Annotated in this window: 54 protein-coding genes and 2 pseudogenes; 24 read left to right on the plus strand and 32 right to left on the minus strand. The window is 69.7% G+C overall.

The genetic code is table 11. The features are described from left to right. Positions 1–637: 637 nt before the first annotated feature. The 5 genes from AB0M97_RS25150 to AB0M97_RS25170 form a co-directional block, all read right to left on the minus strand. Positions 638–1,459, minus strand: a complete 822-nt coding sequence (locus AB0M97_RS25150) for an AfsR/SARP family transcriptional regulator (RefSeq protein ID WP_365963239.1) — start codon at positions 1,457–1,459, stop codon at positions 638–640. A gap of 363 nt (positions 1,460–1,822) precedes the next feature. Then, positions 1,823–2,668 (minus strand): AfsR/SARP family transcriptional regulator, encoded by an 846-nt coding sequence (locus tag AB0M97_RS25155; protein ID WP_365963240.1) that lies wholly within the window; start codon positions 2,666–2,668, stop codon positions 1,823–1,825. Positions 2,669–2,952: 284 nt separating this feature from the next. Beyond that, complete coding sequence (locus tag AB0M97_RS25160; protein WP_365963241.1) at positions 2,953–3,624, minus strand: ScbR family autoregulator-binding transcription factor; 672 nt, start codon at positions 3,622–3,624, stop codon at positions 2,953–2,955. A 73-nt stretch (positions 3,625–3,697) separates the two neighbouring features. Beyond that, entirely contained in the window at positions 3,698–5,284 is a 1,587-nt protein-coding gene (locus tag AB0M97_RS25165; RefSeq protein WP_365963242.1) for an acyl-CoA carboxylase subunit beta, read from the minus strand. A 120-nt stretch (positions 5,285–5,404) separates the two neighbouring features. Further along, on the minus strand, positions 5,405–5,635 hold the full coding sequence (locus AB0M97_RS25170; RefSeq protein WP_365963243.1) for an acyl-CoA carboxylase epsilon subunit: 231 nt from the start codon (positions 5,633–5,635) through the stop codon (positions 5,405–5,407). 357 nt (positions 5,636–5,992) lie between these two features. Between AB0M97_RS25170 and AB0M97_RS25175 the strand changes: the two genes are divergently transcribed. Then, positions 5,993–6,985 (plus strand): ScbA/BarX family gamma-butyrolactone biosynthesis protein, encoded by a 993-nt coding sequence (locus tag AB0M97_RS25175; protein ID WP_365963244.1) that lies wholly within the window; start codon positions 5,993–5,995, stop codon positions 6,983–6,985. 311 nt (positions 6,986–7,296) lie between these two features. On the opposite strand, the gene AB0M97_RS25180 is transcribed toward AB0M97_RS25175, so the two are convergent. Then, the gene (locus AB0M97_RS25180; RefSeq protein WP_365963245.1) at positions 7,297–7,944 is read right to left on the minus strand and encodes a ScbR family autoregulator-binding transcription factor; all 648 of its coding nucleotides are present in this window, start codon (positions 7,942–7,944) and stop codon (positions 7,297–7,299) included. 272 nt (positions 7,945–8,216) lie between these two features. Then, entirely contained in the window at positions 8,217–8,945 is a 729-nt protein-coding gene (locus tag AB0M97_RS25185) for an HAD family phosphatase (protein WP_365963246.1), read from the minus strand. A gap of 276 nt (positions 8,946–9,221) precedes the next feature. Between AB0M97_RS25185 and AB0M97_RS25190 the strand changes: the two genes are divergently transcribed. Beyond that, complete coding sequence (locus tag AB0M97_RS25190) at positions 9,222–9,986, plus strand: SDR family oxidoreductase (RefSeq protein WP_365963247.1); 765 nt, start codon at positions 9,222–9,224, stop codon at positions 9,984–9,986. Between the two features lie 31 nt (positions 9,987–10,017). Here AB0M97_RS25190 and AB0M97_RS25195 read toward each other — a convergent pair whose 3' ends face one another. From AB0M97_RS25195 to AB0M97_RS25230, 8 genes are all read right to left on the minus strand, one after another. Then, positions 10,018–10,419: a DUF6009 family protein gene (locus tag AB0M97_RS25195; RefSeq protein WP_365963248.1), complete on the minus strand. Its 402-nt coding sequence runs from the start codon at positions 10,417–10,419 to the stop codon at positions 10,018–10,020. Next, positions 10,416–11,915 carry a phage/plasmid primase, P4 family gene (locus AB0M97_RS25200; RefSeq protein WP_365963249.1) on the minus strand — a complete coding sequence of 500 codons (1,500 nt, stop codon included), beginning with the start codon at positions 11,913–11,915 and terminating at the stop codon, positions 10,416–10,418. Before AB0M97_RS25200 ends, AB0M97_RS25195 begins: the two co-directional genes overlap by 4 nt. A gap of 618 nt (positions 11,916–12,533) precedes the next feature. Further along, positions 12,534–12,917: a DUF6009 family protein gene (locus tag AB0M97_RS25205; protein ID WP_365963250.1), complete on the minus strand. Its 384-nt coding sequence runs from the start codon at positions 12,915–12,917 to the stop codon at positions 12,534–12,536. Between the two features lie 190 nt (positions 12,918–13,107). Beyond that, positions 13,108–14,643: a phage/plasmid primase, P4 family gene (locus AB0M97_RS25210; protein WP_365963251.1), complete on the minus strand. Its 1,536-nt coding sequence runs from the start codon at positions 14,641–14,643 to the stop codon at positions 13,108–13,110. Continuing rightward, positions 14,640–15,665 carry a bifunctional DNA primase/polymerase gene (locus tag AB0M97_RS25215; protein WP_365963252.1) on the minus strand — a complete coding sequence of 342 codons (1,026 nt, stop codon included), beginning with the start codon at positions 15,663–15,665 and terminating at the stop codon, positions 14,640–14,642. The genes AB0M97_RS25210 and AB0M97_RS25215 overlap by 4 nt, the downstream gene beginning before the upstream one ends. Before the next feature lie 671 nt (positions 15,666–16,336). Further along, positions 16,337–16,972, minus strand: coding sequence for a sortase (locus AB0M97_RS25220; protein WP_365963253.1), 636 nt, complete (start codon positions 16,970–16,972; stop codon positions 16,337–16,339). A gap of 10 nt (positions 16,973–16,982) precedes the next feature. After that, a complete protein-coding gene (locus AB0M97_RS25225) occupies positions 16,983–17,765 on the minus strand; it encodes a hypothetical protein (RefSeq protein ID WP_365963254.1) in 783 nt (260 codons plus the stop codon). 343 nt (positions 17,766–18,108) lie between these two features. After that, complete coding sequence (locus AB0M97_RS25230) at positions 18,109–19,290, minus strand: serine hydrolase domain-containing protein (protein ID WP_365963255.1); 1,182 nt, start codon at positions 19,288–19,290, stop codon at positions 18,109–18,111. 216 nt (positions 19,291–19,506) lie between these two features. Here AB0M97_RS25230 and AB0M97_RS25235 point away from each other — a divergent pair, with 216 nt between their 5' ends. Further along, positions 19,507–19,782 carry a hypothetical protein gene (locus AB0M97_RS25235; protein ID WP_365963257.1) on the plus strand — a complete coding sequence of 92 codons (276 nt, stop codon included), beginning with the start codon at positions 19,507–19,509 and terminating at the stop codon, positions 19,780–19,782. A 321-nt stretch (positions 19,783–20,103) separates the two neighbouring features. Here AB0M97_RS25235 and AB0M97_RS25240 read toward each other — a convergent pair whose 3' ends face one another. From AB0M97_RS25240 to AB0M97_RS25255, 4 genes are all read right to left on the minus strand, one after another. Continuing rightward, positions 20,104–21,282, minus strand: a complete 1,179-nt coding sequence (locus AB0M97_RS25240; RefSeq protein WP_365963258.1) for a ParB/RepB/Spo0J family partition protein — start codon at positions 21,280–21,282, stop codon at positions 20,104–20,106. Positions 21,283–21,341: 59 nt separating this feature from the next. Continuing rightward, positions 21,342–22,592 (minus strand): ParA family protein, encoded by a 1,251-nt coding sequence (locus tag AB0M97_RS25245; protein WP_365963259.1) that lies wholly within the window; start codon positions 22,590–22,592, stop codon positions 21,342–21,344. A gap of 319 nt (positions 22,593–22,911) precedes the next feature. Next, positions 22,912–23,337, minus strand: coding sequence for a hypothetical protein (locus AB0M97_RS25250; RefSeq protein WP_365963260.1), 426 nt, complete (start codon positions 23,335–23,337; stop codon positions 22,912–22,914). Between the two features lie 48 nt (positions 23,338–23,385). Then, a complete protein-coding gene (locus AB0M97_RS25255) occupies positions 23,386–24,030 on the minus strand; it encodes a hypothetical protein (protein ID WP_365963261.1) in 645 nt (214 codons plus the stop codon). A gap of 1,273 nt (positions 24,031–25,303) precedes the next feature. On the opposite strand from AB0M97_RS25255, the gene AB0M97_RS25260 reads away from it, so the two are divergent. Then, positions 25,304–25,996: a hypothetical protein gene (locus tag AB0M97_RS25260; protein ID WP_365963262.1), complete on the plus strand. Its 693-nt coding sequence runs from the start codon at positions 25,304–25,306 to the stop codon at positions 25,994–25,996. A 411-nt stretch (positions 25,997–26,407) separates the two neighbouring features. Here the strand turns inward: AB0M97_RS25260 and AB0M97_RS25265 are convergent, their stop codons facing one another. After that, positions 26,408–27,343 (minus strand): LAETG motif-containing sortase-dependent surface protein, encoded by a 936-nt coding sequence (locus tag AB0M97_RS25265; protein ID WP_365963263.1) that lies wholly within the window; start codon positions 27,341–27,343, stop codon positions 26,408–26,410. Positions 27,344–27,585: 242 nt separating this feature from the next. Beyond that, a pseudogene (locus tag AB0M97_RS25270) lies at positions 27,586–27,674 on the minus strand (SMI1/KNR4 family protein); the annotation flags it as partial. A gap of 637 nt (positions 27,675–28,311) precedes the next feature. Between AB0M97_RS25270 and AB0M97_RS25275 the strand changes: the two are divergent. From AB0M97_RS25275 to AB0M97_RS25295, 5 genes are all read left to right on the plus strand, one after another. Continuing rightward, positions 28,312–28,551 carry a hypothetical protein gene (locus AB0M97_RS25275; protein ID WP_365963264.1) on the plus strand — a complete coding sequence of 80 codons (240 nt, stop codon included), beginning with the start codon at positions 28,312–28,314 and terminating at the stop codon, positions 28,549–28,551. 410 nt (positions 28,552–28,961) lie between these two features. Beyond that, on the plus strand, positions 28,962–29,237 hold the full coding sequence (locus AB0M97_RS25280; RefSeq protein WP_365963265.1) for a hypothetical protein: 276 nt from the start codon (positions 28,962–28,964) through the stop codon (positions 29,235–29,237). A 334-nt stretch (positions 29,238–29,571) separates the two neighbouring features. Then, the gene (locus AB0M97_RS25285; RefSeq protein WP_365963266.1) at positions 29,572–29,865 is read left to right on the plus strand and encodes a hypothetical protein; all 294 of its coding nucleotides are present in this window, start codon (positions 29,572–29,574) and stop codon (positions 29,863–29,865) included. Then, entirely contained in the window at positions 29,862–31,049 is a 1,188-nt protein-coding gene (gene grrM / locus AB0M97_RS25290) for a cyclophane-forming radical SAM/SPASM peptide maturase GrrM/OscB (RefSeq protein ID WP_365963267.1), read from the plus strand. The genes AB0M97_RS25285 and grrM overlap by 4 nt, the downstream gene beginning before the upstream one ends. Before the next feature lie 517 nt (positions 31,050–31,566). Then, entirely contained in the window at positions 31,567–31,734 is a 168-nt protein-coding gene (locus AB0M97_RS25295) for a hypothetical protein (RefSeq protein ID WP_365963308.1), read from the plus strand. A gap of 56 nt (positions 31,735–31,790) precedes the next feature. Here the strand turns inward: AB0M97_RS25295 and AB0M97_RS25300 are convergent, their stop codons facing one another. Continuing rightward, positions 31,791–32,171 (minus strand): hypothetical protein, encoded by a 381-nt coding sequence (locus AB0M97_RS25300; protein WP_365963268.1) that lies wholly within the window; start codon positions 32,169–32,171, stop codon positions 31,791–31,793. An 855-nt stretch (positions 32,172–33,026) separates the two neighbouring features. On the opposite strand from AB0M97_RS25300, the pseudogene AB0M97_RS25305 reads away from it, so the two are divergent. Continuing rightward, a pseudogene (locus AB0M97_RS25305) lies at positions 33,027–33,209 on the plus strand (ISKra4 family transposase); the annotation flags it as partial. Between the two features lie 35 nt (positions 33,210–33,244). Here AB0M97_RS25305 and AB0M97_RS25310 read toward each other — a convergent pair. Continuing rightward, positions 33,245–33,697 (minus strand): nuclear transport factor 2 family protein, encoded by a 453-nt coding sequence (locus AB0M97_RS25310; RefSeq protein ID WP_365963303.1) that lies wholly within the window; start codon positions 33,695–33,697, stop codon positions 33,245–33,247. Positions 33,698–33,770: 73 nt separating this feature from the next. On the opposite strand from AB0M97_RS25310, the gene AB0M97_RS25315 reads away from it, so the two are divergent. Further along, on the plus strand, positions 33,771–34,343 hold the full coding sequence (locus AB0M97_RS25315) for a hypothetical protein (RefSeq protein WP_365963269.1): 573 nt from the start codon (positions 33,771–33,773) through the stop codon (positions 34,341–34,343). Positions 34,344–34,730: 387 nt separating this feature from the next. Then, a complete protein-coding gene (locus AB0M97_RS25320; RefSeq protein ID WP_365963270.1) occupies positions 34,731–35,003 on the plus strand; it encodes a hypothetical protein in 273 nt (90 codons plus the stop codon). A gap of 393 nt (positions 35,004–35,396) precedes the next feature. Here the strand turns inward: AB0M97_RS25320 and AB0M97_RS25325 are convergent, their stop codons facing one another. Both AB0M97_RS25325 and AB0M97_RS25330 read right to left on the minus strand, forming a co-directional pair. Beyond that, on the minus strand, positions 35,397–36,611 hold the full coding sequence (locus tag AB0M97_RS25325) for a plasmid partitioning protein (RefSeq protein ID WP_365963271.1): 1,215 nt from the start codon (positions 36,609–36,611) through the stop codon (positions 35,397–35,399). Next, positions 36,608–37,762 carry a ParA family protein gene (locus tag AB0M97_RS25330; protein ID WP_365963272.1) on the minus strand — a complete coding sequence of 385 codons (1,155 nt, stop codon included), beginning with the start codon at positions 37,760–37,762 and terminating at the stop codon, positions 36,608–36,610. The genes AB0M97_RS25325 and AB0M97_RS25330 overlap by 4 nt, the downstream gene beginning before the upstream one ends. Positions 37,763–38,549: 787 nt before the next feature. Here AB0M97_RS25330 and AB0M97_RS25335 point away from each other — a divergent pair. Both AB0M97_RS25335 and AB0M97_RS25340 read left to right on the plus strand, forming a co-directional pair. Further along, positions 38,550–38,939, plus strand: a complete 390-nt coding sequence (locus tag AB0M97_RS25335) for a hypothetical protein (RefSeq protein ID WP_365963273.1) — start codon at positions 38,550–38,552, stop codon at positions 38,937–38,939. A 346-nt stretch (positions 38,940–39,285) separates the two neighbouring features. After that, positions 39,286–39,573 carry a zf-HC2 domain-containing protein gene (locus AB0M97_RS25340; RefSeq protein WP_365963274.1) on the plus strand — a complete coding sequence of 96 codons (288 nt, stop codon included), beginning with the start codon at positions 39,286–39,288 and terminating at the stop codon, positions 39,571–39,573. Between the two features lie 188 nt (positions 39,574–39,761). Here the strand turns inward: AB0M97_RS25340 and AB0M97_RS25345 are convergent, their stop codons facing one another. After that, positions 39,762–40,370, minus strand: coding sequence for a sigma-70 family RNA polymerase sigma factor (locus tag AB0M97_RS25345; RefSeq protein WP_365963275.1), 609 nt, complete (start codon positions 40,368–40,370; stop codon positions 39,762–39,764). A gap of 258 nt (positions 40,371–40,628) precedes the next feature. Here AB0M97_RS25345 and AB0M97_RS25350 point away from each other — a divergent pair, with 258 nt between their 5' ends. The 8 genes from AB0M97_RS25350 (at position 40,629) to AB0M97_RS25385 (ending at position 47,059) form a co-directional block, all read left to right on the plus strand. Further along, positions 40,629–41,213, plus strand: coding sequence for a hypothetical protein (locus tag AB0M97_RS25350; RefSeq protein WP_365963276.1), 585 nt, complete (start codon positions 40,629–40,631; stop codon positions 41,211–41,213). Positions 41,214–41,496: 283 nt separating this feature from the next. Further along, the gene (locus tag AB0M97_RS25355) at positions 41,497–41,823 is read left to right on the plus strand and encodes a hypothetical protein (RefSeq protein ID WP_365963277.1); all 327 of its coding nucleotides are present in this window, start codon (positions 41,497–41,499) and stop codon (positions 41,821–41,823) included. Positions 41,824–42,340: 517 nt separating this feature from the next. Then, the gene (locus tag AB0M97_RS25360; RefSeq protein ID WP_365963278.1) at positions 42,341–43,036 is read left to right on the plus strand and encodes a hypothetical protein; all 696 of its coding nucleotides are present in this window, start codon (positions 42,341–42,343) and stop codon (positions 43,034–43,036) included. A 612-nt stretch (positions 43,037–43,648) separates the two neighbouring features. Further along, on the plus strand, positions 43,649–43,834 hold the full coding sequence (locus AB0M97_RS25365; protein ID WP_365963279.1) for a hypothetical protein: 186 nt from the start codon (positions 43,649–43,651) through the stop codon (positions 43,832–43,834). A 41-nt stretch (positions 43,835–43,875) separates the two neighbouring features. Continuing rightward, positions 43,876–44,811, plus strand: a complete 936-nt coding sequence (gene bla / locus AB0M97_RS25370; protein WP_365963304.1) for a class A beta-lactamase — start codon at positions 43,876–43,878, stop codon at positions 44,809–44,811. 667 nt (positions 44,812–45,478) lie between these two features. Further along, positions 45,479–45,985 carry a hypothetical protein gene (locus AB0M97_RS25375; RefSeq protein WP_365963280.1) on the plus strand — a complete coding sequence of 169 codons (507 nt, stop codon included), beginning with the start codon at positions 45,479–45,481 and terminating at the stop codon, positions 45,983–45,985. Between the two features lie 10 nt (positions 45,986–45,995). Next, entirely contained in the window at positions 45,996–46,403 is a 408-nt protein-coding gene (locus AB0M97_RS25380) for a phage holin family protein (protein ID WP_365963281.1), read from the plus strand. Next, on the plus strand, positions 46,379–47,059 hold the full coding sequence (locus AB0M97_RS25385; protein ID WP_365963282.1) for a DUF3618 domain-containing protein: 681 nt from the start codon (positions 46,379–46,381) through the stop codon (positions 47,057–47,059). Before AB0M97_RS25380 ends, AB0M97_RS25385 begins: the two co-directional genes overlap by 25 nt. Before the next feature lie 257 nt (positions 47,060–47,316). Here the strand turns inward: AB0M97_RS25385 and AB0M97_RS25390 are convergent, their stop codons facing one another. Further along, positions 47,317–48,306, minus strand: a complete 990-nt coding sequence (locus AB0M97_RS25390) for an SDR family oxidoreductase (protein WP_365963284.1) — start codon at positions 48,304–48,306, stop codon at positions 47,317–47,319. 220 nt (positions 48,307–48,526) lie between these two features. Between AB0M97_RS25390 and AB0M97_RS25395 the strand changes: the two genes are divergently transcribed. Further along, on the plus strand, positions 48,527–49,297 hold the full coding sequence (locus AB0M97_RS25395; RefSeq protein ID WP_365963285.1) for an alpha/beta fold hydrolase: 771 nt from the start codon (positions 48,527–48,529) through the stop codon (positions 49,295–49,297). A 24-nt stretch (positions 49,298–49,321) separates the two neighbouring features. Here the strand turns inward: AB0M97_RS25395 and AB0M97_RS25400 are convergent, their stop codons facing one another. The 4 genes from AB0M97_RS25400 to AB0M97_RS25415 form a co-directional block, all read right to left on the minus strand. Further along, positions 49,322–49,462, minus strand: coding sequence for a hypothetical protein (locus AB0M97_RS25400; RefSeq protein WP_365963286.1), 141 nt, complete (start codon positions 49,460–49,462; stop codon positions 49,322–49,324). 721 nt (positions 49,463–50,183) lie between these two features. Then, a complete protein-coding gene (locus AB0M97_RS25405) occupies positions 50,184–50,666 on the minus strand; it encodes a hypothetical protein (RefSeq protein WP_365963287.1) in 483 nt (160 codons plus the stop codon). A 70-nt stretch (positions 50,667–50,736) separates the two neighbouring features. Then, a complete protein-coding gene (locus AB0M97_RS25410) occupies positions 50,737–51,552 on the minus strand; it encodes a hypothetical protein (protein ID WP_365963288.1) in 816 nt (271 codons plus the stop codon). A gap of 1,128 nt (positions 51,553–52,680) precedes the next feature. Continuing rightward, positions 52,681–52,920 (minus strand): LysR family transcriptional regulator, encoded by a 240-nt coding sequence (locus AB0M97_RS25415; protein WP_365963305.1) that lies wholly within the window; start codon positions 52,918–52,920, stop codon positions 52,681–52,683. Between the two features lie 581 nt (positions 52,921–53,501). Between AB0M97_RS25415 and AB0M97_RS25420 the strand changes: the two genes are divergently transcribed. Next, the gene (locus AB0M97_RS25420) at positions 53,502–54,311 is read left to right on the plus strand and encodes a winged helix-turn-helix domain-containing protein (protein WP_365963289.1); all 810 of its coding nucleotides are present in this window, start codon (positions 53,502–53,504) and stop codon (positions 54,309–54,311) included. Between the two features lie 441 nt (positions 54,312–54,752). On the opposite strand, the gene AB0M97_RS25425 is transcribed toward AB0M97_RS25420, so the two are convergent. Further along, entirely contained in the window at positions 54,753–55,265 is a 513-nt protein-coding gene (locus tag AB0M97_RS25425) for a hypothetical protein (protein ID WP_365963290.1), read from the minus strand. Between the last annotated feature and the right edge of the window lie 297 nt (positions 55,266–55,562).

The raw sequence follows: 55,562 nt of genomic DNA on the forward strand, positions 1-55,562 counted from the left end.
AAAACGCTCGGCTGGGAAACCCCAGCCGAGCGCCTCGCTAAGCTCCTGGACACAGCCAGTTGACCTCTGTGTTGCAACGACCCCTGGAATTCGCCCACCGGACAGGGGGCGTCGCGCATGCGAGCGCGGCTCACAAAGCGTCTACGGGCGCCCGATCAGACCGAGTTGTTCCCCACCCGGTTCCGATACGGCCGCTCTCGCCGTCCAATTAAGGAATTGTCCCTTCCGCTTACATTTCCGTTTCCGTTCCGTTTCCGCAGAGTGGATTCACGGACCGGACCGCAGGGGCGGTCATCCGGCGTCATTGCTCGCATTACTCAGTGAGACCCGTCGATGACCCGCCGCCCTCTCTCCGGTGGAATTCAACGCATTGCGGCGAACTCCGCCTTCCGGCCCTCTCGACGCCACGGCCGCGACCGCGGCGGAGCGTTCGGGCCGGCGACCGGGCGGGCCGTGAAGGCGTGCCCGGCCGTCCGTGGTGGAGAAGGTGAGGGACGCAGGCCCGCGCGCCCGGTGGTCCGCCCGGACGAGCCGTGCCGTCACCCTGTCCGCTTCACCTCGCGCACGGCACCCGAGGGTGCCGTGCGCGTCTCGCGCATCACGTCTCAGTACGACTCGGCCCCCGCTCCGGTCGGCCTCAGGCGGCGTAGAGGTCGAAGGTCGAGGTGCGCCGCGACCCGGAGACGACGTCGAGCTGCGGGTCGACCGACAGCATGGCCTGGTGCAGCCGCTGCACCTGCGGCGACGGCTCGACGCCCAGTTCCTCGATCAGCCGGATGCGCAGCTTGCGGTAGACGGCCAGGGCCGACGCCTGCCGTCCCGACCGGTACAGCGCCACCATGGCCTGCGAGTGCAGCCCCTCGTGCTGCGGGTACCGCGCCGTCAGCTCGGCGAGCTCCGCGAGGAGTTCGGAGTGCCGGCCGAGCCGCAGGTCGGCGTCGATGCGCCGCTCGACGGTGCCGAGCCGGCTCTCCTCCAGGCGCATGACCTCGATCTGGAGGACCGGGCCGACCCGTACGTCGACCAGTGCGGGCCCGCGCCACAGGTCCAGTGCCTTGCGGAAACGGTCCGCCGAGGTCTCGTCGTCCCCGGCTTCGAAGGCCGACCGCCCTTCCGCGACGAGGCGCTCGTACTCGTGCACGTCGACGCTCTCGGGCGGTATCTGGAGCAGGTACCCCCCGTGCCGTGTGGCGAGCACCTCCTTGGCCCTGCCGGGGGCGTCGGGTCCCATCGCGGTGCCCAGGTGCCGACGGAGCTGGAGGATGTAGGTCTGCAACGTGGTGAGCGCGCTCTGCGGCGGCTCGGTTCCCCAGATCTCCTCCATGAGCGTGGGGACCGGCATCACCCGTCCGGGGTAGAGGGCGAGCAGGGAGAGAATCTGCCGCGGCTTACCGGCCGTCGGGACGAGTGATCCCCCGTTGACCTCGGCACTCAACGGACCTAGAACCTGAATCTTCACTGCTTTCCTCCGTACTCGTCGTTCCTCTCGTGGCTGAATTTCGTCGCCGGGAGCACACTAGCGTGAATAACCCCACACCCCATTTTTCTCGACCGGGACTTGAGGGCGTTTCAACTGGGAACCAGGCATGCGGAATGAGCCATTCAGGAATGCGTGGACGGCGGCTCGACCCGGTCCATCGGAATTCCACCGCAATTCTGTTGCCCCGTGCAGGCGAATGCGGAAGGGGGGCCGTGCGAATCCGCGGGACGGTGAGGGGGGAAAGCAGCGGGCGGCCCGATGCCGCCGCTCCCGGCACCGGGCCGCCCGTGTTGCGGGGGCTACGGCGGCCCTGGTGGCCGCGCCGCCCCCTTGAGGGGGTACTCAACTGGTCGGAACAAGCCGCTCCCTGGCGGCGTGGGGCGCCACGGCCACCGTCTCGGGGTGGGACATGAGGATGGACCTCTGGAGGCGCTGGAGCCCTGCGGACGGCTCCAGGCCGAGGTCCCGCACGAGCGTGGCACGCAGCCGCTGGTAGACCTCCAGGGCCTCGCCGCGCCGCCCGGAGCGGTACAGCGCCAGCATGAACTGGCCGTGCAGGTTCTCGTGCGTGCGGTAACGGTTCACCAGGACCGTGAGTTCGGCCAGCAGTTCACGGTGGCGCCCCAGCCTGAGGTCGGCCTCGATGCGCTGGTCGAGCGCGCACAGCCGGTTCTCCTCCAGCCGCCTGATCTCCATTTCGAGCTGCGCCCCCGCCTGCACGTCCGCGAGGGCGGTGCCGGACCACAGGGCCAGCGCCTCCCGCAACTGCCGCGCGGCGCCGGGGAAGTCGCCCGCGTCCATGGCCCGGTATCCCGTGCCCGCCAGGCGCTCGAACGTACGGACGTCGCTCTGGCCGCCGCCGCTCACCAGCATGTAGCCGCTGGGCATCGTCACCAGCACGTCCTTGGCGGTGCGCCGGCCGCTCTCCCCCATCGCTTGCTCCCCCTCGCCCTTCTCCAGCGCCACGGCGATGAGTTCGCGCAACTGGAGGACGTACGTCTGGAGGGTGGTGCGGGCGCTGCGCGGCGGGGTGGCGCCCCAGAGTTCGTCGATGAGTGCGGAGACGGGCACCACCCGGTCGGCGTGCAGCGCCAGCAGGGCCAGCACCTGACGCGGCTTGGGAGCCGTCGGCGTGATGGAGATTCCGTTCTCCTGTACGGCCAGTGCGCCGAGTACCTCGATGTCCACGCGATCTCCCCTGTCTTGTGCCCGAGTGCTCCGGTCAACGTGGCGTCACCTGATGCCCGTCCGGCGCCTGGACAAGACTAAAAACAGCGCGGATGGTATGTCAATACCAAACCGCACGCCCTGTATTTTGCGAGGGGATCTCAAGAAGAGATGCGCGCTGACCTGCGGATACGTCATCCGTCCAGGGGGCCTCCAGGCGGTCTGCGGCGAGATTCGAGTGATCCTTGGCAGGCAAACAGGGGCGCACTAACGAACTTCGAGCGCAAAACAGACCGTCAAGTCCGCTACTGCTCGGAGCGCGTCTGGAGGGAGGACCGCTCCCGGCAGGAGGCTGCCGCGCGCGTTCGCGATCCGGCGGTCACCAGCCGGCCCAGGTCCTGCCGGCCGGCGAGCCGCGGCAGGACCACCTCCCAGAAGCGGGTGACGTTCTGCCGGGACAGCCAGGAGGCGTCATCGCCGCCGAGGACCTCGAAGCCGGTGGTCGCGGCGACGATGACACGGGCGCTGTCCGCCCAGGACACCCCCTCCGCCAGCGCGCCGTTGCGCTCGGCCCTGCGGAGGGTGTCCTCGACCCAGTGCCGCCACTGCGCCCGCAGGGTGCGCCGCCCCCGGCGCGCACTGTCGCCGGCGAGCCGGAACCCGCCGCGGACCACGATGTCGTGGGCGAGCGAGCCCATCAGCTCGTGCGTGGCGTCCACCACCGCCTGCAGCGAGTCACCCTGCCGGATCTGCGCCGCCTCGGTGATCCGGTGGACGATCTCGGCGGCCTCCGCCTCGACCGCGTCGGCGAGCGCGCTCTTGTTGGCGAAGTGGAAGTGCAGCGCCCCGTTGCTGACGCCGGCCCGCCGGCTGATGGTGCTCAGCGACGCCATGGCGAAGCCCTCCTCGGCGAACACCGCGGCCGCTGATTGGATCAGTGCGTGCCGGGTACGGGCCGCTCGCTCCTGTTTCACCATGTCCTGTCTCCTGAGGAACGGGACGTCGAAGGCCGGCGCCGTACCGACATCCCCGGTCCCTGGGAACGTACCGCTACTGCGGCGGATTGCCGTGCTTGCGGGACGGCAGGCCGGCGTGCTTGCTGCGGAGCATGGCCAGCGAGCGGATGAGGACCTCGCGGGTCCCGTCCGGCTCGATCACGTCGTCCACCAGGCCACGCTCGGCCGCGTAGTACGGGTGCATGAGCTCGGCCTTGTACTCCTTGACCAGCTTCTGCCGCATGGCCTCGGGATCCTCGGCCTCGGCGATCTGACGACGGAAGATGACGTTGGCCGCGCCCTCGGCGCCCATCACGGCGATCTCGTTCGTCGGCCAGGCGTAGGTCAGGTCCGCACCGATGGACTGGGAGTCCATGACGATGTAGGCACCGCCGTACGCCTTGCGCAGGATCAGCGAGATGCGCGGCACGGTCGCGTTGCAGTACGCGTAGAGCAGCTTCGCGCCGTGCCGGATGATGCCGCCGTGCTCCTGGTCGACGCCCGGCAGGAAACCCGGGACGTCCAGCAGCGTGATGATCGGGATGTTGAAGGAGTCGCAGAACTGCACGAAACGGGCGGCCTTTTCGCTGGCCTCGATGTCGAGGACGCCCGCGAGGGTCTGGGGCTGGTTGGCGACGATGCCGACCGTCTGCCCGTCGAGCCGGCCCAGCGCGCAGATGATGTTCCGCGCCCAGCGCTCGTGGACCTCCATGTACTCGCCGTCGTCGACGATCTCCTCGATCACCTTCGCCATGTCGTACGGCCGGTTGCCGTCCGCCGGCACCAGGTCCAGCAGCACCTGTGAACTCCGCTCGACAGGGTCGCCGGTGCGCACCCTCGGCGCGGCCTCCCGGTTGTTCTGCGGGAGCAGGGAGAGCAGGTAGCGCACCTCGGCGAGGCAGGTCTCCTCGTCGTCGTAGGCGAAGTGGCACACGCCCGAGGTCTCCGCGTGGACGTCGGCGCCGCCCAGGCCGTTCTGCGTGATCTCCTCCCCCGTCACCGCCTTGACCACGTCGGGGCCGGTGATGAACATCTGCGAGGTGTCGCGGACCATGAACACGAAGTCCGTCAGGGCGGGGCTGTAGGCCGCGCCGCCCGCGCACGGGCCGAGCATCACCGAGATCTGCGGGATGACCCCGGAGGCCTTGGTGTTGCGCTGGAAGATGCCGCCGTAGCCGGCGAGGGCGGAGACACCCTCCTGGATACGGGCCCCGGCGCCGTCGTTGAGGGAGACCAGAGGAGCCCCGGTGGCGATGGCCATGTCCATGATCTTGTGGATCTTCGCGGCGTGGGCCTCGCCCAGCGCGCCACCGAAGATCCGGAAGTCGTGCGCGTACACGAAGACCGTACGGCCCTCCACCGTCCCCCAGCCGGTGATCACACCGTCCGTGTACGGCTTCTTCAGCTCCATGCCGAAGCCGGTCGCCCGGTGCCGGCGCAGCTGCTCGACCTCCCGGAAGGAGCCCGGGTCCAGGAGCAGTTCGATGCGCTCCCGCGCGGTCAGCTTGCCCTTGGCGTGCTGCGCCGCGGTCGCCTGCTCGCCGGGACCGGTCAGCGCCTGCTCACGGATTTTGTGCAGTTCCGCCACATGACCGCGTATGTCGATCGGCTCGATGGGTGCGAGGGCAGTCGTCATCGTCATCTCTGGTCTCTTCCTGGGACAGGTCCGAGAAGATCCCGCCCCGGTTCCACGGAGAACATGGTCAAACCATCTGATACGTTTCGTCTCTGCGCCGGAAGGCTGCTGCGGGCCACAGTCGGCTCACCGCCAACTGGTGGGCGGCGCATAGCTTTTCAGTGACGTCCACCAGTTCCACCCGAGCGTCGCTTCCGGCTCGGGCTCCCCCTGGTCCGACGCCCGCTCCCTCTGGTCCGACGCCCGCTCCCTCTGGTCCGACGCCCGCAGAGCGAGCAGCACCGCCGTGAGAGCGGCCAGTTCCTCCTCACCGGCCCGGCCGCGTTCCACACGGAGCACGGTTTCTGCACTCTCCATCCCGTTCGTCCCTCCTTGCACTGTACTGGCCATGGTCGATCGCGGGACTTGAGAGGCGGTGAGGACTCGCTTGAGAGCCGCCGGGATGCCGCTGCGGGAGCAGCCGGGGGACGGAGCGAAAGGCCCGACGAGCGGTGAAAGCGACTGCTCGCCCCGGATGTCCCAGGGTCCTCGCACATGACGAAGACGGCCAAAGGCCCTTGTGAGGCTCAATCGGGCTTCGAGACGGAATCGATCAGTCCGAAAGTCGTGGAAGTGGAGCGCCTCGTTCCTCTGGAAAGTAAACCGGATGGTATGTATCTTCCCTGCCTGAGGGAACCGCTCATTTCAGGTCAACGTCAGCTGAGGGGGCCAGACATGTCTGCGAGCACGTTCCACCTCGAACGCGCGATCTCCGGCACTCACGACACGTGGCGCGGTGCCACGGGGCCGGTGCACCCCGTGGTGCTGCACCAACCGTCCCTGACCACCACTGTTCCCAAGGAGTTCGTCCACCGCGCCAGCGTCGCCGAGGTCATGCTGACCGGCTGGACGCGCAGGGACGACAGCCACTTCACGGTGGCCGCCCAATGGCCCCGTCGACATGGATTCTTCGCCACCATCGACGGATATCATGACCCACTTCTGGTGGCCGAAACAATCCGTCAGACCGGTCTCCTGCTGGCCCACGCCGAATTCGCCGTCCCGCTCGGCCACCAGTTCCTGATGTGGGACCTCAGCGTCGACGTCAGACCGGAGTGCCTCTTCATCGAGACCACGCCGGCCGCACCCGAGATCGAGGTCGCCTGCACGGACATCAAGCGCCGGGGCAACAGCATTTCGGGGCTTCACCTGACCGTCGTGATCCGCCGTGACGGCCAGGTGGCCGCGACCGGGGCCGCGACCTTCAACTGCACCTCACCGACCGTCTACCGGCGCCTGCGGGCCGCCCGGATCGGCGACGGCGTTCCCGCGCCGCTGCCCCTGACGAGCCCGATCGCGCCGCAGGACGTCGGCCGCACCTCGCCCACCGACGTGGTCCTGTCCCCCGCTGCGGAGCCGGACTGCTGGCAGCTGAGAGTGGACACCCGGCACCCCGTGCTCTTCGACCACCCCGTCGACCACGTGCCGGGCATGGTCCTGATGGAAGCCGCCCGCCAGGCCGCGGCCGCGTTCCTGGGGCGCGCCTGCCTGCCGATCGGCATGACGAGCGAGTTCACCCGGTACGCGGAACTGGACTCCCCCTGCATGATCAAGGTGTGCGCTCTGACGGCGGAGGCGTCGCAGCCGGAGCGCCTGCTCGTGACCGGCCATCAGGACGGCACCGTGGTCTTCAGCTCGGTCATGACCGTCGCACCGGAGACGTGCTGAGGGCGGATCCGTCTGTTTCACCTGTGCCGCCCTTTGAGTCGCTTCAGTCGCTGAGCATGCCCCACAGGTCCTGTGACCAGTGATGTCGCCCAGCGACTGAAGCGCACTGGCGTGGTGGCAGCCCGGCACAGACAGAACCCGCCCTCGGTCGAAGGACCCGTGAAGGGCGGGCGTGGCAGGTGACCGGAACCCGGCATCGCCGGGGGCCGCTCGGCCGGAGCGCATGACCCGGCTCCGCCGCGACTCGGCCTCACCGGAAAGGTGGGGCGCTGCCGCGCTTCCCAGACCACCGGGTCTGTGGAAGCGCCGGCTCAGACCCCCGCGGACACCAAGTCCTCCTCCTCGGCGACCAGGCGGGCCCCGCGGTCGGCGGCCACGTCCAGGCGCAGCAGGACCCCGGGCGAGGCGATGGAGGGCAACAGGCTCTTCAGCAGCAAGGACACGCGGTGCTCGACATCCTGCAGGTTGGTCTCCAACTGCGCGTACATCTGCACCCCGTTGAAGGCGCCGACCACCATCTCGGCGATCTCGCGGGGGACCACGTGCGACAGCGTCTCCCCGCGCTGCTGGGCCTCGGTGAGGATGTCCGTCAGCAGCCCCACCCACTGCGACCAGGCACTGCCGTAGTGGTCACGGCCGATGGGGTCCGCGGAGAGCCGGGCACCGGCCCGCAGGACGGGGTCGTACCTCAGCCGGTGCGCCACCGACATGGCGACGTCCACCAGCTCCTGCAGCTTGATCTCCTGCGGGGGCGGCCGACGGGTGGTCTGCTCCTCCAGCACGCCCTTGGCCAGTGCTTCCTTGGAGTCGAAGTGGAAGTAGAGCGCGCCCTTGGTCACCCCGGCGATCTTGAGGATGTCCGCGACCGTCGCCGCCATGTACCCGTGCTCGGCGAAAACCCTGGCGGCTGCCTCTATCACAGCGTGGCGAGTCCTGACCGCTCGCTCTTGTTGGGCCATGCGACCTCCCCTTCAGTCCAGCCGCGCTGCGCAGGCACGGAACTCATCATAAAAAAACCGACTAGGAGGTACCTTAAGCGTCAGAGCGAGCCATTCACCAGCCCCCATGAGGCATATTCGCCCGTTTCCCGAGGGGCCGGAGGGCGCGCACCAGGCTGCCCGCCCCCACCGTTCCTGCCGCCGAAGGGGCCCCCGCAGGGACCCCTGGCCCGGTGGCACCGGCCCGGACGGGGCGGACATCATCCCGCAGCGCCGGTCCCCGCCGGTAGCCGTCAGGCGTGTGCGGTGACCAGCTCGCGCCGGCCGGCCGGCGCCGTGGCCGGCCACGGCCACAGGCGCCCCGCGGCGGCTTCGGCATCGAGGCGCTCCAGCAGCCGCTCGTCGATGTCGTCGAGGGAGCCGACGATGTGCCGCACCCCGGCCTCCCGCATCAGCTGCCGCTGGAAGCTGTGCTCGTAGGCGGACGGATGCCCGATGAACGCCGCCCCCAGGGCCTGCGCGGTCTCGGCCACCCGCGCCACGTCGTCGATGAACAGCGCCTGGTCGCAGCGGACGCCGAAGACGTCCTCGGCGATCTCCCGGACGCCGGGCCGGAAGGAGTCGGTGCACACGTACCGGGGCCCGTCGAAGTACTTGGAGAGGTGGGGCAGGTGACGGTCGAAGTGGCTGCGCCCCAGACCGCCGTAGCACACCAGGGCCGCCCCGGTGGCACGGAGCCGCTCGAGCAGCGCGCCGGCACCGTCGAGCACGCGCACCGGACACTCCGTGAGGTACTGCGCCCGCTCGCGGAAGTAGTCCCGCAGCACCTCTTCGGGGGTGCCGGGCCCGCCCAGCGCCGCGGCGGCCCGCAGCTGGGGCTGGGAGAGCACCGCGCGCTCCAGCTCCGCGGTGTAGACGCCCCCGCGGCGGACCACGAACCGGTGGATGACGGGACTGAAAGTGTCGTTGAGCAGAACCCCGTCGATGTTGACCGCAATCAGTTGCAGATGCCGCAAGACCATCGGGACCGCCTGACGTCGAGCCGCACGGACTGGCGCGTGCGGCGCTGGATGAGCGAAAGGACGTGACAGCACTGTGGTGAAGCTGTGAACCTTTCACAGCCGGGCCAAAATATTAAACCGGGTGCCCGGTTTCTTCAATGGGGCCCCCGGGGGCCCTCCGGTCCGCATCGGCGTCCCGAGAAGAAGCTGCAAAGTCCTGTCCCGCACGGTTCTTACCGGTTAGCTTGCCTGCCCGGGACCGGTGCCTACGGTGCGCCAGGGACAGGGGAGGAAACAGTGGGGAGTCTCGAGGGCAGAACAGCGCTGGTCACCGGCGCGGGGCGGGGAATAGGCCGGGCCATCGCCCGTCGTCTCGCCGCGGACGGCGCGCTCGTCGCCGTGCACTACGGCAGCGACGAGGAGGCCGCCCAGAAGACCGTGGCGATGATCGCCGAGGAAGGCGGCCGCGCCTTCACCGTGCACGCCCTGCTCGGCGTGCACGACGACGCCAGGACGCTGTACGAGGGGTTCGACCGCGGCCTGAAGGAACTCGGCGAGCCGGTGGCGCTGGACATCCTGGTCAACAACGCGGGTTTCAACGTCCGGGGCGGCGTGGCGACTGTGACACCGCAGGACTTCGACCGGCTCATGGCCGTACTCGCCAGGGCGCCGCTGTTCCTCGTGCAGCAGGGGCTGCCGCGGCTGCGGGAGGGGGGCCGTATCGTCAACATCAGTTCTGCGGCCACCCGCGTGGCCTTCACCTCGGCCCTCGCCTACACCATGGCCAAGAGCGCGCTCGATGCCCTCACCCGCACGCTCGCCAAGGAGCTGGGGTCCCGGCAGATCACGGTCAACTCGGTGACGCCGGGCTTCGTCAGGACGGAACTGAACAAGCAGCGCTGGGCCACACCGGAAGCCGAGGCGGCCCACGCCGCGCTCTCGGTGTTCCGGCGCATGGGAGAGCCGAAGGACATCGCGGACGTGGTGGCCTTCCTCGCCTCCGACGACTCGCGTTGGGTGACGGGCCAGTGCATCGACGCGTCCGGCGGTACGGGCCTGTAGCGCGGGCGCCGCCCCGCAAGGGGGCCCGTGGTCACAGCGGGAGCGTGACGCCCGTTTCCCGCATCGTCGACGAGGGCGGCCCGCCCTCGGAGCGTTCCGTCTTGCGGCCCTTGCTGCCCGGCTCCAGCGTGCGCGGGTCCACGGCCTCGGCGGGCGCGCCGGTGGCGTACAGGCCGTCGGGGGCGCTGTCGCGGTCGTGCGGGAGCAGCCAGAAGACCCGCCGGCGGAAGGTGCCGGAGGAGCGGGAGGGTTTGGCGTCCGGTCCCAGCAGCGCGTAGCCGACCATGCGGCCGTCGCGGTGGTAGGCGGGCCTGCCTCGTCGGGTCGGCAGCCGGTCCAGGCTCTGGCGCACGTAGTCCAGCTTGCTGACGTCCTCGAGCCAGACGAAGTCGACCTCGTGGACGATTTCGTCCTCTGCGATGAGGGCACTCATGCTGTCTCCTCGTCGGCGACCAGTCCGATGCCCGGGTAGTACTTGCGCTGGTTGGACAGGATCATGTCCTTGGGCGATGCCAGCCCCACCACCTCGCGTACGCGTGCCGCGAACGCCCGGGACGACACGGCCGGGGCTCCTTCATTCTGACACCACGTCTTATAAGCCGCGTAGAGACGGGCCTGTTCCGCTCTCGAACCAGGCTCTGTCCGGCAGCACTCGCTCAGGAACCGCCCGGTGTAGTCCTCGGTTTCGGCATAGGCGTTCGTGGCGATCCGCACCCGCTCCGGCCCGGTGAGGTCCTTCTCCCCCGCCAGGTAGCGGCGGGCGCCCGTGATGAGCCAGTTGAGGATGCCGGGGCCCTCCTCGTTGACGAGGATGTCCGCCAGGTTGTCGATCTTGTGGCCGTCGGGTACCACCCGCTCGAACGGGATGAGCCGCATGCGCCGCCAGAAGGCGAAGCCGCCGGTGCCGACCTCGGGCCGGTGGTTGCCGAGCAGCCAGAGCTTGTGGGTGGGCTGGAAGCTGAAGAAGTCCTGCCGCATCCGGCGGGCCTTGATCCGGTCGCCGCCGGTCAGCAGTTTCACCCGGGCCTCGTCGAAGCGGTCGCCGGGCTTGACCTCGTTGCACACGATGACGCGCCGGCCGTGCAGTTCGGCGAGGTCGGTGGGGTGGCCCTCATAGGGGCGGGCCATCAGGAAGCCGGGCGGGGCCGCGTCCGCGTAGTCGCCGACCAGTTTCATCACCACGTCCAGGAGTACGGACTTGCCGTTCTTGCCGGAGCCGAACAGGAAGGGCAGGACCTGCGCTCCGACGTCGCCGGTGATGGAGTACCCCAGCAGCAGATGCAGGAACTCGATCATCTGGGCACCCTCGGGCCCGTCGCCGAAGGTGTCGGTGAGGAACCGGTCCCAGCGGGGCGTGGGCATCTGCTGGGGGGCCACGGTGGTGGAGCGGGCGTGGAAGTCCTTGTTGGGGTCGGGTCTGCGGAGCAGTCCGGTGCGCAGGTCGACGACGCCGCCCGGGGTGCACAGCGCGTACGGGTCGGCGTCCAGCTGGGAGGCGTTGAGGACCATGCCCGGCGCGGACTTCGCCTGGGCGAGCATCGCGTTCATGCCGCTGGTGCTCAGGGCGCGGCGGCGGTGCTGCTGGAGCGCGCCGGCGCTGTGCACGCCGCGCGGGTCGGTGGTGGCGATGGACTCCGCCAGGTCGCCGGCCGCCCACAGCACGGTCTCGTCCTCGTCGATCTGCCAGCGGGTGCCGTCCCAGCGGAACCAGCCGAGGCCGGGGACGTGCCGGTAGTCGTTGGAGTAGAACTTCACGAACAGCTTGGCGTTGCCACGGTCGCTGAGCGTGTCCGGCAGGAGCCCGTCGGCCGGGGCCTGTGTCGCGCTGCGGGCCTGCCGGGGGGCGGGCACGGTGACGGGCTGGGCGAGGATCTGTGCGGCAACCGCCTTGGCGTCGAAACGGAACAGCGCCTGCTCGTCGGAGGACATCAACAGCCTCCCGAGGACGTCCGCGCGGCAGGCGCGAGTGTCCGTGAGCAGTTGAGTGAGCCCCGCAGCTCAGAGGCCATGCGCACCCCCCATCAGCGACTGAAGCGACTGAGCGACCGACACAGAGTAGCGAAGCCTGAGTGCACCACAGTGACTGATGGGCAACAAACATTCGTTGCGGCGGGATGGCAGCGACTCGGGCGGGAAACGGCCAGCGACCGGGACCGGTGGCCGGCCCGCCCTCGGTCGTCGTCAACAGCGCAGGTGAAGGCGCGTACGGGACCGGAAAAGCGACTGAAGCGACTGAAGGTCGCTATATATGACGCGCACGCGCGCATGCCCATGTCTTCATATACCCGAACCGTGGGTAGCTTCAGTCGCTGCCGCCCCGGTTACACCGGCTCTGGCCTGCGGGTTTGTCGCGCGCGTTGCCAGCGACGCAGGCCGTGGTCCGTCGCTGTCCCCCGGTCGCTGCCCCTGCCGAAGGGCTCGGCCACAGCGACCGAGAACTGATGCAGGACGTTCCGGTTCGCCGTCGTGGGCCGCCGGTACGGCCCAGTGCGTCTCAAGTCGCCCTGCAGCAAGGCTGGATGCGCCGCGCGCCTCGCCTGCCCGGGGTCAGAGCCGGGTGCCTGCCGCGGCGGCCGGGCCGCGCTGGGAACGCGGGGTCTTCTCGCCGACCTTCTTGACGTCGACGGTGCGCGGGTCGACGGCCTCCCCCGGGGCGCCCTCCTGGTACAGGCCCTCGGGCTGGGTGTCGCGGTCGTGCGGCAGCAGGAAGAACACCCGGCGCCGGTACAGGCCGCTGTCGGGGTCGGCTTCGGCGTGGTCGTCGAGTTCGGCGTAGCCGACCATGCGGCCGTCACGGGCGTAGCGGGGCTTGTTGCGGCGCCGTGGGGTCTTGTCGAGGGCCTGGCGGACGTAGTCGAGGTTCTCCGGGTCTTCCAGCCACACCACGTGCGCCTCGTGGGTGAGATCGCCCTCGGTCAGTAGCGAGCTCATGGCTGCTGCCCCTCCTCTGTGTGCCGGGCCGGACGGTGGTCCGCCTCGTGGTGTCGTGTGCCGGCTGCTACGGGGCCTGGCGACGCGACTTCATGGTAGGCCGGGCGGTGGCGGGTGGGTAGGGGCGCCGGAGCGGGCCAGGGGCCCCGGTGGCCGAAGGACGGGAGCAGGGGGCGTCTGGTCAGGTGGTTCATGAGTGGCTGTCCAGCAGGGCGAGACCCGGGTAGTACTTGCGGCCGTTGGATTTGATCATGTCGGCGGGTGAGGCGAGCCCGACCTCCTGCCTCACCCGGGTGGCGAAGGCGCGGGCCCCGGCGGGGCGGATGCCTTCGCCCGCGCTGCACCAGGCGGCGTACGCGGTGTAGAGCAGGCCCTGTTCGACGCGCAGGTCGGGCTGGGACTCGAGGTCGCGGGTGCAGCATTCGGTGAGGAACCGGCCGATGTGGTCCTCGGTGTTGGCGTAGGCGGTGGTCGCGATGCGTACCCGGTCGGGGCCTTCGAGGTTGTCACGGGTGGTGAGGTAGCGGCGGGCTCCGTCGATGAGCCACTGGAGGATGCCGGGGCCTTCGTCGCGGACGAGTTCGAAGGCCAGGTTGTCGATCTTGCGGTGGTCGGGGACCGTGCGTTCGAAGGGCAGCAGGCGGATGCGGCGCCAGAACGCGAAGCCGCCGGTGGTGACTTCGGGCCGGTGGTTGCCCAGCAGCCACAGGTGGTGGGTGGGCGTGAAGGAGAAGTAGTCCTGCCGCATCCGGCGGGCCTTGATCTTGTCGCCGCCGGTCAGCAGCCGCACGCGGGCCTCGTCGAACTTGTCGTTGGGCTTCAGTTCGCTGCACACGATGAGGCGGCGGCCGTGCAGCTCGGTGAGTTCGGTGGAGTGCTCGGAGAACGCGCCGCGGTCCATGAGGAAGCCGGGCGGGGCGGCGTCCGCGTAGTCCCCGAGGATCTGGATCATGGTGTCGAGCAGGACGCTCTTGCCGTTCTTGCCGTGGCCGTGGAGGAACGGCAGGACCTGGGCGCCGACGTCGCCGGTGATGGAGTACCCCAGCAGCAGATGCAGGAAGTCGATCATCTCCTGGCCCTCGGCGTCGTCGCCGAAGGTGTCGCTGAGGAAGCGGTGCCAGCGCGGTGTCTCGCATCGTTGCGGGGCGACGCTGGTGGCCCGGGAGTGGAAGTCCCGGGTGGGGTCCGGCTTGCGCAGCAGGCCGGTGTGCAGGTCGACGACTCCGGCCGGAGTGCACAGCGCGTAGGGGTCGCCGTCGAGGGTGTCGGGGTCCACGGAGAGGTCCGGTGAGGCCTTCGCCTGGGTGAGCAGGGCCTTCATGCCGGTGGTGGACAGGGTGCGTCGCTTGTGCCGGGACAGCTCGCGGTCGCTGAACAGTCCTCGCGGGTCGCTGTCCGGCATCTCCTCGGCCATCTCCCCCGCCGCCCACAGGGCCGCCTTCTCGCCGCCGGTGCGTTTCCAGCGGTAGCCGTCCCAGGAGAACCAGCCCAGGCCTTCGACGTGGCGGAACTGGTCGCGGTAGAGCCTGACGAACAGTTTGGCGTTGCCGCGGTCGCTCAGGGTGGTCGGCAGCGGCGCCGCACGCGCCCAGGACGGCGTGACGACCGGCGAGGAGAGCGCCTGGACGGGCAGCACGGCCGACGGCCCGGGCTCTGCCTGGTCGAGGTCCAGCATCTGCTGAGCGGCGGCGCTGGCGTCGAAGCGCGGTCTTTCGGCGCTGCTCATGAACGTCCTTCGAGGTGGAGCGGGCGGGCGGACCCTGCGGCGATGGCGTCGTCGATGATGCGTTCGTTGCGGGCGCTCTGCCGGGGACGCGCGGTGTCGGCGGCCTCGCGCAGCAGGGCGCGTGCGGTGTCCTCGTCGAGGTGCCCGGCGGCGGCGAGCCCGCCGGCCGTGTAGGCGGCCTTGTTGAGCTTCTCGGTGAAGGCGGCTCCCTCGGGCACGGCGGCGCACCCGGCGACGTCCGCCAGCAGCGGGTCGAGGACGCGCCGCCCGCCTGCGGAAGAGGGCCCGGGGCTGCGGCGACGGGGCACGGCAGGGCGGGGACGGGCGGGCGCGGGCGGCTGGATGACGTGCCCGGTCCGTACGAGTTCCACGCCGAGCCATTCCGGCAGGGGGGCGGGCAGCCGCGCCGGCCCCTCGGGCCGGTAGGTGCCCTGGGCGGTGCGGGTGGTGGGGGCCACGATGTAGCCGCCGTCGGCCCGTACGTCGACCTGCCAGGCCAGCGCGACCTTGGTGCTGGACCCGGTCGAGCAGCGGAACCGGGTGGCCGGGTACGGGTTGCGGTACCAGACGTGCAGGCCGCCGGAGGGCGTGCGGACGCGCAGGGTGCCGGCGTCCTCGGCCGGGCTCGGCTGCCCGCGCAGTGCGGCGAGGAGCGCGAGGGTGTCGAAGCCGGACGCAAGTCCCCGCAGGTTCACCGAGTCGTGGATGGGGATGCCGGGAAGCAGGCGGTTGCGGTCGGGGACCGGCGCGCGGTGCGCGTCGATGTCGATGACGATCAGGTCCGCTCCCCCGCAGGCGATGCCGACGCCCCGCGCCGGGGTGTGCGACCACCAGCTGTCGATCTGGGCCAGGTCGGTGGTCGCGGCGTGGAACCCGTGGCAGGGGCGGCCGGCGGACCGGCAGGCGCAGCCCGCGGGCGGGTGGCGGCGGTCCCTGCACCGGGGGCAGTTGGCGACGGGAGTCTTGCGGCCGGGTGCGAGGGGGTGGACGGGCCAGCCCTGCTCCGCGCACCAGCGGGCCACGGCGTGGGGCGTGGCAGACCCCGCTGGGGCTGCGGACTTGCTCGTCACACCGGGGCCGGGCACGTGTCTGTCCTTCTGCCGAGAGGGACTGTAGGGACTGTATTTCGGAAGAGAGTCTAGGTCCCGGGCTCGGCACAGGCGCAGCAGCTTTCCCGCGTGGCGGTTCATCAGTCCCTCGGTCCCTACCGCACCTTGAGTCTCCCCTGAGCCGGACTCGACCGAGAACCGGTCCGGATCCCGGCCGGATCTCCTGCGGCGGAGGCCTGTCCGGCGCCCGGGGGCAGGGACCGGGACTGAGGCGAGGGACCAGACCCTCCCTCCGCCCCTTTGGTCCCTCGCTTCAGTCCCTCCATGTTTTCGCAGGTCAGAGGCCAAATGAGGGCTCCGCAAGGGACTGAAGGGACTCAAAGTCGCCATTATGAGCTAGCTATGTATATAAGGCTGACTATATGTACGCGCGCACATACGCGCGTACGCGCTAAAGGCTTATAACAGGGAAGTTGAGTCACTCCAGTCCCTGTCCCCACCGACAAGAGCCGTCTGACCTGCGCTTTTGCCAGGGACCGAAGGGCAGGGACCGAAGAGTGCCAGACCCTGCCCTTCGGTCCCTGGGCTTCGTGCCGTCTCACGGAGCCGGGGCCGGAGGCCTCTTCTGCGGAAGCGGCCTCGCTCTACCTCGCCGGGTGGGCGGTGATGACCAGGTTGGCCCGGTACTCCTTGGCTGCTTCGTCCCAGTCGGCGCAGGTGAGGAGCGTCAGCTGCGGGTGGGGGGTCGGGCCGTAGACCGTTTCGGACGGCAGGGAGCTTTTGGCGTAGACGTGCAGCGCGGTGACGGTGAAGTGCGCGTCGCGGCCGTCTTCGCGCTCGACCGTGATGCGGTCGCCTGCGCGCAGGGCGCCCAGTCCGTAGAAGGCGGCGGGCCCGCTGGTGGAATCCAGGTGCGCGGCCAGGACGGCGTTGCCTCGTTCCCCCGGGGTGACGGATCCGGTGTGCCAGCCGGCCCGGTCGGGGTCGGCCGGCAGGGCCACGGAGCCGTCCTTCGCGGTACCGACCGCCTCCACGGGTGCGGCCAGGCCGATGCGCTTGGCCGTGATCCGGACCGGCTCGGAGGCGGGCAGCACGGGAGCCCCGCGGCCGGGGGTGGCCGCGGGCAGCTGGACGTGTGCACGGGCTGACGACGGTGGGGCCGGTGGCGGCTGCTGGGAGGGCAGGAACGCGACGGCCAGCAGGCCCAGCCCCGCGGTGGCGCATGCGGTGGCCGCCGCGGTGCAGACACCGCGGCGGCCACTGAAGCGGCGGACCCCCATGCCGGCCGGGTCAGCCCTGGTGGGCGCTGCGGCGGCGCAGCCCGTACGCGGCCACGGCTCCGGCGAGGAGCGCGGCGCCGCCGGCGGCAGCGGCGGTGTTCACGGAAGTCTGGGTTCCGCCCTGGCCGCCGTGCACGGCGCCCTTGGCGGCCGTCTTCAGCGCCCCGCACAGCGCGGGGTTGGTGGCCTCCGACGGCAGCTTGGGGTCGAGGTCGCTGGGGCCGAGGACGTTGTCGTACTTGCCGTTGCCGTTGTAGTCGATGCCGTGGACGACGACGACGCCGGTTCCCTCGCGCAGGCTCATGGCCGCCTCGTCGCTGAGGTGGATGGTGCGCTCGTAGTGGACCTTGTCCCCGACGGGGAAGCGGTCCACGGCCAGCCCGGAAGCGGGGCTGGTGTCGCCGGTGGTGGTCAGCGAGGTGCCGATGCCACCGTAGAAGGGGGCGCCGTCGGTGGTGTTGAGGAAGACGTTGCCGTTGCGCTTCTTGGCGACCGTTTCCGGCGGGCACACGCCCTTGGCACCGATGTGGAAGTGCTGGGCGTGCGGGGCGCCGGCCAGCAGGCCGCTGTGCTTGACCGTCACGTGGGCCTTGTTGCCCTCCAGGTGCACCATGGCGGTGCCCGACCCGGTCACCTTGTTGACCTTGAACGGGTTCAGCGTCGCGTGCAGCGTGATGGCCTTGTCGTGCTTGTCGTGGCCGGAGGTGTCACCGGCCGCCGCCGCCGGGGCGAGCGCCACAGCGGGCGCCAGAGCAGCCAGTGCGGCAAGCGCACAGGCGGTTTTCTTCGTCATTCGTGTCTCCACTGCAGAGAGGATCGGCGCGGCCGACTCCGCCGCACGGGCACAGATCCCGGCCTCGCGGGCAACCGCTGCTGTCAAGCAACGAAGCTGCCTCCCCACCCGTCCCCGCGCCATCCAGGGCGGGCCCGCTACTGGTCCGTAACAGTCGTCACCGACCGTGCACGAGACGTCGACCGACAACCGCTCCCACGTCCGCCACCTGCGGAAGTAGCCGTATGAGACGGAGGGTTGCGTGACCCGGCACGGCAGTCGGCACCCCTACGGCAAACGGGTGGTTCCGACGCCGTCCTGAGCCTCTGAACCTCGGAACAAAAAACTTGATGACGCCCCCCGCTCACGGCGTGTCGGGGCCTGTGGCGCACAGGGCGTGGTCGATCAGGGCGCTGGCCGCGTTCTCCTGGTCCAGGATGTGCTCCAGGGTGTCGCCGCGTGCCTCGGACATGGAGACCACGGCGCTTCGCCCGCCGTCGTCGGTGACACCGTTGAGGGTGACGTAGCCGCCGTCCCCGCCCTCATGGCTCCAGTAGGTTCCTCCGCAGCTCAGGGGGCGTTCGACCAGGCCGAGTCCGTAACGGCCGCCGGGCCACATCTGTTGGGTCTTCGCGTTCACGGGGACGGTCTGCTTCATCCTGGCCAGCTGCCCTGCCGGCAGCAGGTGGCCGTCGAGCAGCGCGCGGAAGAAGCGGTTCTCGTCCCGTGTGGTCGTGACCCACGAAAGGATCTCGTGGTCCACCGGTATCTGCTCGGTGACGTCCACCCGGGCACCGGGGCCGAAGAACTGGTAGGCGCGGGCGTGCGGCCGGGGCAGGGTGGGCGAGGTGCCCATCCACCGGGTCCGGTCGAGGCCCAGCTGACGCACGATGCGGTGCTCGATCTCTTCGTGGGCGGGTCGGCCGGTGACCTTCTGGATGGTCATGCCGAGCAGGACGTAACCGGTGTTGGAGTACGCCCAGCCCTCGCCGGGCGCGAAGTCCGGCTCGTGGGCCATGGCGCGGTCGACCAGCTGCCGGGGGTCGTAGACGCGGTGACGCTGCTGGTAGTACTCCTGCGGCGTGGTGTATCCGGGCAGGTCGTCGTGGATGCCGCTGGTGTGCTGGAGCAGGTGGCGGAGGGTGATGCGGCTGCCGTCGTTGCCGTTGCCCCGCACCACTGCGGGCAGCCACTGCTCGACGGTGTCGTCCAGGGACAGCCTGCCCTCGGCCTCCAGCTGGAGGATCACGGTGGCGACCAGTGTCTTGGAGGTGCTGGCCATGCGGAAGTGGCCGTTGGCGGAGACCGGGCGGCCGGTGTCCAGGTCGGCGGTGCCGCTGGTGGCGACCGACTGCCTGCCGTCGGGCCCGATCACGCGGGCCTGCACACCGCTGATGCCGAGGGCCCGGATCGCCTCGGTGTCCCGGCGCAACTGCTCCACCAAGGAGGGACCGGCGGGCTGGGCAACGGCGGGGGCCACCCCGGTGGCGAGCAGCGCAGCGACACCGACAGCGATGGCGAAATGCTTTCGCAGAGTCAGAACCATGGCTGAACGCTAGGTTCGCGCCTCAACGAGACGCGATCCGGAGCGCCCCAGGATCGAAAAGGGGGGTATCCCCCCGGGGCATGGGAGACCTCCGGTGCAACCCGGAGCAGCACCAGGCCCGACAAGGATTGACACACCTGATTTGACGCGAACGGTGCGAATGGGTCAGATGGTGTGAGAGGTGCCACAACCCCCACATGCCACAGGAGGCACACCATGGTCATCAAGAAAATGCACGACATGGGCATACGCAGCGAACACGCCTATATGGCAGGCCTGGCCTCCATCGGCCTCTCCATCGCCACCTGGATGACCAGCCTCAAAGCCGAACCCGTCGGCGGCCTCGCCCGCGCCGACCGCTGGGGCATCTTCGTCGGCGAATGGGCACCCACCTTCTTCGGCCTCGGCCTCGCCCTCTCCCACTACGAACAGCAGGACGGCACCCTCACCGCCACCGTTCACGAACTGCGGGAGCAGAAGCAAGCCAGCTGACGCACACCTGAGCACCCGCCCACCTTGGCGGGCAGCCGCATGGCCCCCCGCAGAGAGCTGGAGGCGCGCCGCACCTCTTGCGGGCGAACTGCTTCAAGGACGGTGGACTCCACCACGGCTGGGCCTGCAAGCGAGAAGGGCGCCGATCCAGCGGCCGGAGTGCCTGCTTCCGACCGCGATTCGGCCTCCTCGGGCCGGGCGGCCCGACACGTACGACTGACACGGCACATGCCCGTGCTCTCCCACGTGTTGCTGGGGAGCACGGGCGGTTGTGCGTTTCAGGACATGCCCAGCGCAGTGCGGCGTGAGGAGGACCTGGGATCAGGACGTCGCGGCGTCCGCCGTGAACCGCTTGATCAGCTCGCGCAGCGCGCCGGGGTCCCGGTTCTCTGCCGTCGCCAGCATTTCCTTCAACAGGTCCATGGCCGGTTCCACGCCCGCCTTGTCCCAGCACTTCGCCGCCATCACCCGCGTGGCCTCCTGGAAGTCCGCGGGCTCCATCTTCAGCTCCAGATGCATGGCCACGTACATCGGGTCGTCGTACGGCAACCTCCGCGGCTGGCCGTCCCCGTGGTCTGCTGAGTCCCGTGCGCCGGCGGCCAGGTCGTGTCGCTGGACAGGTACGGCAGAGGGCGTGGCGCCGGAGGATGAGTCGTCCTGGCGGGCTTCGGGTTTTACCGCGGTAAAGCCCGGTCCGGAGGGAGAGGACTCTGCATGGTCCCGGCTGGGTTTTACCGCGGTAAAACGCGCCGTGGTTCCGTCACCGGCATCGTGACCGGCCTCCTTGGCCTCCGAGGCCGGCTTCCTCCTGCTCCGAGGCTGCCGGGGCTGTGCCTTCTCCGCTTCGCGTTCCGTGACTCGGGCCTGCCACGCGGCCACCTGCTGATCGGCAGGCAGCTGCGCGATCGTCCGGGTCTCCCGTACCGGAAGCTCACCCGTGCTGACGAGCTTCTGCAGTTCGGGCACCAGCTGCAGGAGGTACATCTGCTGGGTGACCCAGCCAGGGGCCTTTCCGTAGTACTCGGCGACCTTCGACTTGCCGCCGAGCTGCTCGACCATCGTCTGGATGCCGAGAGCCCGCTCTATGGGATCGAGGTCCTCACGGTCGTTGTTCTCCGAGAGCACCGCGTCCAGGAACGTCGCCCGGGACGCGGCGACTTCGTCGTCGATGACGACTTCTAGCGTCGACAACCCCGCGGCAAGCGAAGCGCGGTAGCGGCGCTCACCGTTGGCGATGACGTACTTGGCACGGCCAACGCGCTCCTCCTCACCCGCCCACAGGGCCAGGTACGCCTCCCTCGTGACGGCCACAGCAGGCTGCAGCTGCTTCTTCTGCAGCTTCTGGCCGAACTCCAGGAGCTCGGTGTCGTCGAACCGGCGCCGCGGGTTGAACCGCGTCGGGACCAGCTGCTCCAACGGCAGGGTACGAAGACGGCTGTCCGGGGCGCCGGTGGTGGGAGCGCCCGTGACCGCGGCAACAGCCTGTCGGCGCGCGCTCACGCCTCCCTGTGCCCTGCTGAAGGACAGACCGGTTCCCAGCTGGTCGGCTACACGGCCGCTCATGACACCTCCCGGGCGAGCGCACGCATGGTGACGGCCTGCTCCCCGCGCGGAGCGAAGGACAGCAGGGGCTGCTTCACCCTGACCGCCTTGCGCTGGTCGGTCAGGTCACCGATGACGGCGACGACCTTCGGGTCCTTTATGTCCATCCACGCCTTCAGCGAGGACGTCGCGATGAAACCGCGACGCGGGTCGTAGAGGTTGACCACGATGCCGAGGTAGTCGATCTCCACACCCATGTCGGCCCGGAGATCCTCGATCTGGTTGACCAGCAGGTCGTACGCGTCCGCGCTGCTGTCCTCGGCCTGCACCACGATGAGCGGACCGGAGTTGCCCGTGGCCTCGTCCTCACGGCGACGCCCGTAGTAGATCGCGGCGTCCATGCTGAGTCCGAGACTGGGAGGGCAGTCCACGATGATCTCGTCGTAGAGAGGCTCGATCGGTGCGAGCGCACGCTCCAGAGCGGCCTCCCGGAAACGGACCTGCGACAAGGCGACATCGAGCAGGAAGCCGTCCTGGCAGCCGGGCAGCAAGTCCAGGCGCCCGCCGTACCGGGCGTCGTCGATGGGGACGACGAGGTCGCGGATGTCGCCCTTGGCCTGACCCGTCATGTGCTTGCTGAGGCTGTCGATCTCCGTGTCCATGGGGATCTCGTCTTTGCCCAGCTGCTTGGTCAGATGCCGCTGCGGATCGAAGTCCACGAGCAGAGTGCGGCGCCCGAGCCCCGGGAGCTCCTCGATCTCCAGCGGGTCCTCCTCGCGTTCCTCTCCGGCGAGACTGCCCGCGAAGTGCTTGGAGATCCGCACCGGATGCAGGGCCTCGGGGTCCTCTGCGAGCGCTTCACCCAGGCCGGCGGTGACAGCGGTCTTGCCCACCCCGCCCTTCTGGTTGCACACGATGCGCCGCCGCGGGTGCTTGGGGCGCTCAATGGTGGGAGCCGGATTCATCTCCAGCCACAGCTGGACGGACTGAGCGAGCCCTTGGATGAGGGAAACCCGGCGGTCGCCGGCAGTTTCCCGGAAGAGGCTCCACTGGCCCGGCCGGAGGAACGTGGCGAAGGAGTCGGCGCCGGCGGTATCGACGGCCCCAGGAGTGGAGGCCAGGGCGACCCAGGCGTCGATGCCCTGTTCCACAGCGGTCTGGATGTCGATGCCGTGCTGCGCGGCTCTTACCTTCAGGGCCTGCCGGAGCCATCCCGGCAGCTTGGACACGACCTTCTCGCGGTCGCTCGAGGTGGCTGGAGAACTCATGGCAGGCACCTTACTAACGTTGAAGATCATAGTCTGCACCGACACGTTAGAAAGGTGATGCTGAGGGTCCGTCACGGGCTTTACCGCGGTAAAACCCTTGAGGGGACTGCCTGGACGCGGCCCTGGCGCCCACGCTGAAAGAGCCGACATCCGCACGGAGACTGCGCGCGGCGCTCGGCCCCCAAGGTCTGCGGCATCCGCTCTGACGGAGCAGCTCCAGCGCGCTGGCGGCGAGACGGCCGGGTATAGTGCAGTCACCACCTTTTACTCAGGCGTAAGGGCCCCACCGAATCATCGGCGGGGCCCTTACTTTTGGCGGTCAGGCGACCTGGAGGTTGGGCCGGCCGTTCCCTGGGGGCGGGACCGCGCGGTAGGCGGGCAACTTGAGGTTGGGCAGGTCGCCGGCCTTGATGCTGGTGATGGCGGCCCGGAAGGCGGCCTCCATGTCCTGACTGTCGGGGTACTTCGCGGCCAGGGGGTGCAGGCGGTAGGAGTTGCCCTTGCCGCGGCTGCCGTCCTCGTTCTTCGGGCGCAGGACGATGTTCAGCTCGCACAGGGGGGCGATGAGGTTGCTGATCGCCTGCGGGGTGACCCCGTATTCGGTGGCCATGTCCTTCTGCCGGATGGGGAGGTGACCGCCGAAATCGCTGCGGTAGAGCAGGTACTGCAGGAACTTGACCGTGGCCCCGGAGACAGGCAGGGCCCAGATGCGTTCGGACACGACCGGTGACATGACCTCAGCCATCGGTATCCCTTCCTCGTGCAGGCCGAGCAGGCAGTTCGTGGTTCGGTATCACCCTGTCCGCCTTCCTGTTCCATAATGCGGGCCCGTGGTGAGGTCGAGGTCCAGCTCTTCCTGGTGGACGTCGGGGCCGATGCCGTGGGGGAAGGCCTCGGGGTCGTGGTCGTGCTGGACGGCGAGCTTCTCCAGGACGGTGTGCTGGGCGTTGCTGTTGCCGTGGAACCACAGACGGACATTCAGCTGGATCATTCCGTTGCCGAGCTGCTCGACCCATTTGTAGCCGACCAGGGCGCGGATGGCGCGGTTGACGGTGGAGCGGGTGATGCGCTTCCCGCCCTTCTTCCTGGCGACCTCGTTGAGTCCGTCAGTGATCTCCTGCTGGGTGTACCGCGCGATGCCCGTACCGCGTTCCTGGCCTCCGGCTACCCAGAGGAAGACGCACAGCTGGGACTTCGTGATGGAGTTGGCCACGGCAAGCTGGGCCAGGAGCTGGGTGAACCAGTTGGATGCCAGGCTGTAGCCGGCGTCGCCGGCCATGTCGTGGACAGCCGTGTGGTCGGGCTCGTACTCGAAGGAAACGTTCTTGAGCTTCCGGCGGCTGCGGGGGTCGGTGCTCTGGGCGGCTTCGCCGAGTTGCTCTCCGAGGACCTGCAGGATGTCATCGAATCCCGCCTCGCCCGACGCGGCGTCAGGCACGACCCGGGGCCGTCGGCGTTCTGGTGGATCAGCAGTCACAGGACCTCCCTTGATACTCAGGCGATCCAGACCCTAACGCAAAACTCAAGCAGCGCTTGCGTTTTGCTGCGGCGGCACGCCCGAAGGCGCCGCAGAGTGGGCTCACCAGGCAGACGGGAGCAGAGAATCAACCCGAGCTTGACTTTATTGCCCGTCAGGTGCCGAAACTCAACCAACGCTTGATTTCGCGTGTCGCAATAGCGGCACACTTTCCGAAGTCCCGCCCGCCTCTCCGGCCCTCCTCGCCGGCTTGAGCCAAGCCTGTGACCTGCGGCGTTACCGAGCTCGACAGGCGGAGAAAAAAATCAACCACAGGTTGAGTTCAGGGCACGAATGTGTCCGTCACAGCGACATTCTCCACCCGGAAATGTGCTCCCCAGGACACACCAGAACCGACAAACCTGCAGGTCAGCGGCGCGCCGCTGCGCGCGCTTCTTAAAAAAGAGGCCCCTCACCGGAGCTGCACCGACCTGCCCTCATCGGCGGACGGCCATCGCTCTGCCCACCAAGGCCTTCCGCTGACGATGCACGCCGGCCAACCGCCCACCCCTCACTGCCCTCGCCACAGAAAGGCAACCCCTACGGCGGTGCAGCCGGCCCACGGACGAATGGAGGTACCTCAGCCACTCCCCCGCCCCAGCCATGCTCACTGGTCTTGTGGACGTCACGGTCGTCACCACCCGAGACTCGGCACCGCTGCTGCTGTCCACGACCCGCAGGCGCATACGCGTGCCGCACGCGAAGCGAGCCCAGCCGACGACACACCTTGCCCACCGGACAAGAGCCTCGGTCTGCCCATTGCCGAACCCTCTGGGACCGCAACAGGAGAAGACCGCCGGCCCATCGGTGTATGCGTTCGGGTCCATTCCGGCCAGGGAGGGCATCGGAGGGTCAGCTGTGCCGTGGGCGGCGTGAGTCCAGGCCAGCTTGCCTTGGTCGCGTTCCACTCCATGCGGAACTGCGTTGGCAGGACAGCGCGCTTGATGGTGTCGAGCACTGCATCCCGACCCAAGCGGCTCGTGGCCGTCAGTCGCAAAGCCGTGCCGGAGTTTCGCTTCAGTCCCGAGCCTGGCCAAACGCGTAATCGTGATCGTTTGCACAGGTCCCTATAAGCAGTACGAGTTCACCCGTTTTCGTGCACCGGGGCAGACCTGCCGACTGCACACCCCGAGCGCCCACGTACACGAGTAGCCGTACTCATGCGGGATGCAGAGTGCGGGTCGAGACTATGCACATGACCCTCACCTCCATCAGCGCGTCCGCTCACCATGGACGCGTCCTCGCGGTTGCCGCCCTCGCCGCTCTGGTGCTTTCCAGCTGCGGTAACGAAGAGCCGACTGGCAGTGGGTTACGGGGCGGTTCGGACAGGAGCGCCGGCCCCATGGCGAGTGCCACATCGTCGTCACCCGAGCAGGCGGCATTCGCGGCGATGCTCGACAAGGTTGCGCAGCCGTGCTCTTCGACCGACGCGGCGGCGTCGGTACCGGCTGACGAGAACGCTTCGGGCCCGATTGACAAGAGGCCGACCGGTCCGGACGGGGAGCAGAGCCTCGCCCCTGGACAGGCTCCCCCAACCGGGCCGATCGAGCCCGGCGCCCCAACAGGGCCCGGGACGGAGTTGAGCGACCGCGATTGGTGCGCGAGCGTCCAGCACGAACAGCGCATCGTCCAGGCGCTGCAAACGGTCTCGGAGCCCACCCCCGCCGAAGTCCGCAAGACCCTTAACAGCCTCGGCTACATCGACGAACGCATCCACGGCCTCAAGCAGGAGGGAGAGGCCACACGCTTCTACCTTGACCTGCGCGAGAGCGGCGGCCGACTCTGCGAATCGGGTCTGGCTGCGGGCGAGGAAACCAGTGTGACTGTGTGTACAGCCCTCGCCACCGAAGCATTCGCAGTCGATAAGGAGGTAGAAGAGCAGCCTTGAAGGCTGTCCTATCGCCCACACCATTCCCGAACGAACCGACGAGGTCCGCAACCGGGCCCGAAAGGGCAGTCTCGGCGGTCATTCGGACGTTCGACCGCGACGTCTACAGCACCGCAACGTAGAACGGTGCTTCACCGCCTCAAGCAGTGGCACAGCCTCGCCACCCCGTACGGCAAGCCGCACCGTCCTACCAAGCAGCCCTCACCCTCGCACCACACCTGATGTGGGCCTGACCGTTTGACGACAGGGCTCAGGGATGACGCGGCCGAGGCAGCCGGGCAGGCTGGTGCGGCCGAGGGCGGGAGACCGGCGGGAGGATTCTCTCCGGGCTGCTGATGCAGCCGTCCCCCTTCGCACGGCGAGGCCGCCCGCGGTGTGTCCGCGGGCGGCCTCGCCATGTTTGACGGTGGGTCAGGAGCCGGAAGCGCGGCGGCGGCGGGACACCACGACGAAGCCCGCGCCGGCGGCCAGGAGGGCGGCGGCGCCGATGGCGATCGGGGTGGTGGCGCTGCTCGCGCCGGTCTCCGCGAGGTCCTCGTCGCCGTTGCCGCCGTTCGGCGTGGCGGCCGGGGCCTCGGTGGACGGGCTCGACGACTCGGACTCCGCCGGGGCGGAGGCCTCCGGGGACGTCTCCTCGGCCGGGGCCGAGGTCTCGGGGGCCGGGGCGGACGTCGACGGGGCCGGCTCGGAGGCGGACGGGGCGGGCTCCGACGGGGCCGGTGTCTCGGTCGTGCAGTCCTTCGTGCCGCCGTTCCAGGCCGCGATCAGCTTGTCCTTGATGACCGGGCGGTCCGGGCCCTTGGGCAGCTCACCGTGGACGAAGCCGTCGTTGGCGTCCAGCTCGCCGTCGTACTTCACCGCACCGCGGTAGAGGTCGATCTGCGCGAAACAGCCGGCGTCCGGGACCGCGATGTCCAGCGTGTCCACGGCGCCCTGCTTGACCGTCACCGTGTCGAAGTCGACGAAGACCTGCTCGCCGGAGGTGGCGAACGTCGGCCCGTGGGCGAGGTAGGAGGCCAGGGAGGCGGTGCAGGTGGCCGCGTCGGCGGCGGTGCGGACCGTGATGTGCACGTTGCCGTCGGCGGTCGGCTTCAGGTTCTGGTCGTCGACCTTGACCGAGTCGTAGAAGTCCGTCCCGTCGAGGGAGAACTGGCAGCGGTCGGTGGCGGTTTCCGTGCCGGCCCCGGTGCCGGACTGGTACTGGCCGCCGTGCTTCCAGCCGTCGCCGCCCGGCGTGCCGGTCGCCGAGGCGCTCGAGGCGCAGGTGAAGGAGGCGGCGGTGAGGGCGAGGGCCGCGGCGCCCGTCCCCAGCAGGCGGCGCGCGGTGACACGTCTCGCTATGGACATGTGGTTCCCATCTGAAATGTGCATGGGTGCGGGAGGCGGCGAAGGAGCCCCCCAGAAGTGGTCGTCGAAACACTGTGCTCACTGGTCACGTGCAGCACAGCTGAGCACATGTTCGGACGCGCCGAACAGGCTGTCAATTCCTCTGAAACAAACCGCTGATTGCCCCTGACGTTGCGTTACTCCCGCCTGGCCGAGCACGGGCCGGGCGAGAGCGGCATCACACCGTTCTCGTCGGTCAGTCAGACGTGACCGTGTGCGGGCCGGTGACGATCAGGTGCCGGTACATGCCGCAGCCGTCGGTGCCCAGCAGTGGTGAGCCGTGGTCGAACACGGAGTGAATACCGAGCCGAGGCACGATGGTTGTCACCCACGAGCGCGGCCGATCCACCGTCCCGTGGCGTCGAGGCACGGTGGTTGCCGTCGGATCAGCACGCCCGCCATCCGGCAGACTCTGCTGGATGTGCATGCGGGCGCGTACGCGAACGAGATGAGCGACGAGTTCAATCAGCGCTTCCCCTGGTTCGTCGACCACTCAGCAGAGGCAGGCGCCGGACCAGGAGTCGGCACCGCAGGTAGAACTTGCCGCTCCGAAGCCCTCTGCGGACGACTCGTCCGAAAGCATTGAGCCGGGAGCTTCAACGGACCTCGATGCCTCCACGGCCGACGGGGCCGAAGCCGATCAGTCGCCACCTGAAGCTGAGCAGTCCGAGCCGGGATCTGATGGCCGCGAAGAAGAGGACCACCGGGTTGCCCGCGCGGTGCTGGAGGCCAGCGCGCAGGGCCCCGGTGATTCGGTGACGGAGCCGTCTCCGCTCACCTGGAAGGGATCTGGGCGAGCATGAGGGCTGGGAGGGTCGCGTCGGCCACCCTTGTCTGCCACCGGGACACCTGGGAGTTCGTAGCAGCACAGGTGGGCAGCCACCCGCACTTCCAGACCCCCGTCCCTCGAAGAACGCGAGAACGGCCTTGTGGCCGCAGTCCTCTCCGGCCGGTCGCTGGTCGCCATGCTCCTGGCCCTCTACCGCACGGCGAACGTTTCCAAGCGCAGGCCGGACGGCGAGGACGCCGAGGAGCTGATCGCCTACGCCGACTGGGCCATGGCCTCCGAGGTCTACTGCGCGACTGCCCGGGTCCTCAGCAGGGCCCTCTACGAAGAAGGGGATCCCGTCGTGGTGACGATCGACAGCCGGGTTCCCGCCCAGGCCTGATAGTGCCGGGCGCGCGTTCCTGAACGGCCCACCCGGCCGTGACAATTTAGCGGCCCTCACCTCACGCGGTCCTGCACAGCGGAGCTGTCTGCGGGACCGCGGCCGCCGCCCCGGCCTCCCTCGCCGCGCGTTCCGCACGAGCCCGGCGCACGGTCGCGGCGTGGGAGGCCGAGGCGGCGGCGCTGAGCGCACGACTGCCAAGTCGCGCACACACCCGGGCCGCGCTGTCCGCTCTCGTGAACATTCCGCATCACCTGACGGCGCAGACTGCCTCCCAAAAAGACGTACAGGTACTGCTCCTTCTCATGTACCGAGCCAGGTGCAGGAGCGACTGCGGCGCAGTGAATGCCGGGCCGGTGTGCTCCACCGGAGGTGCCGTGTCTGGGCTCCACCAGGCTCGTTGCCCGGGTATGACGATCTTCCATCGCGCTCTCGGCGTTGCCGCCCTGGCTGGTGCCTGCGCCCTCACTTCCGCTGCCCCCGCATCGGCCGACATCGTCGGGGAGAACCTCGCCCTCGCTCAGCTCGCCAGTCAGCAACTCGGCGTGGCCAACGGGAACCAGCAGTCAAGTTCCAACCACGGCAGCAACAACGCAAACAATGCGCAGCAGGCCCTCACTGAAAACCAGCCCATCGAAGTGATCAAAAACATCCCGATCATGAACGGGGTGCTCGCCGCTTTCTGACCCCAGCGGATACGAGCGAGCCCCGGGCCCTTCAGTCCGGGGCTCGCGGACTGTTCGGAGGCGGCTGCTACAGGTCGAACTCGAGGTGCTCCATGTCCGTGAAGCGGACCTCTTCCAGGCTTCCGGCGCGGCGGCCGTCGTCCCGGAAGTACACCTCCTTGAGCGCTTCGGCGCGATCTCCTGGAGCCGGGCGTCGCCGGCGCCGGCCTCCTGGGCCTCGAAGGGGCGGGCGACGTCGACGGCGACCTCAGCGACCACGTCCGGTACGACCAGGCGACGCTCGTACGGCGTAACTCAGCCGCCCCGGGACGGACGGGGCGGCTAGCGTCGAGCCATGGTGGAGAAGAGAACCTATGACGGAACCGGCGAAGGCCCCCGACGGGACTCCGACATCGAGTCCGTCTTCGAGACGATCGAGCAGCTTCACGAGCGGGTCGCGGAACTGCGCCCCGACCTCATCTTCAACATCACCTTCGGCCACCGCCTGAAGGCCCCGGAGCGCCCCGGCAAGGAGCCGACGCCGGACGAGGCCCGGTTCCACGACTACTTCGCCCTGAGCCAGTCGTTCGACAACGTCTTCGCCAAGGCCGGCGACGGCTTCATCGACGTCCACAGCCTCCCGGTGTGAACCGCGCACCGGGAGGCCGCCCGGAGACGGGCCCTGACAGCAGCCAAGAGATCCGGCTGGCGATTCTCCAGCCGACGTCCCTGTGCAACCTCAACTGCGCCTACTGCTACGTCCCCGACCGCAGGAACGCGGCACTGATGTCGGACAAGGTGCTGGAAGCGGCGGCGAGGTTCGTCTTCGAGGCGGCACCGGAGTCCCAGCGGGCGTTCACGATCCTGTGGCACGCGGGTGAGCCGCTGACCGCGAGCCTGGATTTTTACCGCCGGGCCTTCTCGACCTTCGAAGCGGCACGGCCGCGCGAGGCGACGGTGCGCCACTCGTTCCAGACGAACGCCACCCTGGTGACGGACGAATGGAGCAGCTTCCTCGCCTCCCACGAGGTGACCATCGGAGTGAGCATCGACGGCCCACGCGTACTCCACGACGCGAACAGGTCCGGGTGGACCGGCAAGGGATCCTTCACCCGTGCCATGCGGGGCGTCGCCTCCCTCCGCCGCCACGGCTTCGACCCGGCCGCCATCTGCGTACTGACCCCCACCTCGCTCCACCACCCCGACGAGATCTACGACTTCTTCCGCGACGAGGGCTTCCCGTCCGTCGGTTTCAACGTGGAGGAGTCCGAGGGCGACCACGCACGCTCCCGCCACCTGGACCAGGAACGCAGCCACACGCGCCGGAACTACGTCCGCTTCATGCACCGCATCTGGCAGCGCCGGCAGTCGGACGATGGCCGCCTCCGTATCCGCGAGTTCGACCGCGAACTGGCCATGATCCGCGACCTGCGCCGCGACCCGGGCTTCGTGGCCACACCGGACGAGGTGGTGACCTTCGCGAACGTCACCATCCGCCGGGACGGCGGCATCAGTACCTTCGCACCCGAACTCGCCTCCACCACCAGTACGGAGTACGACGACTTCGTCATCGGTAACGTCCTGGTCGACTCCCCCACCGACGTCCTCTCGGGCGCCCGTCTGCACCGCCTGCGCGAGGACCTCGAACAGGGTCGCGACCTGTGCCGCAGCCAGTGCGCCTACTTCCCGGTGTGCGGGGGCGGCTACCCGTCCAACAAACTCGCGGAACACGGCACCCTGGCAGCCGCGGAAACGTCTACGTGCCGCCTGCACAGAATGGCGCTCACGGACGTGGTGATGACGGAACTGACCGCGCTCAACAGCCGCCAATAGAAAGCATGGCGTGTTCCAAGGGCTCCGGCGCTGCGGTGCCGCGCTCACCGTCCCAGTGCTCACGCCCGAGACGATCCGCATCCCCCCTCCGTCGTACTGCACGACCTCGCCGGGCAGGATGAGAAGGCCACCTCCCCGTCCCGCCAGGCTTCCCTCATACGGCGCATCTGGACCGCGGGCCCGCTGGCGCCGGCCACGCCTCGCGTTCGGCGGCGGCCGCGGCTTCGGCGGCGAGCAGCAACTGGGCGAGGAGCTTCCACTCCGCGAGTCCGCTCTGCCGCGGACGTCGTCGGCCAGGTCCGTGTCGTGAGCCTGTCGCGCGAAGAACCGCGCGTCCTCGAGGGCCGCCGCGATGGCGCCGGCGCCCATGCCCTTCGCCCGTCGGGGTACGACGCGGCGGCCGATGCGGGCGGCCGACCGGCTCGCGGGGCGCGGCGACACGCGGGGCGAGCGGACGGCGGGCGGTGCGCGGGGGCGACTAGGGCGTGGTCATCGGCGTGTACGGCGGCCCGCCGGATTGAAAGGGCTCGGCGAGCCGCTGTACACGTGTGTCGACCTCGTGGACGGGGAGGACGGGGAGCCGAGGCTGAGGGAGCTGGAGCTGGTCGAGCCCCATCTGTTCCTGTCGCTGCACACCGGGTCGGTGGCGCGGGTGGCGGAGGCGGTGCTGCGGGCGGCCGGGTAGCGGCCCGCGGAGCGGGGACGGCCGCTCCCGCGGTCGGTGCGGAAGCGGCCGGTGGGTCACCAGCAGCGGGAGCTGACGTTGCCCACCTCGTTGCCCTTGAGCAGGCCGCCCCAGATGTAGTTGTCGTCCGAGAGGTACACCCACTTGTTGTGGGTGTAGCCGTTGGCAGAGACCGTGCCGCCCTCGAGCCAGCACACGGCGGTGAGGTTCTGGTTCGCCGCGACGGTGTAGGCGATGCTGTAGCCCGTCGACGGCCCGATGCGCACATTGCCCTGTACCCAGGTGGTGACCGTCTCGAACTCGGCGCTCACGTTCGTCCGGTCGGCACGCGGGGCTTCCGTCGCGGAGGCCGGAGCCGCCATACCGGCGGCGGCCATCACGCCCACCGCTGCCGTCATCATGATCTTGGTCAGCGGGTGTGAACTCGTCCTGTGCATCTTCTGATCCCCCTGATGGTTCCGGGAGGCCCTGGGCCGGGCGGTGTCCCTCGTGCGGCCAGCGTCGCCCGCAGTGGGGCGCCGTGCGAGCTTCTCGAAAACCCCCGCAACCTTGCCGAGGCCGTCCGCCGCGGAGGCCGGAAACCGACGTTCGGAGAACGACATCCGGCCGGAGGGTGTTGCGCCGGTCGGAGCACGAACGACGCTTCACCTTCACGTCGGAGGTTCCTGTTGACCGGCAGTCGTCTCTTACTGGGTCCGCTGGACGAGGTGCACGTGGAAGCCGGCGATGAAGTGGCTTCGATATCGACCTGCGGGAGTTGCAGGGTCAGGATCGACCTGATGTCTTCTTCGGCTTCTTCCGGGAGATCGGGCGGCGGTTGGGCAAACCGGTGGTCGGACAGGGCGTCGGTCTGCCGTGGTCGGCGGCGCGGTGGTGGAGGTGGTGAGCCCATTGCAGGCGGTGGCGTGCTCTGGCTGCCCGGGCGAGGTCGTTCAGGTCGTCTGGGTGGGTGTGGGCGGCGTGCCAGACGGATGCGGGCGGGCAGAGATGGCGCCGGGTGGTGCAGCCGTGTTGTTCGAGGTAGTCGGCGAGGCGAAGCTGCGGCCCCGCCGACGGGGCTGCGGCTGTGAGGGCGGTAGTGGGGAGTGGGGGGCAGGGGGGTGTTTGCCGTGGACGGGTTTGGCGCGTTCGGCGTAGGCCTGTTCTGCCCAGTCGTCGGTAAGCTGGTCGTGGTCGGTGTCGGTGAGGTAGTCGGGTGCGGCGTCGGTGAGGAAGGTCTGGGGGAGGTGGAGGCCGACGTCGAGACGTCGCGCGTCCATGGCCGCTTCCAGTACCGCTTTGACGGCCGGGCTGTCGCCGTCAGGCGCGCCATCACCGGGTGGCGATGGGGCCTGGTCGGCTCCGGAGCCATCCTCAAACTCCGCGCACTGAAGGACAACGGCGACTTCGAGGAGTACCGGCGACACCACCTCGCCCGCGAACATGAACGCCTCTCCCCCGCCGCCGACCGACACGACCACCACCTCACAGCCTGATCAGCAGGCTCCCTGCAAAAGGGGGCGACACCCGTTCACTTCGTCCGCCCGCCCAACGGCACCCGCCGTGCCACGACCTTGCGGTAACTGATGCGCCAGCCCTGCTCGGTGAGCACAATGATGTCTTCATAGGTCACGCTGCCGCTCGTTCCGTTCCTATTGATTCCGATGCCCTTGGAACGGGCGTGCACCCGGCCGTCGCCTCCCTCCGTGAGGACGATGTTCGTCACGTGATGGCCCACGGGATTCGCGTCGCCCAAGGTAAGTGCCGCCGCTCGGATGGCCTCCACTCCCGTCAGCGGCTCCTGGCCAAAGTCCGTGACGTCGTAGACGACATCGTCGGTAAACAACTCGTCCAGCCGGTCCAACTCTCCCTCGCCGCACAGGTGACCGTGCATCGAGATCAACTCGGAGATGACGATGCGGTCCTCAAGGGAGCCACACCCATGCCCGTTTCCGGACGTTGTCCGTGCATCCCGGCGGACCACTGCCCAGTTCGGCAGACTGACAGGCACAGAGAGCCGTCTTCGCACGCCAACCCGCATTGACCTGGGGGTACTTGTGATCATCCGGCGATTCCTTGATGACGATGGTGAGCTGGCCCAGTACCTCGTCCAGCAGCTCAACACTCCACTGGACTGGCCAGAGGGCGGGGGGCTGAACACTGGGCACGTCGCGAAGATTGCTTCTGCGGCAGCCTGCGACGTCTCGTACAACCAAGCAGCCAACGGCCATCTGGCCGACCTCTTTGCCGCCCTGCCCCTACCGGGCACACCGGAAGGCGATGAGTTCTGGAGCGCCCTGGAGAATGCGGGAGGCACTGCCGCGCTGTACATCGACCCCGGCAACATGGGCGGTCCGTTCTTCGATCGCCTGGTCAGGGGAGACGAGGCGGGCATTGCCGACCGTGTGCTCAGTTTTCTGGCAGAGCTTGACGACCAGCAGCGCGACGCCGTGACCAAGGTGATCGGCGACGCACTGGCCCATGACACGCTCGTAGCAGGTGGCCGCTACCTCGGCCAGTTGTGGCTGCGTGACGCCGAGACCACCGCCTGGCATGTTCTGCTCGCCAGGCGCCGGCCGCACCAGGCAGACGACCGCAAGCGATTCCTCCAGGCATGGGGCAACGCCTGAGCAGTACGACCGTGGCTACGAGGCGAAACGCCCCGGCTCCGGCACCTGCATGTGCCGGAGCCGGGGCGTTTCCCCGGATGGCTACCCGAGCCAGGTGATGTCCAGGACGGACAGGCGGCGCAGGGGGCGGTTCACCCAGTAGGTGGAGGGAGCGCCGGCCGACGGAGGCGTGGCGGACGTCCTCGCCCTCGGGGTCGTCGGCGTTCCACTGCCTGAAGCCCCACGGCTCGGCCGCGGCGGCGACGCCCAAGAGCCCATGCACAAGGTCTGCGCGCAGCTCTGGGACGCACGGCACCCCGGCGAGACCCGGTTTCTTCTCCGACCCGCCCAAGGGCGGCGGGACGACCGACCACGCCTGAACCTCTCCCCTCCACCTAGAGGCCCCTCATGAGCAGCACCCAGCCCGACGTCGACCGCGCCCTCGCCTACCTCGAGCCGTCGGCCTCCCCCTTCTGGCACCGCCACGGCGGCGTGAAGGCCCGCCCGCTCACCCCCGCACAGCAGCGCCGCAACCGCGAGCTCCTCGACCTCGCGCAGCGCTCCCCCCGACCCCGTTCCCCTCGCTCCACCAAGACGTCGGCTACCTGCACCTGCCCACCGGCCCGGACGGCTCCCCCGTCCCGCCCGCCGTGCGACTGGGCGGCGACGAGTTCGCGGTGACCGCCGCCCTGGGCGCCGTGCGGCACCATCCTGAACGCCTTCACCGACCTGGTCGAAGAGGTCCGCGACGTCCTCGGCTCGTCGAGCCTCGGCAACTGGCAGGACGCCAGCGAGGACCTGGACGAGCCCTGCAGCCTGGTTCTTTGCTGGGCTGCAGGGCTGATTGCGCTAGGACCCAGACGCATCAACTCCGCCCCGCCCGGGACCGGAACCTGATGGATCCCAGCGCCAGGTCGCGAATCGAACGGCGCCTGCCTCATTCGACGGTCTTGAGGCATGACCTCGGGGCCGACCGACGGGAGCGTGCACAGAAGCGGCCCTTGCCAGCCGGGCTCAGATCCGGGTGGCGAGGGCCGTTTTCTTTGTCTTGTAGGAGTCCGCTGCTGGCCGTGACTACTGCTCGGGCAGCAGCTCGCGCAGCAGCGCCGCGTACTCGTCGGGGTGGTGCTCCTGCAGGATCCGCATCCAGGCTCGGGCGCCCTGGGCGAAGACATCCGGATCCACCTTCGCGTGGAGGCTGCGGACAACGTCGACGGCTTCGTCGTACGACAGCCGACGCGTCTGCCCACCAGCGCCGGGACTCGCTCCGGTGGATGCCGTGGGAGCATGATCATGCCGTGGCCCGGGGACCGGAGAGGAAGACGCAGACGCAGACGCAGCCGAGTCCTTGCTCGTCCTAGTGGCTGTTTCCGGGGCCGTGGCAGAGGGGGACTGGGCCAGTTTGTTGTCCGCGGACAACAAACTGGGGCTGCTTGCCGTGTCCGCAGCGGTGTGGTCCGGGTTGGCGGGTTTGTTGTCCGCGGACAACAAACCCCCGTCATCGGCGTTCTCGCCCTCTCGCAGCGCGGCCTGCTCCTTGGCCTTGGCCGCTGCCAGCTTCGCGTGCTTCAGGTGTTCCAGGAGCGCCGCCGCATCCAGGCCGGGGTGCTCCCTGAGGTACCGAGCGAGGTACCGGCCGTCACGTTCGGCCAGGGTGTTGGCGCTGAGCATGACCTGGAGTTCTTCAGGCAGTTCCAGCAGTGACAGCTGGTTCGTGACCCAGGACCGGTCCCGCCCCAGTTGCTCCGCTGCCCGTGAGCGGGCGCCTCGAGCTGACTTCTCGGCGCAGACGTCGACAAGCTCTTTCACACCACGAGCCCGCTCGATGACGTCGAAGTCCTCCCGGTCGAGGTTCTCCTTGAGGAGGTGATTGATGAACTGCTCGCGGGAAGCCGCCAAGTCGTCGCGGACAACGAAGTCGAGGGCCTCGAGGCCGACATGAACAGCACTTCGGAACCGGCGCTCACCGTTGACCAGGACGTGGTGAGCAGACCCGATCCGGCTCTCATGGGTGGGCCACAACGCCAGGTAGGCGTCACGGGTGACGGCGACGCATGCGGCGAGCTGAGCCTGTCGGAGTTCCTCGCCGAACCGGGTCAGTTCCTCATCGCTGCCGAAGTTCCGCCGGGGATTCAACGGAGTCGGAGAGACTTCGTCCAGCCGAAGCCGTACGAGTTCGTAGGCCGGCGCGTCGCCCTGAGCGACAGCCTTGGCCCGCCCGCGCGCGCTCCGGCCGCGAGGGACCTGGCTGAACGACGATCCGGTGCCCAGCTTGTCGGCGATGCTCATGCGCTGATCCTCCTGGCGACCGTCCGCATGACGTCAGCCTGGTCCCCGTACGGCGCGTGTACCAGCAGCGGTTTCTTCACGCGCACGGCCTCACGTTGGTCCTTCAGCTCGGGCACGACAGCGAGCACCGGGGGGTCACCGATGTTGTTCCACTCATCGAGCGACGAGGTGGCGACGTAGCCCTTGCGGCTGTCGTACATGTTGACCACGAACCCCAGCAGGGCGATGTCGACCTCCATGTCCTCGATGAGGTCCTGGATCTGGTCGTACAGCATGTCGTACGCGTCGGCGGACGAGTCCTCGGCCAGAACCGGCACCACAATCCCGGACGTGCCGGGGTCTTCGCCGTCACGTGTCCGGGCGTAGTACAGCGCCGTGTCCATCGAGTAGCCCAGGCTCGGGGGGCAGTCGACGATGATGTAGTCGAAGTCCTGCTCCAAGGACTCCAACGCCTTCTCGAGCGCCGTCTCCTTGATCCGGACTGCTTTCGTGGTGGCCAGCTTCGCGTCGAGCAGGAACGCGTCCTTGCACGCGGGGAGCAGCCACAGATGCTCCTCGAAGTCTCCGCCCTTTATCGGGACCAGCAGCTCGCCCAGATCTCCCTTGGCCTCCTTCAGCATGTGCTTGGCCAGGCTCGCATCGTCGATGTCGAACATGGGGTAGCCCAGTTGCTTGGTGAGGTGTCCCTGCGGGTCGAAGTCGATGAGCAGCGTCCGGTTCCCGGACTCCGCGAGGGCCTGGGCCACGCCGGCGGACACCGACGTCTTGCCCACCCCGCCCTTCTGGTTGCCGAAAATGATCCGCCGGGCCCCGGTTACACGCGGTGCCTTCGGCCGGGGGGACGGATTGCTGTCGAGCCACAGCCGGATCGACTGGGCGATGCCCTGGTTGTACGAGAGGGAGCGACGCTTGCAGTCGTCCTTGAGCTTGCCGTACAGCCCGGCAGGGAGATAAGTAGCGAACGACGATCCACCGCTGGTGTCAACAACGGGGTGGGTCTTCGTCTTTCGCCACGCCTCAACGCCTTCGGTCACAGCGTCCTGGATGTCCTTGCCGAGTTCTGCGGCCCGGACCTTGAGCTCCTTGCGCAGCCCAGCAGGCAGCTTGGCTACTACCTTTTCCCGATCGCTCGGGTCATATGGCACGGTCATGGCGCTACCTTACTTGCCTGCATCCTGTCGGATGAGGGACCAAGAGTTGTGTGTTGTCCTGCGGTTTGTTGTCCGCGGACAACAAACCGCAGAAGGAGAGCGCAGGAGTGGCCGACCTCCTGGACGCAGGTGCCCGGCGTTGAAGGCCTGGTGATCCGGGGGAGTGGGCAGCGTTGTCTGCCGGGAGCCCGCGCGCTGCACAAGATGCGCCGCCGGAACACCACCCGAGGAGTAGTTCACGGCGAGCCACGTTGTCTCAGGGCGGACCACATCTGCACAGCGGTCCGCCGAGGGCGGACCGCCAAGGGCCGGGCGCCCTGCGGGCGCACCGTCCGGCCCCTGGTCAACGGCCCTGCGCCTGCGGCGCAAGCGGGGCCGCCGAGCCCCCGGCCGCGCCGCGCGGCCTCCTGGACACCGCCACGGAACAGCACTACCGAAGAGCGGAGTCCTCCCATGCATCCGATCTTCTGCCTCCACTGCCGCCACCCCTACCGCGCCCGCCCCGACGGACATTTCGCCTGCCCCTGCGGACGCGTCATCACAGCCGCGGACATCGACCTGGATTGCGGAGAAGTCCGGCTCGCGTTCCTGGCTGCCCTTGGGCGGACCGCTCTCTCAGCGCCCGTTTCCGAGCTCTGCATCATCAGGGGAGCCATGGCAGTCCATCGGCTACTCATCCCCGAAGGTGGCTTGACCCTGTCCACCACTGGCCTGTGTGGCTGTCGCAAGCCGGTCTGTCCATTTATTGTGTCCGCGCTGTGATTCACCGAGGCAGGGAGACAACACCGTGGTCGCGTCAGTGTTACGTCAGCAGTCCGAATCGACCCCGCGCGAGATCCATCGTCCCCGGCGGATGGCGCGGCGTGCCGTTCTCGGAGGCTCTCTCACCGCCGTACTCACGGCGCTGATGCTCGCCGTCACCCAGTCCGCTGCCTACGCCGGCGGCCCCTACCGGTGGGCGCAATACAGTGACGTCGGTAAGCGCCTGACCGTGTGCGCTCAGACGCTCGATGTCCGCAGCTCCTACGGTGGCACGCCGTTCGCCCAGCTCATCAGTGGACAGACGTTCACCGTGTACCAGAACTACGCGGAGTTCGGCAGCGAGTACGTGCGCGGCTTCGCCTGGGGCAACGTCAACGCGGAGGGATACGTGCAGAACGGATGGTTCTGCTGGTGAACCCCTGCCCAACCGGGACCGGGAGCAAGGTCGGCCGAGACCGGAATTGATAGTGCCCATTCCAGGCCGGCGGCCCTTGACCTGCTGATGTGCGGTTCGGGTACAGGCACTCAGCGACGGAAGCGACGGAAGCGACTGAGGCTCCCACACGGCCAAACGGTCAACCTTCACGACGGGTTCACCCTGGTCGGCCGGTAACGGGCCCGTCGTTTCACCACCGGCGTCATCGTCCACCGACCGGGCCGGCTTGAAGCGATAAGGCCGGGGGAGAATGCAAGGGTTGCCGCTGCTGTGACGCGCGCCAGTGCGTCGTCACGTCCCTCACCGGGAGGCGCCTGTGGACTGCGTGCCTGCACGCCATGCTCTTGGGGCCCGCCTGTTCGGCGCCTTGGACGGCACCGACCGTTCGGCTCTGGACGAGCACCTGAGCGCTTGCGGTCCCTGCCGGGCCGACTACGGCGAACTGGGTGCTGTGCTGCCGCTGCTCGACCTGGTGGACCCCGGCGAACTCGACGGCGTGCCCGCACCGGACCCGCGGCGCGCGATCGCGGCGGTGCGTACGGCGGCGGGGGAGGCCCGTCCGACGCGCTGGTCCGGGCATACCGCGGGGGTCCGGTCCGTCCGGGACTCGTGAGGCCGGGCCCGGCGGCGGCCAGGGCGTCGCGGCGCGGAGTGGACCGCTGGGGGTCACCGCTTGTCCGCACGCAGAAAGGTCCCTACCGGGGTGTCCGGCGCGGGCCGTGGCGAGGGGACGCGGTGCCCCAGTCGGCCAGTCCGGTCAGCGCCGGTCGACCCCGGTCAGGTGGCTCGCGGGCCTGCGGCTCACGGGGTGACGCCGCGGTCGTGGAGGGCTTTCTTCAGGGCGCGCAGGGCGTAGTAGGAGCGGGACTTGACGGTGCCCGGGGGGATGCCGAGATGGTCCGCGACCTGGGCGACGCTGCACTCGAGGTAGTACATGAGCTTGATGATGTCGCGGTGCTGCTCGGTGAGGTCCTCGAAGGCCTCGAGGACGGTGTGGCTGGTCAGGAATCGTTCGATGGTGCCGTCCTGGCAGGGGTCGGTCCGCAGCACGTCGAGGGAGGAGTTCTCGGGAGGGCGGATGCTGCGGGCGCGACGGTGGTCGATGACGAGGTTCTTGACGACGGTGAACATCCAGGGGCGGGCTTCGGTGACGTTCAGGCCGAGGGTGGTGGAGCGTTTCCAGGCGCGCAGGGCGGCTTCCTGGAGGATGTCCTCGGCCCGGTGCCAGTCGCCGCCCAGGAGGCGGGCGGCGTAGCGCAGCAGCAGAGCGCCGTGCTCGGCGTAGATCCGCCGGACGAACTCCTCGCCGCTGGTGCTGCTTTCGTCGGCGCGAGGGCCGCTGGTGCTACCGGTGGGGGTGCATGTGCCGGGACCGCTCGGGCCGGGCACAAGGTCCGTGGTCCGCCTCATGAGGTGGCGTCCTCATCCTTGATCAGTGTGTTTCTGTGGCGGGTTCACACTGGAGGCACGGACTTGATCGAATCTTGCTGAATCCTTGCCGGAGCCGGTTTTCATGTGCACGGGCCTGGATGCCGGCCGTCATACTCCCCGCGCCGACGCTGTTCTAATCCGACGATCGGCAGAGTGCCGAACCGCTGTCCCCTCTCCCACGTAGGGAGCGTCGTACCGCGTCCATCAGCACGCGGATGACGAGCCAGGGAGACCTGAATGACGAAACTGCGTGCCGGTGCGGCCGCGCTGGCTACCGCCGCCGTTCTCCTGTCCTCGGCGTGCACCGTGGGCGGAAACGACACCATCACGCCGAAGGCCGGACCAGGTGCGTCCGCCTCGCAGCGTACGGATCCGGCGGCCGGCACCGCGCAGAAAAGGACCCGGGCCGGCCGGCTCGGTCTGGCCGCCGACCCCAAGCTGGGACCGATCGTCACCGACGGCAAGGGCTTTACCCTGTACCGCTTCGCCCGGGACACGGCGAAGCCCGCCCGGTCGGCGTGCCAGGGTGAGTGTGCCGAGCTGTGGACGCCCGTTCCCGCCGAGGGCGCGTCCCTGCCGCCGGGTGTCGACGCGCAGGTGCTGGGCTCCCTGAAGCGGTCCGACGGCACCGAGCAGCTTACGGTGGCCGGTGTTCCTGTCTACTGGCATGGACAGGACACCGAGCCCGGCCAGGTCAAGGGCCATGGAGTGGACGGTGCCTGGTTCGCGACGCTTCCGGAGCAGGGCCTCGAACGCCTTCAGGACCTGCTCGCGGGCACCGGCGCCACCGGCACGCCCGCTCTCGGCACCCCTGCCCCCTGACCGCCGCGCCCCGGACGGTCCGGGGCAGGCCGGTCACGGCCTTGTGACAGTGGCGAAGCGCCCTGCGCCGCGGTGGTGGCCCCCGGAAGAACCCGTCACGGGCGACGCGGGCTTCGGCACCGGTGGTCCTGGGCAGGGGAACGGGCTTCGCGGCCTTCACACGAGGTGACTTCTGCAGCGGAGCCGGTGCACCGGCCCGTCGTCCGCAGGATCGGCACGCCGCTGGCCCAGACGCCCGGCCCTTTCCACGAAGCAGCCCCCACACGGCGGAAAGCGACCCCCGATGAACATCGACCTCACTGCTCTGATGATCGCGACCGTCGTGGTCGCCGTCGGCTGCACTCTTCTGGCCCGACGCCAATGGTCCGGCCCATGGTGGCTGGTGGTGATCGGCACCGTGGTGGCCTTTCCCTTCTCCCGCACACTCATGGCCCGCGCCGAGGACGCTCCGGATGGCTGGCTCCGCTCGGCCTTCCAGGTGTCCTGCGGTCTGCTCGTGGCCGTTCTGATCGCTCCCCTGTACCACCGGTTCCGGCGGTCGGCCGCCGAGAAGGCCCGCCGGGGGACCGGCGGGCACGCAGAGGTCGTCCCCCCTCCCGCCGACCGGTGACGGCGTTGACCGGTGAGCGTTGTGCCGCCGTCCCGCCCGCGGAGTCACGCCACTCGGCCGGTGCGGTTGCCGACGCTGCGCTGCGGCAGGCCACCGGCGGGGCCACGGCCGCCCACCGCACGACGTGAACGGTGGACCGCGGCCCCCCGACTGGCCGTTGCGGGGACGAGTCCACTGCGCGGCACAGACGGCGACGTGTCGTGTGGGCCCGCCGACCAGGCCGTCAGCCGGGTCCGGCGCGGGCGGCCGGCGGACGGCCGGGGCCGCCACCCCGAGGACCGCACCGCCCGGCACGCGGCCGAGTGCCGGGTGCACCGGCTCGAACGCAACCGGACACCTCAGGGAGGCCGACGGTGACATCCAGCGGAACCGCCGCCGACCCGTCGGCCCGACAGCACATCCGGCGGCTGCCCACGCGGGGCCCCACGGGTTGGGGGCGGACCAAGTGAACCGGCAAGTAACGCGGCACGTAGCAACAGGAGGAGCGCGGGGGGTCCGACAGGCTCAGGAAGTGGTCATGGATTGTGAGCAGGTGAGGTTCGATCTCGCGGTGGAGGCGCTGACCGGGGGGCGTGAGCCGGTGAATGCGACAGGTGACGCGCATCTGGCGCGCTGCGCGTCGTGCCGGCTGGAGCGAGAGGAGTTGCGCGGTCTGGTCGGGATGCTGGCGGACATCGTGCCGCGGGATCGGGGCAGCGCTCCCGTGCCCGACCCCGAGGGGGCGGTCTCAGCGGTGCGCGAGCGGACACCCGTGCCGCCGGGAGGGGGCACGGGCGGAGCCGGCAAGGTCCCTGCGAGTCCCTGGCCGTTGTCCCACACCGCTCTCGCCCTCGGCACCGCGTTCGTGTCGGGACTGCTGGTCGGTGACCGTCTGGCGACCACCGAGACCAGGAACGACGCGGCTGAGCCTCCCCCCGAGGCGGTACGCACGGTGTCGGTCACCGGCGCCGAAGCCGCCGCCGAAGTGCACGCGCGGCCCTGGGGCAGCGAGATCACACTGTCCCTGGCAGAGCTGAGCGGTCCGCGGCGGTGCCGCCTCGTCGCCGTCTCCTGGTCCGGACGGCGCGAAGCGGTGGGCAACTGGTATGTGCCGGGGGGCAGATACGCGGTGCCCGGCCACCGCGACCGGCTGACGCTGACCGGCAGCAGTTCCCTCGCCGTCGACGAGATCGCCGCGCTGGAGGTGGAGACGGCAGTGGACTGCGACAGATGACGTCCCCGGCGCACCACCTGCCTCGGGGCCGCGCCCGGTGAACCGAAAAGCGGCCCCGGTCGTGCGGGCTGGTCACAGCGTCCTGGTGGGTGCCGGGATCGCCGGAGCGGCCACCGCAGTCGGCGTGCGCGGCCCGTCCCGCCGGCGGCACGCTTCAGGGCGTGGCAGTCACCGGGGGAGGGGACTGGAGCGGGCCATGCCGGTAGGGGGTCTGTGGCACGGCCCGCTCCGTTGATCCGGAGCGCCACCGCGAGATGGGCGACTTCGCGGGGGGAAGCGAGACGCGCCCGCCCCGAAAGTGACGCCGGGATCCATCAGTGACTCGGTAGGTCGCTGGAGGGCGCCCCTGTCTTGTGTCGCCCGAACCGTACGCACACGCCCTCCGGTCCACCCGCGAACGGCCCCTGCGGGTGGAGGGGAAAACCGGTGCCGACACTTGGCCGCAGCCGGGAACGGACGGGCGGACCGGGCACCGGTACGGGAGCAGGGAGCCGCCGATGGGCGCCGAACCACGAGGGGCTCACAACCGTAGAGCCCAGTGCCGCAAGAAGCCGTGAGCCGCGTGTCGCCCCGCGGCCGGCGGGGCCGGCACAGCCACAGGAGTGACATCACATGAAGGCTGCGCAGTCCGTTCCCATGCCGATGACCACCGGTGCTGAGGCCTGCACCGCCTATGACGGCTTCTTCCACGACGACTACACCACCGGCACGCCGGAGGTCCGGGCGGCCACGGCCCTGTGCCGCCGCTGCCCGCTGCCGGCGAACCAGATGATCCGGACAGGCGTCCTTGACAGGTGAGATCTCGCCCGAGAGAAGAGGAAACCTTGGACACCGCACACATGCCCCCGTCCCGGCGCAGGGTGATCACTCTGGGGGCGGGCGCCGCGCTGGCCGCCGCTCTGCCGGCGAGTGAGAGCGCCCACGCCTCGACGCCCGGCAGCGACATCGTGCGCCGGCTGAAGGATCTTGAACAGCGGCACTCCGCCCGACTGGGTGTCTACGCCCGCAACACTGCCACCGGCCGGATCGTGCAGTACCGCGCGAACGAGCTCTTCCCGGTCTGCTCGGTGTTCAAGACGCTGGCCGCCGCGGCTGTGCTGCGCGACCTCGACCACGACGGGGAGTTCCTGGCCAGGCGCATCCGGTACACGGACAAGGACGTCACGGATTCGGGCTACGCACCGATCACCGGCAAGCCGGAAAACCTCGCCGACGGCATGACCGTCGAGGAACTGTGCGCGGCCACGATCTGCTACAGCGACAACACCGCGGGCAATCTCCTGCTCCGGGAGCTGGGAGGACCGAGCGCGATCACACGGTTCTGCAGGTCGATCGGGGACAGGACGACACGGCTCGACCGGTGGGAGCCCGAGCTGAACTCCGCCGAACCGGAGCGAGTCACCGACACCACCAGCCCGAGCGCCATCGGACAGACCTACACCCGCCTGGTGCTCGGCACCGCCCTCGCCCCCGGGGACCGCAAGCGGCTCACGGACTGGCTACTGGCCAACACCACGGGCGACGCGAAACTACGGGCCGGCCTGCCCTCCGACTGGACCGTCGCGGACAAGACGGGAGGCGGGAAGTACGGGACCAATCACGACGTGGGCATCACCTGGCCTCCGGCAGGCGCACCCATCGTCATGACGGTCCTCACGACCAAACACGAGCCCGACGCCCTGCCCGACAACCCTCTCATCGCCGCGACCGCCACCCTGCTGGCGGGAGCGCTCACCTGCACGGCTTCCTCGGTCGGCGCTTCCCGCACCAGGTAAGAGGCCGGCGAGCCAACTCCTCGACTACAAGTGCGAGAAAGTCGGCCAGCGGCAGCGGATGCCGAGCTAAAACACCCAGACACTGAACGGCGCCTTATCCCCCCTTGCCGGAATCTCCGCAAGTCCCTGAAACCTGACCTGCCCGGCTGTAAGGGCGCAGGTCAGGAAGTCTGCTCTCCGCACCCGCGGGGATGGTCCGCGGCTGCGCTCCATCCTGCTCGACGTCTCCAGCTGTTCTCCGCACCCGCGGGGATGGTCCTCTTGTGGTCGTCGGGGTCGGCTATCGCCGCCGCGACGGCGTCCGCGGCGAGCGCCGCGTCCTGCGCGCCGTAAGCGGGCCCCTGGAGGCGTTCAGGACGAGATTGCCCAGAGGCCTGCCGACGGCAGTCGCAGCGCCGGTGACGCAGGCGGTACCGGCGGACAGAGACCGGAATCGTTCCTTCCGTTTCCCTCGCCGAGCTGCGGTTACCCGGTGCGCCGACGGTGCTGTCCGTCCATGGTTTTTCGTCCATGAGGAATGACGCGGCACTCGCCGGACCACAGCGATCGACGGTGGACTCATCGAGGAGGACCCATGAGCGATGCGGGGCGCATTCAGCAGACCGGGCAGACAGCGAAAGAACAATCGTCAGCGACGGCGGAGCAGGCCAAGGAGGCAGTCGGACAGGTGTCCGCCACGGCAGTGGAACAGGCCGGCGCCGTGGCCGGGGAGGCCCGTCAGCAGGCCGGTACGGCGCTGCGGGATCTGCAAGATCGCATGCGTGAGGAGGCCGACAGCCAGGTGCAGCGGCTGTCCGGGACATTGCGGCAGTGGGCCGATGACCTGGCGGGGCTGGCACAGAACGCTCCCGGTGATTCACCCGTGCGCGGTGTGGTCGCGCAGGCGTCCGACGGGGGGCACCGCGCGGCCGACTACCTGGACAAGAACGGGGTGGGCGGAGCGCTCACGGACGTGCAGGCGTTCGCCCGCCGCCGGCCCGGCGCCTTCCTGGGCGGGGCGGCCCTGGCCGGGCTCGTCGTGGGCAGGATCGCCAAGGCCGGCAAGAAGGGAGCGCAGCCGTCGTCCGGCACCCACGCGCAGACGCACCAGAGCGACGAGGCGGACGAGGCCGCCTCGCAGTCCCTCGGCGAGGTGGCTCCTCGCCCGCAGCTGCCGCCGCATCCGGGGGTGTGAGATGGCTTCGATGCACCAGCAGCCACCGGAGGAGCGGGAGCAGGATCAGTCCGTGGGCCAGCTGCTGTCCACCGTCACCTCAGACGTGCAGACGCTGTTCCGCCAGGAGATCGAACTGGCCAAGGCCGAAGTACGCCAGGAGGCCACGAAGGTCGGCAAGGCCGCCGGCATGTACGGAGGTGCCGGCTTCGCCGGCTGCATGGTGGCCGTCTTCCTGTCCCTGACGGCGGTCTTCGCCCTGGCCAACGTCATGGACGCGGCGTGGGCGGCGCTGATCGTCACCGCGGTGTGGGCGGCCGTCGGGGCGCTGCTGTACACCATGGGCCGCTCCCGGATGCGGACTGTGTCACCCAAGCCGGAACAGACCGTGGAGACGCTGAAGGAGGACGCTCAATGGGCACGTCACCCGACGAAGTAAGGGCCGACATCGAGGCGACACGCGAAAAGCTGTCCGAGGACGTCGACCGGCTGGCCGACCGCACCAGCCCTGCGCGCGCGGTCCGACGCCGCACCGACCGCGTCCGAGGAGCGGTGGGCGGATTGCGTGAACGGGTCATGGGCAGCACCTCGGCGGTAGCCGGCCAGGCCACCGACCGCACACGCCAGGCCGCCGAGTCGATGCAGCAGGGCACCGGCCAGGCAGCGCAATCAGCACGGCAGACCGTGGCACAGGCAGGAGACGCCGTACAGCGCATGCCCGACCAAGCCATGCGTCAGACCCAGGGCAATCCCCTGGCAGCAGGCCTGATCGCGTTCGGAGCGGGCCTGCTTGCGGCATCCCTTCTGCCCACGTCCCAGGCGGAGGAGCAGGCGGCCTCACAGCTGTCCGACCATGCCGGCGAGGTGATCGAACCGGTCAAGCAGGCAGCGATCGGCTCCGCGCAGCAGCTCAAGCAGGACGCGACCGAGGTCGCGCAAGAAGCGGCGCAGCAGGTCAAGGACACCGCCGCGGACGCCACTCGTGCCACACAACAGCAAGCACGTGAACAGGCAGGAAGTGTCACGGACCAGGCTCGCGCATCCGGTCAGGAGGTAGCCGGCCAGGCTCGAGGGACATCCGAACAAAAGGAGTGATCCGCGCTCCAGCCGCTGCGGTGACGGCACCGGGCCCGAGAACGTCACGCACACCGTGGCACATGGCGCCGGTGCCCGAGGTGCAGTCGCCTTCCGGGTGCACAGGGCGCCGCGGCCGTCGCATCCGCCTGGCCGGCGGGCCGTATGCGCCCTGCCGGCCGCCATGGTCGCCGTGGAGCGGGTGCAGTCCGGCGCCCACTACCCCAGCGACGTCGCCGGCCCGGCCGCCGCGGCGCTGGTACGCCGCGCGCCGCGGATCATCCGGCCCGCGCACCGCGGGTCATCCGGCGGCCCGCGGTGACCGCCGCTCCCGCCAGCGCGGCGGCGACGGCCGTTCTGCGCATCGCGGTGCGCCGTCGCCCGCCCCAGCCGCCGTGCACCGCTCCCGTGCCGGGCGCCGGTACGTGCAGGGCGCCGTGCGTGGCGGGTGCCTCCTCGTCGCGGGAGAGGTGGGACTTGTCCGTCTGTCGTGCCATGGCCCGTTCCGCGACCGCCGGTGCCAGCCGGGACTGGCGCACCAGGGCCCGGCCCGCGGGGCCGACCACCACTTCGCGGCGCGGGTGACGGACGAGAGCCACCACCGCCCTGGCCACCCGTTCGGGGCTGTAGACGGGCGGCATGGCCACTACCTTGCGCCCGGTGTAGTTGGCCGCCTGCTGGAAGTGCGGCGTGTCGATGGTCGCGGGCAGCACCGTGCAGACGTGGATGCCCTTGACCCCTTCGACCCGGAGCTGCTGCCGGAGGCTTGATCCCAGCCCGCGGACGGCGTGCTTGGACATGCTGTAAGGGTGGCTGTACGGCTGGGGCACGGCGCCCACGATGGACGAGATGTTGATCAGCGTGCCCGTGCCCTGTTCCCTCATCACGCGCAACGCGGCCCGGGCGCCGTGCACGTAGCCCATCACGTTGACGTCCAGGACCTTGCGGAAGTCCTCCAGCGGTACGTCCTCGAAGCGGCCGAAGGCGTTGACGGCCGCGTTGTTGACCCAGACGTCGATCCGGCCGAACTCGTCCACCGCACGGCGTGCCAGTTCGTCCACGGCCGCGGCGTCCGTCATGTCGGTCGGCACGACCAGTGTCCGCGCCGGGCGGCGCCCGCCGCACTCCTTGGCCGCCGCCTCCAGCGCCTCCTCGCGTCGCGCGGCCATCACCACGGCGCAGCCCTCGCGGGCGAACGCCCTGGCCGTGGCCCGTCCGATCCCGCTGGACGCTCCGGTCACCACCACCACGCGGTTTCGACGTCGCATGCCTTACCTCCTGGGATGTGTCCGAGCCGGGCACCTCGTACTCGGCTGCGCAGCGACCCGGGTACCCAGTACCGCCGATGAATCCGGGCCGGTCACCGGGCGTCGCCGCCGACGAAGCCGGCCACCCACCGGACGTCGCCACCGGGCCGTGGCGCTGACCGGCGTCACCGTTCGCGGGGGGGCCGGTCCATGAACGGGCCGAAGCGGGTACCCGCCGGCCATGCCGCAGCACTGGGGACCGACTCCGCACGTCTGCCGTGACCGCCTCGGTGCGGTGTCGGTGCGCAGCCTGGGAACGCCGTGCCTGGACGACCGGGACGGTGCCGTGGCCCTGGTGCCGGGTCTGGGGGCGCCGGGATACCTCCTGCGCACGGTGCGGACGTGCGCGCGATCGGGTCCGGTGCGTGTGCTGGACGTCCCGGGTTTCGACGATCCCGCGGGCCTGTGCTGCGGCGCGGCGCTGGAGCCGCTGGCGGAGGTCGTGGCGCGGTGGCTGGCCGTGGTTCCGCCGGCTCCGGTAGTCCTCGCCGGCCACTCGACGGGAGCGCAGGTGGCGCTGCGCGCGGCGCTCCGGGTACCGGAGCGCGTCCGGGCCCTGGTCCTGCTGGCGCCCACCTTCCCGCGCCACCTGCGTCGGATGGGACCGCTGGTCGGCGCGTTCGCCCGCACGGCGGTCCATGAGTCCCCCGGCGTCGTGCCGACGCTGCTGCCCTCCTACGTGCGGGCGGGTCCCCGACGGCTCCTCAGCTGCATCCGGTCGGCGCAGACGGACGCACCCGAAGACGTCCTGCCCTCGGTGGCCTGCCCGGTCGTCGTCATGTCCGGGGAGCACGACGCCCTCTGTCCACCCGCCTGGAGTCGGCACCTGGCAGGGCGGGCCCGGCAGGGCCGGGCCGTCCTGGTGCGCGGTGCGCACGCGTTCCCCCACCGGCATCCGGCGGCCACCGCGGCGGTACTGACCGCCGCGAGAAAGAGGCCGACCGGGAAGTAGCCGCCGCCCGCGCTCGGTGCAGACTCACGGCTCACGGGTGGGCTCCCAGCGCGCGCCCCGTCCTTCGAAGTCCCGCCCTACCGCCGCGCCTTCGCCCTCGACCAGTCCTGCCTCGTCCGGCAGTTCCAGCACGGGGCCGCGGCGCTCGCAGAGCTTGCGCTTCACGGCCGACGTACCGCACGCCTTGCAGCGCACCAGTGGTTGACCATACGACTCTCGGCCCTGTCCCTCATGGCCCTCTCCGGGAGGGGTGAACGGTGACGGACGTCGGGTACCCACAGCCCCGACTCCGGCCGCCGCTCAGCCGCCGAACGTCCGCCTTCTCGGGCGCGACGGCCAGCAGCTCGCGGTAGGACTCCATGCGGCGCCCACCGTCCAAGGCGGCAGCGACGCCCTGGCGTTGCGCGGCACCCGCTCCGGCCCGTGCGGGTGGATCGGCTGCGCGGTCGTCGTGTGCCCCTTTTCGGTCTGCTCCGAGTCTGCCCGCTGCGGCGTCGTCCTCGACCGGCTGCGCGGGAACCGCTGGCCCGGTCCGCCTCGCTTCCTCCGGAGTCATGGCCCCGTCCTGCATCCCATGACCCCTTGCCCTCCCGTACCGCGGCTGCGTCGACCCCCCGACTCTGCTGCTCCCGGATCAGCAGGGGAGGGGACTTCGGGGAAGTCCGGCCGACCGGGGTCGGCACACGGCACGGGCCCCGGTCCTCCGACGGAGCGGAAGGCCGGGCCCGGCTCGTACGCATGGCCGAAGACCGCCACGGGACTTCGCGGCTCCTGCGCGCAGGCGGCGAGCTGACCGTTTCACGCACGGGCACCGGGGCGCACCACCTGCTTGCCCTGTCTCGGCCGTCTGCTGAACGACCGGCCTGGCCCGTGCCGGATCACCGGACTACGGGCAGCTGCTGGCCCAGATGTGGGAGCTGATCCGGTCGTTGGCCTTCGTACCGTCGTTGAACTTCTCGTAGCCCAGGTCGAGGTTCCCCCACTCGTCGCCCACGCTGATGCACATGCGCACTCCGCTGTAGGCGTAGCCCTCGTGCAGCCGTACGTCGTCGAAGGTCCCCACGTAGCCGCTGTTCCACACCGACGAGACGATGTTGTCCATGTTGCTGCAGCTGCCCAGGTTGCGGTAGTCCTGCTGGTTGTAGGTCATGCCGCATCCGTTGCCCGAGAAGCCCGCATGCTCCCACACCCAGACCCGGCCGTCGGCAGGTCGTGAGCTGGCCTTCTCCGCGGAGGCATCCGCCCAGGCGGAGACGGCCGCCTTCGGGGAGGTGCGGTCGGTCTCCGGGGCTGCCACAGTGGCCGATGCTCCCGAGAACAGCAGGCTCACGGTCGCCGTGGCGAGCAGGGCGGTGCGCAGTTTTCTCATGGTGAATCTCCTTGAGGTGATGATCCGTTGTTGGCCGGGCCGGGCACCGACGGGTCGGCGCGCCGACGGTTCAGTGTTCGGAGAGGGCGTTGGTGGCGCGGGGAAGGGCCGCCGCCTCCAACGCTCGGCGCGTGGAGATCTCCTTGCGGTACTGGCGGCTGATGGACCGCTCGTACCGCTCGTCCAGTCGCCGTGCCGTGCCGGTCAGGCCGGAGTCGGCGGCGCACCGGGCCTCGGCGACGGCGGTGCGGATCTCGTCACCCCTTCCTTCTCCGCCGACCACCGCCTCCAACGCTGAGGCACGGGCCTCGCCGGGAGTGGCGTAGGGGTAGCCCTTCTTCCGCATGCAGGCCGACCAGTCCTTCACGGACCGCTCGTACTCCTCGTCCGCCATGACCCGCTTCACGCGGAGGCCGTGCAGGTTGTCCGTGATCTTTTTGACCGTGTACCAGGTGCGCAGGTCGCCGTAGAGATCGCGTTCGGCCTCGGACACACACCCCGCGCTGCTCCTGCGCACCACGCTGCCTCCCGGCAGCTTCGCGAGGAGCCCGACGGGCCGCGGCCCGCTGAGGGCGGTGACCGCCGCTGTCCGGCGCTCAGGTGAGAGGCTGCCGAAGTAGCGCCGATTGGGGTCCGACCGCATCAGCTCACCGACGCGCCGTTGGATGTCGCTTCCGTATCCGTGCCGGCCCGCCCACTCGGGATCGGTGACCGCGTAGGGGAATTCGGTGTCGTCGGCCACGGGATTCTCGTAGGGGGTGGGCCACGTCCTGAAGCCATGACGCTCCATGCACGCCTGGATCAGTAGCTGCTCCGCGTCGTGCAGCGTCCGTAACCCCTCCGGCGTGGTCTCTTCTCTGGGCGCGTGGCCGCTTTCCTGGGTCACACCGCCCGTGGTGCGATGGGCACCGGCACCGTGGTTCTCCTGTCGGTCCGTGCCCGTGCACGCGGCGGACAGCAGCAAAATGGCAGCCACTGCGCCTGCCGTGGCCTCCGCACGGCCGCGTGCACACCAGGGACGGCCGCTGCGAGGGCCATGCGTTGTACGGGCAGCCCCGTTCTCCGTGCTCCCGCCGCGATGCACGCGGCCGGTTGCACGGCGCCATATGCCTTCTGCCGGGGCGGTTCTGCCTCTCATACGCACATGACCTTCCCGTGCTGGTTTCCTCTGACGGTGCTTTCGGCCTGACGGGAAGCACCCTTCGATCCTGTCTTCATGGTCGGGATGAGGAAAGGGAATTCGTGTGAGGCCGAAAACACCAGGTCAAGAACTAGTGGAGGGAAATAGTCCGTTCAGGTGACCGGCATGGGCACGGCCGGGCCGGTGGAAGCAGCCTCAACGCCAAGCGCGCAGACTCGACCTGACGTTCGGCATGGCACCGGGTCGTCCGAGAACAACGTTCCCCCGTCACGGACCGGTGCGGCGGGCCCGCGGGTGCCCTCCCGGCCGACGTGATGGTGATACGGACGCCCAGAAGCGCGGCGCGACCGGGAACGTGCCGCATCGGGCGAACCACAGCGGCTCCTCGGCCAGGAATCCCACGCGCCGGTGCCGTGTCGGTGCCCCGCACGGCACGCACCCGTGCGGGCGCCGGTGGCGTGACCGGGGGAGTGACTACTTCGGCCTGCGGTCCCGGTGCGGCTGGGCCGGGGTGACTCCCGCGTTCCTCGACGGACTCCACGCACCCCCAACTCACGGGAGACGGGACGGACGCCTTCAGCAGCCGGCGTCGACCATGGCGCCGGCCGCAGCCTCCCGAACGGCCCCACACCTGGGCGGTCGCGGTGCTGGACCGCCCAGCCGTGGGCCGATACCGGCGCGGACAGATCCACCACCTCGAGGTAGTGCACTCCCGGGCGGGCGGGGAAGAGCTCCCTGGCCGCAGCGGGAAGGAACCACATCCCCTCCCCCCGGCGACCGCAAGCAGCAGCCCGTCCATGAAGGCCGGGCCCACTGACCGGAGTGGGCGCACGGTCGGTCCCATCGCGTCCACCGCGGCCCGCGCCTCCTCCGTCAGGAAACGGCCCGCCTCGGTGAAGTCACCGTACGGCTGTCCCGTGAGAACAGCAGGACGCTCAGACGCTTCTTCCGATCGCATATCGGGCGGCTCGGCGCCGGCTGGTGCATATGCAACCGCGTGGCGGCCCTGCCGAAGTGCAGTACCTCACCCAGCACCAGGAAAGTCGCAGTTGTCTTCCACCTGCGGCCATAGCGGTCACTGCCTCGATCGCGCCCATGCCTCATCACCCGCATCCCTGACAGACGCACACTTTCCGTGCGACCCTGAGTGGGCACTCCGCCGTCCGGACTGATGACCGGCACCGGCAGGGCGGTGGCAGCCGGGGGGAGACGCGATGAAAACTTGCCCGCTGTCCGGCGTGGACAACGCACGCCCAGCCCGGCTCCGTTGCGGCCCCCACCCTCCTCGCCCTCTTCTTCTTCATCCCGGTCGCCGCCCCTCGCCTGCGTGCACAGGACCGGCCACCGGCAGGAACCCGGACCGCCGGGCCTAGGACGGCGCCCCGCCGGAGTGACGGAGGCGGGTGGCCGGCACGGTGCCCGGCCGCGCGCCGTCGGCGCCAGAGGCCCTCGCCACGCTCACGTCCAGGCCTCCCGACAACAAGCGACCACACGGGGAACACGATGCTGCGCATTCACTTCACGGACGGGGACCTGGCCCGCGTCCACTTGGCCCGCGAGCCGGATCCGGTCTGGGAGACCCTTCTGGCCTGCACCAGCTGACCGCCCCGCAGCGCGGCCTGCCCGTCTTCGCCCACTGGCGGCGCACCGCCCGCGCCAAGCTGGTCGAGGAGCGCCTGACGGGCCCGGTCCGGATGCTCTCGGCCCTCGCCCCGGCCTCGGCGGGTTACTGGCCCGACTTCCTGACACCCGACGCCTCGGCCGACGGTCTGGAGGCGGCGCTCGACGAATTGCACGCCACCCCCCGGCCACAACTGCGCCGGGAACTGCACCGGCTGAGCGACACCCACCCGCTGCCACGCTGGGCACACGACCTGGCCCAGGGTGACCGGACCAGGACAGAGGAGGTCGCGACAGCGTTCCGGCTGGTGCACCGCACGATCATCATGCCGGACTGGGCCGAGACGGCCGGCACCACCGAGGCCGACCGGGTCCTGCGGACGCGCATTCTGCGCGACCGCGGTGTGCACGGACTGCTGGACTCCTTCCGCCCCCTGATGGTCTGGCGTCCTCCCGTGCTGCACGTGCGCTACCCGGAGGACCGGGACCTGAACCTCGACGGCCGCGGCCTGCGACTCATCCCCTCGCACTTCTGCTGGCGTATGCCGATCGCCCTGGCCGACCCTGCCCTGCCGCAGGTCCTGGCCTACCCCGTCAGCCATCCCCCGGCCTGGGCACCGGCGGTCACGCGCGACCGCCGCCCCGAGGCCCTGGCCGCCCTGATCGGCCGGACTCGCGCCCGCGTGCTGGCCGCCCTGGACACCACCGCAACCACCGGAGAACTCGCCCGGCGCCTGGACATCTCCGCCCCATCGGTGAGTGAGCACGTCGCTGTCCTCAGAGACGCGGAGCTCGCATACAGCCAGCGCGTCGGCACTCAGGTCATCCACACCTTGACCCCGCTGGGCGCCGCGCTTCTCAGCGGCGACCTGCCGCCTCAGTAGCTGTTGTCCTTCCGGAGGTGATTGCTGCATTTTCGCTGTCGGGCATGAGGTGGGTGATGCGATGGGAGCGGCTGCGCTGTGCGCCGGCCCGGAGGACGTGCTGGTGATCGGCTGCAGCGAGCGCTACGGCGTCGACGGGGGAGCGCACAGCGACGGGGCCCGCGTGCGGGTACCCCGCCGCTGTGCGGGGACGCCGACGCGGAAGCGATCGCGCGGCCGTCGACCGGCTGATGCTCCCGGGCCGTCCGGATGCCCGGCTTCTGCGACACGCGATGCCCGCCACGGCCCCGCCGGCGGCGGGCACATGCACGACGTCGCACCACCTGCACCGCCCCGCCGAGGCTGTACTCGGAGATGGTCGCCGAGGACCGCCGCCTGCGGCCGGCCATGAGATCTACCGCTTCGGCGGCTGGAAACTCACCCGGCCCGACAGCTCGCAGCTCATCTCCGACTGAGGTAGAGGTTTACCGCGTCGAACGCGAGCGCCGCATGCCCGTCGAGGGAGGTGTTCTCGACCTGCTCGCACTCTTCGGGAAAGAGCTTCTTCATGGTGCCGTAGAGGTCACTGGGACCCTTGCAGGAGGAGCCGAGGGCGAAGCCCAAGAACTCGTAAGAAAACCGCGGATAGTTCCCGCGCCGGGACGGGTCGGCGCCGAGGCGGGCCACGTCGTCCCCGCTGAGGAAAACGGGCGGGCTGGAACCGCAGGTGTCGTTGGCCGCATTCAGGATCGTCTCGACGTCCTCGGACCGGCCGGCGAAGAAGACGAGCCCTTCGTAGTGACAGGCCTGCTCGCCGACGCTCCGCGGGACGCGCCGGCCCGAGGCGGTCACGTCGGACGAAGGCGAGGGCGTGCAGGCCTGCTCCTCGACGTCCCAGTCCGCGGCGGAGAAGGACGCGACAGCGTCGTCCCGCAGGTTCCTGCTGTACTCGTCGGTCGGATCTGCGGAGTACACGACCCGCACCCTGCGCCCGAAGCGTTGGCGGGGCCTGATCCGCCGACTGGTCCACCTGGCCGAGCCGCCCAGTACCAGACCGCTGCGGTACGTCGACCCTCCTTGGCGGCCACGGCTCGGGGTAGTTGGTCGGCAGGTGAGGAGTTGGCTGGTCAGCAAGCTGAAGGTGCCAATGGAGCAGGCTCCCTTTGCTCATCCTTGGTGGGCGGCGGGTGCCACCCAGCCCCGCTCCGGCCGACTGGAACAAGCCTGAATGAGTATCAAGGGACTGGAACGGGTGCATCTCTGGGTTTTCGG

Source organism: Streptomyces sp. NPDC051207 (assembly GCF_040682395.1).
GTDB lineage: Bacteria > Actinomycetota > Actinomycetes > Streptomycetales > Streptomycetaceae > Streptomyces.

Excerpts from the sequence above, each read along its gene's own strand:
- AB0M97_RS25160 (WP_365963241.1), bottom strand. The coding sequence starts at position 3,624 with ATGGTGAAACAGGAGCGAGCGGCCCGTACCCGGCACGCACTGATCCAA.
- AB0M97_RS25165 (WP_365963242.1), bottom strand. The coding sequence starts at position 5,284 with ATGACGATGACGACTGCCCTCGCACCCATCGAGCCGATCGACATACGC.
- AB0M97_RS25170 (WP_365963243.1), bottom strand. The coding sequence starts at position 5,635 with ATGGAGAGTGCAGAAACCGTGCTCCGTGTGGAACGCGGCCGGGCCGGT.
- AB0M97_RS25175 (WP_365963244.1), top strand. The coding sequence starts at position 5,993 with ATGTCTGCGAGCACGTTCCACCTCGAACGCGCGATCTCCGGCACTCAC.
- AB0M97_RS25180 (WP_365963245.1), bottom strand. The coding sequence starts at position 7,944 with ATGGCCCAACAAGAGCGAGCGGTCAGGACTCGCCACGCTGTGATAGAG.
- AB0M97_RS25185 (WP_365963246.1), bottom strand. The coding sequence starts at position 8,945 with ATGGTCTTGCGGCATCTGCAACTGATTGCGGTCAACATCGACGGGGTT.
- AB0M97_RS25195 (WP_365963248.1), bottom strand. The coding sequence starts at position 10,419 with ATGAGTGCCCTCATCGCAGAGGACGAAATCGTCCACGAGGTCGACTTC.
- AB0M97_RS25200 (WP_365963249.1), bottom strand. The coding sequence starts at position 11,915 with ATGTCCTCCGACGAGCAGGCGCTGTTCCGTTTCGACGCCAAGGCGGTT.
- AB0M97_RS25205 (WP_365963250.1), bottom strand. The coding sequence starts at position 12,917 with ATGAGCTCGCTACTGACCGAGGGCGATCTCACCCACGAGGCGCACGTG.
- AB0M97_RS25210 (WP_365963251.1), bottom strand. The coding sequence starts at position 14,643 with ATGAGCAGCGCCGAAAGACCGCGCTTCGACGCCAGCGCCGCCGCTCAG.
- AB0M97_RS25220 (WP_365963253.1), bottom strand. The coding sequence starts at position 16,972 with ATGGGGGTCCGCCGCTTCAGTGGCCGCCGCGGTGTCTGCACCGCGGCG.
- AB0M97_RS25225 (WP_365963254.1), bottom strand. The coding sequence starts at position 17,765 with ATGACGAAGAAAACCGCCTGTGCGCTTGCCGCACTGGCTGCTCTGGCG.
- AB0M97_RS25230 (WP_365963255.1), bottom strand. The coding sequence starts at position 19,290 with ATGGTTCTGACTCTGCGAAAGCATTTCGCCATCGCTGTCGGTGTCGCT.
- AB0M97_RS25235 (WP_365963257.1), top strand. The coding sequence starts at position 19,507 with ATGGTCATCAAGAAAATGCACGACATGGGCATACGCAGCGAACACGCC.
- AB0M97_RS25245 (WP_365963259.1), bottom strand. The coding sequence starts at position 22,592 with ATGAGTTCTCCAGCCACCTCGAGCGACCGCGAGAAGGTCGTGTCCAAG.
- AB0M97_RS25250 (WP_365963260.1), bottom strand. The coding sequence starts at position 23,337 with ATGGCTGAGGTCATGTCACCGGTCGTGTCCGAACGCATCTGGGCCCTG.
- AB0M97_RS25260 (WP_365963262.1), top strand. The coding sequence starts at position 25,304 with ATGACCCTCACCTCCATCAGCGCGTCCGCTCACCATGGACGCGTCCTC.
- AB0M97_RS25265 (WP_365963263.1), bottom strand. The coding sequence starts at position 27,343 with ATGTCCATAGCGAGACGTGTCACCGCGCGCCGCCTGCTGGGGACGGGC.
- AB0M97_RS25280 (WP_365963265.1), top strand. The coding sequence starts at position 28,962 with ATGACGATCTTCCATCGCGCTCTCGGCGTTGCCGCCCTGGCTGGTGCC.
- AB0M97_RS25285 (WP_365963266.1), top strand. The coding sequence starts at position 29,572 with ATGGTGGAGAAGAGAACCTATGACGGAACCGGCGAAGGCCCCCGACGG.
- AB0M97_RS25300 (WP_365963268.1), bottom strand. The coding sequence starts at position 32,171 with ATGCACAGGACGAGTTCACACCCGCTGACCAAGATCATGATGACGGCA.
- AB0M97_RS25320 (WP_365963270.1), top strand. The coding sequence starts at position 34,731 with ATGAGCAGCACCCAGCCCGACGTCGACCGCGCCCTCGCCTACCTCGAG.
- AB0M97_RS25325 (WP_365963271.1), bottom strand. The coding sequence starts at position 36,611 with ATGAGCATCGCCGACAAGCTGGGCACCGGATCGTCGTTCAGCCAGGTC.
- AB0M97_RS25330 (WP_365963272.1), bottom strand. The coding sequence starts at position 37,762 with ATGACCGTGCCATATGACCCGAGCGATCGGGAAAAGGTAGTAGCCAAG.
- AB0M97_RS25345 (WP_365963275.1), bottom strand. The coding sequence starts at position 40,370 with ATGAGGCGGACCACGGACCTTGTGCCCGGCCCGAGCGGTCCCGGCACA.
- AB0M97_RS25350 (WP_365963276.1), top strand. The coding sequence starts at position 40,629 with ATGACGAAACTGCGTGCCGGTGCGGCCGCGCTGGCTACCGCCGCCGTT.
- AB0M97_RS25355 (WP_365963277.1), top strand. The coding sequence starts at position 41,497 with ATGAACATCGACCTCACTGCTCTGATGATCGCGACCGTCGTGGTCGCC.
- AB0M97_RS25360 (WP_365963278.1), top strand. The coding sequence starts at position 42,341 with ATGGATTGTGAGCAGGTGAGGTTCGATCTCGCGGTGGAGGCGCTGACC.
- AB0M97_RS25365 (WP_365963279.1), top strand. The coding sequence starts at position 43,649 with ATGAAGGCTGCGCAGTCCGTTCCCATGCCGATGACCACCGGTGCTGAG.
- bla (WP_365963304.1), top strand. The coding sequence starts at position 43,876 with ATGCCCCCGTCCCGGCGCAGGGTGATCACTCTGGGGGCGGGCGCCGCG.
- AB0M97_RS25380 (WP_365963281.1), top strand. The coding sequence starts at position 45,996 with ATGCACCAGCAGCCACCGGAGGAGCGGGAGCAGGATCAGTCCGTGGGC.
- AB0M97_RS25385 (WP_365963282.1), top strand. The coding sequence starts at position 46,379 with ATGGGCACGTCACCCGACGAAGTAAGGGCCGACATCGAGGCGACACGC.
- AB0M97_RS25390 (WP_365963284.1), bottom strand. The coding sequence starts at position 48,306 with ATGCGACGTCGAAACCGCGTGGTGGTGGTGACCGGAGCGTCCAGCGGG.
- AB0M97_RS25395 (WP_365963285.1), top strand. The coding sequence starts at position 48,527 with ATGCCGCAGCACTGGGGACCGACTCCGCACGTCTGCCGTGACCGCCTC.
- AB0M97_RS25405 (WP_365963287.1), bottom strand. The coding sequence starts at position 50,666 with ATGAGAAAACTGCGCACCGCCCTGCTCGCCACGGCGACCGTGAGCCTG.
- AB0M97_RS25415 (WP_365963305.1), bottom strand. The coding sequence starts at position 52,920 with ATGCGGGTGATGAGGCATGGGCGCGATCGAGGCAGTGACCGCTATGGC.
- AB0M97_RS25420 (WP_365963289.1), top strand. The coding sequence starts at position 53,502 with ATGCTCTCGGCCCTCGCCCCGGCCTCGGCGGGTTACTGGCCCGACTTC.